A 57,175-nucleotide genomic window follows, 5' to 3' on the forward strand; every position below is an offset into this window, starting at 1 on the left:
GGTAAAGGAGCGCGCAGCGCGCGATCCCACTTTCGCCAAGGCCATGCTCGACGAAGCTGCGACGGCCTTCCTCAACGGCGAACCGCATGTCGCCCGGTTGATCCTACGTGACCTAGTGAACGCATCGGTCGGTTTTGAAGCGCTGGCCGCCGAGACCAACCGGCCAAGCAAGAGCCTGCACCGGATGCTGTCGGAAAAGGGCAACCCGAGTATGGACAATCTCGCGGCCATTTTTGGAGCAGTGCGCAAGTGCCTTGGCGTTGCGATCGAGGCACATGCGGTGGAGGCTGCCTGACCCAGGCGCCAGCGGCCCCAGAAAATCGGCTATCAGAAAGCCACCGCCCTGATAAGTATCATCGCCCTCGTTGCCAAGCGACTGACTTTGCTTCGAGCCGGCGCGACGGGTGTCGGCCGATAACCTGTTCCCGACGGGGCAACCGCTCGGCATCAAGAGCTATTCCCAGCTCGTCCTTGCGGGGGTCGACGAGGTCGGCCAGGCGGTCGATGAGGCCGAACACCACCAGAATATCGCTCAGCGTACCGACGCCGACGCCGGGATCCCCTTCTCCAGGCGCGCTATGGCGCTTGGCGGCGTGCCCGCGCGCACGGCCAGATCGGCAACGGAAATGCCTCTGCGCAAACGTGCGCTGCGCAGATCCCTGCCAAGCCGCCTAAGGGCCCTGCCTGATTTGGGCGAGCCCATCACAATCATCCATATATGACACGAAATAGCTCTCTATTGTTCATATATGATGAGTTATCCTTTCAATCAAGCGAAGCAGTCTTCAGCTTGTCCTATCCAATCAATGGACATGAATTTCAAACGCTTTCTGGGCTAACCTAACCTAGAGCGCAGTTGATCGCAGCAAGCGCATCGACAAGTTACGCGCGTCATCGCTTCCCGCGCAATGTTCTTGAAATCTTTGCATCGAATACCATCAAGTCAAAGAAGTTACTTTATCCGGCACTTTTGCTTGCCCGCTTTTTGAGCGGGCTACCCGTTTTGTCAGCCCCTCAAGCGAAGCGTCGTGGCGAACAGCCCATCGCCTTTTTGAAGGCGGTGCTGAACGACGCTTCCGACGAATAGCCGACCGAATAGGCGATCTCTGCCACGCGCTGCTGCGAATGGCGCAACGCGTCGGCTGCAAGCTCCATGCGCCAGCGCGTCACGAATGACATTGGCGGCATCCCGACGATCGCCTGGAAGCGAACCGCGAAGGCCGTGCGTGACATGCCTGCGGCTGCCGCCATGGTTCGCACGCTCCAGCGCTCGGCGGGAGCCGACTGGACAGCCGCGATTGCCGCGCCGACTCGTGGATCGGCCAGGCCGGTCAGCCAGCCTTTCGGTCCTCCACCGCTGTCTGCGAGATGCCGTCGCAGCGCTTCGACCAGGATCAGGTGCGCCAGATGCTCCACCGTCAGGTCACCACCTGGGCGCGGGTTGCGCAGTTCGGCCATGATGCGGTCGAGCGACCAGCGCAGCGTCGCGCGCGCATCGTCCTCGCGGATGTGGACGATCGGCGGCAGACAGGTCAGCACCATGCCGGCGTCGCGCCGGTCAAAGCCGAAATGGCCGGCATAAAGGAAGCAGTCGCCGCCCCCATTGTAAGTAGCGACGCCGCCGTTCGGGCGTCCTGCGAACAGCTGGTCCGCATCGATCGCTGGAAGTGCAGGATCGCTGGCGAGGCGAAAGGCGCGACCGCTCGGCAGGATTACGCAATCGCCGGCGACGAGGCGTACCGGTGCTGCTTCGTCGAGCACCAGCCAGCAACCGCCGTCGAGCACCGCATAGCAGAACAGGCCGTCATGCGCAGCGACGCGTACCGCAATCTGGCCGCCGACGTCGGCAGCGCCCGTTTTCAGGTAACGCGGTCGCAGCAGCGCAAGCGCGTGGGAGAGTGGGTCCATGATTCTGAACGATCGCGAAAGTTTCTAGCGCCCGTGAGTATAGATGGTTCTGATAGGCAGCGCTAGGTCAGCGGCAATAGCAACCGAGCGGGATGTGACGATGCCAACCAACCAAGCCATGTGGCTGCCGGCCAAGGGCGCGCGCCTGCAACTGGCCGCAGCACCTATGCCGATTGCAGGGCCAGGCCAGATCGTCGTGCGCGCGGCCGCCATAGCGATCAATCCGGTGGACTGGATCGTGCAGCGCATGGGAGGCCTTGGCTTTCCCTGGCTGCGCTACCCGATGGTGCTCGGCTGGGACGTTGTCGGCGAGGTGACGGCCATCGGCGAGGACGTCACACAGATCGCGGTCGGCGACCGCGTGGTGGGCCTGGCGGTGGGCCAGGACAAGGCAGTCAACGATTCGGCCGAAGGCGGCTTCCAGCATTACGTCCGGCTGCGCGAGAGCATGACTGCACCGATCCCGCCGACGCTATCGTGGGAGCAGGCCGCCGTTCTGCCGCTCGGCATCGCGACCGCCGCTTGTGCGCTGTTCCAGAAGCAGCATCTCGCGTTAGCGCACCCCTCCGCCCCACCATCGCCGATCGGCAAGACAGTGCTGATTTGGGGCGCATCGACCAGCGTGGGCAGCAACGCGGTTCAGCTTGCCGTGGCTGCGGGCTATGAGGTGATCGCAACCGCATCGCCGCGCAATCACGCCTTTGTGCAGCAGCTCGGCGCGGAAGCGGTGTATGATTACCGCAGCCCAACCGTTGTCCGCGATCTCGTCGAGGCGATGAACGGGCGAGAACTTGCCGGCGCGGTGGCGATCGGGGCCGGCTCGGCACTGCCATGCGTCGCCGTCGCTGGTGGTTGCGCAGGCGACAAGGCGGTGGCGATGGTGAGCCCGCCGGTGTCGTTCGACCAGGCACCCCTTAGCAAGGGTCGGACCACCTACCTCCTCAGGACGATGCCGCGCGTCGTCGTTGGCATGCTGGCGACCATCCTGCGTGCCCGCGGGCGGGGCGTTCGCACCGGGTTCGTCAACGGCGTAACGCTGCTGCATGATGAAGTCGGCCCCATGATCTTCAACGAGTTCCTGCCGGCCGCGCTGACCTCGGGGCGACTCAGGCCAGCGCCAAACCCTCAGATCGCGGGCCATGGCCTTTCCGCCATCCCCGACGCGCTAGATCGGCAGCGGCGAGGTGTATCCAACGGCAAGATCGTTGTGACGCTTTGATCAACCGGCCGTTTGCGTAGCGCCTCATCCTGCCGAACAGACCTGCTTGGTTGGATTGTGTTGAAAAACTCGAGCTTGCGGTTGCGTGGTTATCGTTTTCCCATGCCGGATTCGTGAGATTGCAGTCCAGAAAGCATCGATGATTCCACTTTCACGCTACGAGCTTCCGGCGGACCTTCGCGGGGGTGTCCGCCTATCGCGACTGGAAGCGTGCCTTCGCCGCTTCCGTGAAAGGGGTGAAGACGCTGACCGGCGAACCTTCGGGATCGCGAACCTGAAAGGTGCGGTTGCCCCATGGGAGCAGCTTGGGTTCATGCACCAGCTCGCCCGTGCCTTTCACACGATCAAAGACGACATCGACATCCTCAACCATAAACTCCAGAATGGCAGTTCGGTTTGCGCCGGGCTGCGCGCTTCCTTCAGCGAACACCGTCACCGTTTCCGCGCTGCCGATTGCAAGCGTCGCGCCCGCAGTGACAATTTCGGCAAATTGCGGCGCGAGCCAGTCGGCGGTCTGTCCGGTGACCAGTTCATAGAAGCCGACCATAGCGTTGATGTCCGCAGCGATCAGGCGGACGGAAGCGAATTTCATGAATATGTCCTGCGCAGGAGGGGTTGAACGTGGAGGCCGTATAGCGCAGCACTGCTGACACCGTGGTGTCAGCAGGAGTCACCAGCCCGTGCGCAGAGCCGACCGCCTCTTTCAGATTATCCAGATCATGCGCCGATCGACGCGTCCGGTGACCGGTGCTGCTCTGGCTGCCGAGTTGGAGGTTTCGACGCGAACCGTGTACCGCGATGTCGCGGACCTCGTCGCGCAGCGCGTGCCAATCACGGGGGAAGCCGGTTTGGGCTATGTGCTGGCGGCCGAATACGACATGCCTCCACTCATGCTCACGCAGGTGGAACTGGAAGCCATTGTTCTGGGTGCGCAATGGGTTGCCCAGCGCGGTGACGTCATCCTGTCGCCCGCTGCGACGGATGTTCTGGCAAAGATCGCAACGGCCATTCCTGCGCGGCTCCAGCCATTCGTCACGGCACCGAGTACCGCCGCGCTGCCGCGCCTCGAACCGGTAATTGAGGCGGTGGACCCGGCAACATTCAGAGATGCGATCCGCTCGCGACGGAAACTGTGCCTCATCTACTGCGCCGAAAACGGTGACAAGACCGAGCGGACGATCTGGCCGGTCGTTCTCGGTTATTCTGAGGCCACGCGCGTGCTGATTGGATGGTGCGAAGCGCGGCAGGGATTTCGGCATTTCCGCACCGATCGAATGATGGCTGCCGAAGTCCTGGATCAGCCCATCCCGCAATCAAGGGCCGAACTGCATCGCAATTGGCAGGCATGGCGAACCGCCGAGCTTGCCGGGAGGAAGTAGAAAGCTGTCCCGCGCTATCATCATTGTCGAGACGGCAGCTATCGGTAGCTTGGACCCGGTACCCGCCTGACCGCTTTCCACCCAGTCGATGACGAACTGGCCGACCAATCTAGCGGCCTAAACTGGTCGTTCGATGATCGGTAGATTGAAAGACGCTATGCCGGAGCGGGTGTTTCGAGCTTGATGCGCAGTGCCGCCAGGACGCGCTGTGCTGCCCGGATATCCTCGGCAGGCAGTCCCTCCGCCAATGCCTCGACAAGCGGATTATAGAGGCTGATCGCGGCCTCGTAGGTCTGCTGCCCCTTGGGGGTAAGGACAACAAGCTGTGCCCGCTTGTGATGCGGGTTGAGCTCGAACGACACTAGTCCTTCTTTCTCAAGGTCGTTCACGATCCGCTGCACGTTCTGCCGGTTCGCCCCGAGATCGCGCGCCAGCCAGGCCACCGGCTGAGGCCGGTCGGCCTGAACGATCGCACCCAGGATCTGCCAGCGGGCGCTCGTGAGGCCGAGCGGCGACACGATGCGGTCGCCCCATGCGAGGGTGGCATTGTTGGTCCCGAACATGGTCAGGATCAGTTCGGTCAACGCTTCTGCTTTCGACTGTCCGCTCGAACGCGGCATATGGCACCTTCTATTTATATTGACATCATCATGTCAAATATGCTTCATGGTTTCAATATCACGACCAAGGACGCGTGACCATGAAAAAGCTGATTCATCCCATAGCGGGCGCGATCGCGCTGCTGACGATAGCGACCTTCTGGCTTTCGACGGCGCTCAGCGAAGCGGCCGGTTCGAAGGAGGCGATCGTGGCCGTCAAGACGGCGATCCCGTGGGGCTTCCTCCTGCTCGTGCCCGCTCTTGCCGCTACGGGCGGAACGGGTTTTTCCCTGGCAAGGGGGCGGAAGGTGGGACTGGTCGCCGCCAAGCTGAAGCGCATGCCGTTCATCGCCGCCAACGGATTGCTGGTGCTCATCCCATGCGCGCTGTTCCTCGCCTCGAAGGCCAAAGCGGGGGAGTTCGATATGGCGTTCTACGGGGTGCAGGCGCTCGAACTGATCGCGGGTGCGGTAAACCTGATCCTCCTCTGCCTTAACATGCGCGACGGGTTGAGAATGACCGGGCGGTTGAAAGTCCGGACAACAAGCGCGCAGCGGTGAATTCTGCTTATTTGCTTAAAGACGTCCTCGATCCTCCTCGGCCCATTTCCCATCAGGATCGTCGCGAAACCACCCGCTCTCGGCCTTCGGGCGGCGTGGTAATCCATTTTTGAACCTGCTGATCTCTTTGGCTCATTAACGGAGGGCAGCTTTCAACGACCTGATTGGGGTGTACGAACGTCTGCTAAGTTCGCGTTCTTTGCCACAGATAAGAGGGCGCTCAAATCGGGTGCTGTCACTCGGTCGCACAATCACTAACGCGCGCGCTGTCTTCTCTTCACCGTCGATTGTCTCCAGCCGGCCGAGCCATTGTCTACAACCGATGGGTTACCCGCACGTGGCGAAAAAGCGGTCGAGCGCCGCTAGGGATCGGGCGCAACCTTCGCCAACCAACGCTGTAAGGAACCCATTCTTGGCTATTTTCTGGAGACATTATGGAGACAACAGGCATTGCCGAGAGCATTGTCTCCAACGACGAAGCGGCCCGGAGGCCGCTAATTCGCTGATTTTCTTAGGAAAACTGGAGCGGGCGAAGGGATTCGAACCCTCGACCCCAACCTTGGCAAGGCCATTTCGGCGCGTTTCCGATCATACTCGGCACTGCGAAGAGATGCGAATAATACCTTATTTATAACGGCTTGTGTGATATTTGAGCATCGCATATATATCCGATTGCCGCCGATCAAACGATTTCAGGTGGATACTAATTGGATACGAGGCTTTAAGCTTGGGTACGAAACGTCGTTGCCCTAGACAGTCGGCCAAAGGAGTTTGCGATGTCCGACCCCCAGCGGCTGACGAAGAAGATGATCGTGGATGCGCGGCCGGTGCCCGGCAAGGTATCGTTCCTGTGGGACGGGGAGCTTCGCGGCTTTGGTTGCAAGATTGAGGGCGCCGGCACAAAATCCTTCATCCTTCAGTACCGGAACTCCGAGAAGCGAAAGCGCCGCATCGTCCTGGGCCGCTTTGGGGTCATGACCATCGAGCAGGCCCGTGACGAAGCGCGTATAAAGCTGGGCGATGTTGCTCGCGGCCTGGATCCTGCCGAGGAGAAGCGGGCTGCGCGGGATGGCCTTACGGTCGGCCAGCTATGCGATTGGTATCTGACTGAAGCGGCATCGGGACGCCTGCTAGGACGCAAACGAATGCCGATAAAGGCATCGACGCTCGGCATGGATCGAAGCCGTATCGAAACGCATATTCGTCCGCTGATAGGCCGGCGCAAGGTCGCGGCGGTGCGTCTTCCCGACATTGAGACGATGCAGCACGATATCGCCACCGGGAAAACGGCCAAGCCAAGGGGCGATGGCCGGGGCGGTGTGACACGAGGCGGCAGAGGCGTCGCAGCGCGATCGGTAACGACGCTGCACAGCATATTTGCGCATGCCAAGCGAGCGGGCCTGATCGACGCCAACCCCGCGTTGGGCGTCCGCAAGTTTCCGGACAACAAGAAAACACGCAGGCTGAGCACGGACGAGTTGCGGGCACTGGGTCAGGCACTGCGTGATGTAGCTGAGATCGAGCATCCGATTGGAATCGCCATCGTTCGGTTGCTTGCGCTCAGCGGTCTGCGATTGAACGAGGCTCAAGGCGTCGAGCGCAAGTGGGTCGCGAGCGAAGGCTATATTGCATTCGGGGACACGAAGACGGGGGCACAGATCCGCGTTATCGGCAGTCCGGCGCTAAAGCTCCTGCGCGAGCAACCCATTCACGAAGGAAGCCCCTATGTGTTCCCATCCGATGGAGGAACGTCGCACTTCGTCGCTGCGGACGGCGTGTTCGGTCGCATCTGCCAAAGGCTCGGTTGGGGCGATGTAACAGCCCATACGCTGCGGCACACCTTCGGTAGCATCGCTGGCGAGATGGGCTATTCCGAGCTGACGATCGCGGCGATGCTTGGCCATGCCGCTGGCACTGTCACCGGCCGCTATGTGCATATCGACGAAGCGGTCAAATCAGCGATCGAGCGTGTTTCGACAGCGATCGCACTTTTGCTGGATAACCATGCCGAGGAAAAGAGTCAGACGGCTAATATCTTCTCGATAGCTGCCCCCACACTGCTGACCACGGGCGGTACACGATGGGGCGCGACCGTCTGCGTGCAACAGAGCCGAGCAGGCTAAGCCATGACCGCAAACTATCCGATCGCACTCGCGGGCGACTGCGCAGCAATCAATTGTGGCGCGATTAACGCGATTCCGTTAGAGAGGACGAAGGGGGAACAGGCCCGCTTCGCGCTCGGGCTGCGCTCTGGAATCTGGGAATGAAAGGAGCGCTGATGTCGACAAAGCAGATCGTCGCGCTCCTTAGTTCGCATGTCGAAGGGGATCAGGAGCAGTTCCTGTCGATCGCGCTGCAAATCGCAGCGCAGCAGGCGCGACAAGGTAATGAGGAAGATGCCAACCGACTGAAGCGGCTGGTGCAGAGGGCTCGCGAGCGGACCGCCGGCGCGCCTTCGGGCCAGACGCCAATACCGCTCGCCCGGCCGCGTGGTGAGTTGCAGGGACTGGTCGAAAGCGTCTATCCGAAGATCAAGCTCGACAGCATGGTCCTCGCCGACGAGGTGCTGTCACGCCTGCAGCGGGTCGTGCGCGAGCAGGCCGAGCGGACGACGCTGCGCGACCATGGCCAGATCCCGGCCACGCATCTGCTGTTGGTCGGACCGCCGGGAACCGGCAAGACCATGACGGCGTCAGCGATCGCAGGTGAACTGCGACTGCCGTTGTTTACCGTGCGTCTCGATGCCCTGTTCAGCCGCTTTTTTGGCGAGACCGCCGGCAAGCTTCGCCTGCTTTTCGATCAAATCGCTCAAATGCGCGGCGTCTATCTACTTGACGAATTCGATGCGATTGGCGCGCGGCGCGGTGATCCCAATGATGTCGGCGAGATCCGCCGCGTGCTGAATTCGGTGCTATCCTTCATGGAGGAACCCAACGCCACCGACAGCATCGTGATCGCCGCCACCAACCATGTCGAGATCCTCGACAAGGCGCTTGCGCGCCGGTTCGATGAGGTCATTGAATATGCGCCGCCGGATAGCGATGCGGCGCGCAAGATCCTGACCCGCCGGATGGGCAAGCTGCGGCTGACCGCCAAGGCCTGGTCGTCGATCGTGCCGCTGACCGAGGGTCTGAGCCAGGGCGAACTGGTGCGGGCGGCAGACTCGGTCGTCAAAGATGCCATTCTCGAGGGTGCGACCAGCATCGCTCCGGATAACCTGAGGCGTGCGCTTCAGGATCGCCAGTCGTTCCAGCGGCGCTTCCATCGCTAGAAAGACATCAGAACCACAGCGAGGAATGTCGACTTTTACCGCGAATGACTGAAGTGAGGGGGCAATGCCCAACGGGGATGGAAACGGGGGCCGCAGGCTCCCGCATATCGAGATCACGCGCTGGCGAGAAAGCGCTCAGTATGTGTACCCGCGCATGCGCCGCGATCAGCGCGATCGGCGGGAGGACCATCACGAGCATGCCGAGGTGCTGCTTGAGCAACTGACCCGCGCCCTTGGCGACCTGCCCGCACGTGATCAGGATCAACGCATCGCGGTCGACGGGCTCAAGCGTGGAACGCTGGTCGAGGTCGAGACTATGGTGCCGACCGCTCGGGCCAAGGCCACCAAGACGCCGCCGCTGGACTTCCCCGGGCAGGAAATCGTCGTGCTGCGCTCCGAGCGCAACGAGGATCGCACCGAGACGGCAGTGGTGTTCGTGCCGGACGACGCGCGCGCCTTCCTGCAGAATCGGATCAGCGCTTATGGGTCCGAGAATCTCGGCAACCAGCCCCGTCCGGACGTTGACAAGTTTGAGGTCATCGAGACGATCCGCGATGCTTCGGGTCGGTCGCTTCTGACCGCAGCACCGGACGAGCAGGATGAGCGTGGTTGGTGGGAGCTTTGGCTTCGCAGGCCGGATACACAGCGCCCCGATCTCATCGCGAACGCCGTCGTCGAAGGTGTCCGTCGCGCCGGCCTCGACGTCCATCCCGAGCGGCTCACCTTCCCGGACACCGCGATCATCTTCGCTCATGGCACCCAGAATGAGATTGTCGGGATCGCGGATCGGCTGAACGGCGCTATCAGCGAAATCCGTCCTGCCGCGGGCAGTATCGAGCCCTTCCTCGATCTCGGCGAGAATGGCCTCGGGCAACAGGCGTTGGTCGAGGACTATTCGGCGCGTGTCGATCCGCCTGCAGATGGCGCGCCCGTGGTCTGCGTCATCGATACGGGTGTCGCGGCCGCGCATCCCCTCGTTGCCCCGGGACTGACGGGGGCATGGACCGTCAACGATGCCTGGGGTACGGACGATCATGCCGGTGGCGGCGGTCACGGCACCGGTATGGCGGGGCTCGTGCTGCATGGCGACCTTGCGACGCCGATGGCCGATGGCCGACGCGTCCAGCTTCGCCATGCTGCCGAGTCGGTGAAGTTCCTGCCGCCGGCTGGCTTTCCGCCGAACGAGCCCGCTCGATACGGTATCATCACCCAATCGGCGGTGGCGGTGGCCGAGGTGGAGCGGCCCAATGTGCCGCGCAGCTTCTGCATCGCGACGTCTTCGGACCATTTCAACCCGGACGGGCCGTCAAGCTGGAGTGGTGCGCTCGATCAGATTTGTGCCGGCGCGATGCCCGGCGAGCGTCTGGATGGAGTGGCCGCCAAGGATCATCCCAAGCGACTGGTTTTCGTAGCGACCGGCAACATCGCGGGCGGTATGAAAGCAGATGTCGAGCAGCATCATTCGCTCGAAGATCCGTCGCAGAGCTGGAACGCGCTTTCGGTCGGCGGATACACCGCCAAGATCGGGCCCTCCGTCGACAATCCTGAACTCAATCCCCTGGTAGGCGCGAATGAGAAAAGCCCGTTCAGCCGCGGATCGAAGCTGCTTCCCGCGGACCTGACGCCGATCAAGCCGGAGGTGCTGTTCGAGGCGGGCAATATGATGGTGGATGCCGGCGGCTTCTGCGCCTGGCACCCTGCAGTGTCGTTGCTCACGTCCGGCAAGGACGTTGCCGCACAGCCGCTGGTGCCGTTCTGGGCAACGAGCGCCGCCACCGGAGTCGCCGGAAACTTCATAGGGCGATTGAAGGCCGGGTTACCGGAGCGGTGGCCCGAAACCTACAGGGCGCTGACCGTCCATTCGGCGGAATGGCCGCAGCCGATCCGTTCGAAGCTGGTTGGCCGCGGCCGCAGCTGGCGCACGATATCGAAGGGCGAAAAGCAGCAGATCATGCGCGAGGTCGGATATGGCGTTCCCGACCTCGGGCGAGCGCTGGCATCGGCATCGAATGATGTGACGTTGCTCGTGGAAAGCGAGATTCAGCCCTATGCGCTCGGCGCGGACGGTCGCGGCGCGGTGTTCAACGAGGTCCATTTCTTCGCGTTGCCTTGGCCACGCGCCGCGCTCGAGGCGCTGGAGAATGCGGCCGTCACGATGAAGGTGACACTGTCCTATTTCATCGAGCCCAATCTCACGGGACGCGCGGCGACGCGGCCAGATACCTATCGCTCGTTCGGGCTGCGGTTCGCCATCAAGAAGCGCACCGAAACGGCGGCCGACTTCCGGCGGCGTTTGAGCAATGCGCCGGGCGAGCGCGCCGAGAATGACGGTGAAGCGGATTATTGGCTGCTCGGCCCCCAGGCAATGCAGGCTGGCTCGCTCCATTGCGACCTTTGGCGAGGTCCTGCCATCGATCTCGCGGCGCATGACCAGATCGCGATTTTCCCCGTCGGTGGCTGGTGGAAATCGCATGTCGGGCAGCGGCGGATCAGCGACCGGGCGCGCTACACTTTGGCGATCTCGATTTCCGCGCCGGATCAGGACGTGGATCTTTATGCTGAGATTGCGGCAGCGATCGAAGCACGTGTCGCAGCCGAAATCGCGGTAGGTGCCGCGCCCGGAGAGGGATGATCACGGCCGCCGTTATGGCGCCGATAGGGTTCGAGCAATGCCGCCCTCGCGTCTGCGGCACCGGCGCCGCAGACGCCCGTGACAATTTTTTTCGCGGCGACCTTCCCGTTTTCCCGTCGAGCTCCGCAACGACATCGAAAGGATGGTGCGAGCAGCCCGATGGCCGATACGGTTGAAACTCTCTCCCTAGAGGAGGTCGGACGGGTTCTGGGCCGGCTGCGCCAGCCCGACCTGCTGCGACTGGCTGCGCTTGCGCAGACCTGGGTGAGCGGATTACCGCGCCGTGACGCAGGGGACCTATTAAACGAAGCGCTCGCGCGCATCCTTTCCGGGCAGAGGCCTTGGCCGGCAGATGTCCCGCTTCCGGCGTTCCTGTCACAGGTGATGCGTAGCATCGCCAGCCAATGGCGGCATGAGGATATTCGCGAGCCGCTCGCCGCGGAAACAGACGAGATCGGCAACGATCCGCAGGAATATCGGGATGATTCTTTCGCCGACATGACAGAACGAATGCGCGCGGCGCTTGCCGATGACCCGCCGGCGCTTGGAATCTTCAATCACATTCTCACCCAAACCAGCCGCAAACAGGCTTGCGACCAGCTACAGTTGAGCGCGACGGGCTATGATACGGCGCGCCGACGCATGATCCGCACCTTGCAGCGGCAGTTCAATCCCGGATGGATCCCATGACGACACCCCCCGATTCCGACCAGGTGCTGGCCCTCATCGCCGAGAGCATTCTCGAGGCGAGCGACGAAGAAATCCTTGAAGCCGCGCGCGCGCATGGCGTCGATGTCGAGGCCCTGGAACGCAAGGTGCGCGAGATCATCGCCGCCCGTCTCACGATCGCGCGCGCAGAACCGGTCCGTCCCCTCGCGATCGGCGAGACGGTGGCCCTGCGATCGGATCCCGCGCGGATCGGGGTCATCACCGGCATCACGCCCAGCAATCGCGAGACGCGGCTGAGCATCTTCATCGATGGACGTCTGGAGACGCTCTATGCGAGCCAGGTGGTGCGCGCCGATCTGGCGCCCGGCGCGGTTCGGGCCACGCTCGACGAGTTCAACGCCCATTTGACGGCACTGCAGCTTGCCGATCCGAGCATGACCAATCTCTATTCGCTGCAGGCGGGGCGGATTGACTTCATTCCCTATCAGTTTCGCCCGGTCCTGAAGTTCATCCGTGCCGATCGGCCGCGATTGCTCGTGGCGGACGAAGTCGGCGTGGGCAAGACGATCGAAGCGGGATTGCTGCTGCGCGAGCTTCAGGCGCGGCGGCCCCTCCGGTCAGTGATGGTCGTCTGCTCGAAGGCGCTCGTCGTCGAAGAGAAATGGCATCGCGAGATGCGGCGCTTCGACGAAGAGTTCGTCTCGCTCGGCAGCGACGACCTTCGCTACTGCCTCGACCAGTGCGATATCGAAGGAGAATGGCCGGATCGCTATGCGCGCGCTATTCTGCCCTTCTCGCTCGTGAACGAGAATCTTCTGCAGGGCTTCGTCAAGCGCGGTGGCGCGCGAGGCCCTGGTCTCAGCACGCTCGATGCACCCCCCCGCTTCGATCTTCTGATCGTTGATGAGGCGCACAATGCGCGCAACAGCGACACGAGCCTGCATCAGGGTCTTCGCATCCTCGCCGACAATGCCGAGGCCGTTGTGCTGATCACGGCAACGCCGGTTCAGTTGGGCACGGGCGACCTGTTCTCCCTGCTCAACCTGCTGCGGCCGGATCTCGTCATCGATCGGCCGACATTTGAACGGATGGCTGAACCGAATGAGGCGATCAACGCGGCTATCTCGGCAATCAGGGCAGCGGCGCCCGGCTGGCAGGATGCCGCCATTGGCGATCTGGAGAGCGCTGCGGCAACCCCTTGGGGCCAGGTGATGTTGGCGCCGTCGCCTGACTTCCGGAATCTGGTCACGGCGACACGCACCGCGACGACCGACGACGATCGAGTCCGGTTGATCCGTCCCGCCGAGGCGCTGCATAGCTTCTCATCGATGATCAGCCGCACCCGTAGGCGTGACATCGGCAATTTCACGAGCCGCAAGGCGCAAACGGTCGAAGTGCCGTTCACGCCCGCGCAGCAGGCCGTCCACGACGATCTTCTGGCGCTGCAGCGTGCCATCTACATGCGCACGCATGGCGCGGGCCCGCTGGGTTTTTTGATGACGACGATCCGGCGGCAAGCGGCGAGTTCGCTCCACGGGCTGGTGCCGTTTCTCGAAGACATCCTGTCGCGCCGGTTGAGTGATCTCGAACTGGTCGAGATGGGCGACGAGGACGAGCAGCCTGCCGACGACGAGATTGCGGCGATCCGCTCGGAGATTGCGGCGATCGTCGAACGTGCGCGGCAGTTGCCGGACGATGATCCGAAGTGCGCCAGGCTGGTCGATATCGTCGTGCAGAAGGGTGGCATGGCGAACCGGCGCCTGCTCGTCTTCAGCTCGTTCCGTCATACGCTCTTCTATCTTGAGCAGACGATGCGCGCGCGGGGCATCCGGGTGGGCCTGATCCATGGCGGGGTAGGCGATGACGAGCGTCGGTCGCTGCGCAAGAGGTTCGCGCTGCCGCCGGAACAGGCGGATGCGATCGACGTGCTGCTGTCTTCGGAGGTCGGATCGGAAGGGCTCGACTTCCAGTTCTGCGATGCGCTGGTCAATTACGACATCCCCTGGAACCCTATGCGGATCGAGCAACGGATTGGCCGTATCGACCGCTATGGGCAGGCGAGCCAGACCGTGGCAATCTACAATTTTGTGACGCCCGGGACGGTGGATTTCGATATTTTCCAGCGTTGCTTGCTGCGGATCGGGGTGTTCGAGCGTGCCATTGGCGGCAGCGAGGCGATCCTCGGCGAGATTGCCGGGCGCCTGCAGGCGGTCGCGGACGATTTCCTTCTGACCGATGAGGAGCGCGAAGCGCGCCTCCAGCAGCTGGCCGACAATGAAATCCGCCAGATCATCGAAGCCGATGCGCTGGAGGAGCGCGAGGCCGAGCTGTTCGGAGTTCGGATCGAGCGCAGCACGATCGACGATGAAATCGCGCAGGCCTCCAGCCGCTGGCTGGAGCCGATGGCGATCGAGCGCCTCGTGGGCCTCCATCTCGAGCGCGAGCTTGAGGTCGGCCGCAACCCGATTTCCGGTCAAGGGCCCGTCAAGAGCTTGCGCCTGTCGGCTGAGGCACGGCGGCGGCTCGTGCCGCCGCGGGCGCGCGGCAGCCGGCTTGGGCTTGCCGAACGCGAGTGGGAGGGATGGTTGCGCGGCGATCAGCAGACACTGGCGCTGACCTTCGACCGCGAAACCGCCAACGAGGATCGCGCGCTGGCTTTCATCACGCCGGTCCATCCCTTGACCCAGGCGGCAGCAAAGTCGTTCGCGGGCGATGAGGAGGTCGTCGTCACTCTGCGTGTGACGGACCCGGCGCTGCCGGCGGGCGATCACGCCTTTGCAATCTACCAATGGCAGATGCGAGGCCTGCGCGAGGATGCGATGCTGGTACCGGTCGTCGAGGATCCCGCTGTCGGGGCAGCGTTCATGGACATATTCACGACCGCGCACGATGCCGCGGACGTCGCGCCCCCTGATGGTGCGACCGTCGAAGGGCTGGAAGGCTGGCACCACGAGCTTTGGACGCGTCGGCGGCTCGCTCATATCGCTGAGGCCGCCGAGATCGCCCGGTTCCGCCGAGACAGTCTCGAGGCCAGCCACCGCGCCCGCGTGGCGATCCTCGAAGAGCAGCTGGGGCGGACATCGGAGGAGCGTATTCGGAGGATGCGGGTGGGACAGCTGGCGCGCGCGAACGCCGATCATCAGGAAGCGTTGCGCGATCTCGCGGCTGCGGAGCTGCGGGCCGACATCCTGCCGCGCCGTGTGGCTTCGGGCATGCTGAAGGTGGAGCATTGATATGAGCACCACATTTCTCGACTGGCTGGGAGCGCTTCGCGCGCGGCGCGAGCGCTGGGTGAACGCCAACCACGAAAACAATTTCGACCGGGGCATCTGGAACGCGACGGTCGAGAAATATGCCGATCCGAGCCACTTCATCTTCGAGTTGCTGCAGAACGCGGAAGACGCCGGCGCATCCTGGGTGCGGTTCACGCTGGAGAGCGATCGCATCGTCTTCGAGCATGACGGGCGGCCATTCGATCGCGATGACATCGAAGGCATCACCGGCATCGGCAATACGACCAAACTGGACGATGGCCACAAGATCGGCTGCTTCGGCATCGGTTTCAAATCGGTCTATGTCGTCACCGAACGCCCTGAGGTGCATTCGAGGATCGAGGGCGCGGCGCTCGCCTTCGCGATCGAGGACTTGGTGGTCCCCAAGCTGATCGATACGGCGCATGGTGACGACACCACGCAGATCGTGCTGCCGCTGCGGGCGGATCGCGCCGATTTGGCGGTGACGCGCGCGCGTGATGGGCTTGCCTCTTCAGGTGCGGCCGCACTTCTTTTCCTCGAGCGGGTCAAACGGCTCGAATGGGTGGATGGCGACGCGCGTGGACGTGCCGAGGTTTCCGATGGCGATGGCGCCATCCGATCGATCCGATCGCGCTTGCCGGACGGAACTGACCGGCGCGATCGTTATCTCATCGTGTCGCGCCCGGTCGAGAGCCGGGAGGATCGCAAGCAATATGAGGTGAAGGCCGCGCTGCGTCTCAACGATGGTGGCGATCTGGTGCCCGAAGACGCGCCGACCCGATTGAGGGTGTTCTTCGAGACGCAGGAAAACACCGGCCTGCACTTCATCGTCCACGGCCCGTTTCAGCTCACGGACAACCGCGCCAACATCAAGCTCGACGATGACTGGAATGCCGAATTGATCGAAGCAATCGGCGATATGGTTGCCGATACGCTTCCGGGGCTGCGCGATCGCGGCATGCTCAAGCGGGGCGTGCTCGACCTACTTCCGAACAGCATGGACGAGTTGCCGCCGGTGTTCGTTCCGATCCTCACGGCGATCGCGGAAAGATTTCAGACCGAGGCTCTAATCCCCGCGAGCGAGGGCGGCTTCGTCACGGCGCCTGCGGCGATCCGCGGCCCGGCCGAACTGCGCGACCTGCTGGGCGACGATGGACTGAACCGCTTCGCCGGCCTGGCGGATCGGCGTTGGATCACACCCGGCCTGCGCAATAGCCGATCCGAGAACCTGGTTTCGACGCTCAAGATCGAGGACTGGGACCACGGCAAGTTCTTCGCCGCGTTCCAGCGGGCTTTCGGCCAGCAGACGATGCTGTATCAGTCCGAGGCCGACGCACGTAAGCTCGCGGTCGGCTGGTTCGATGGTCTTGAGGACGAAGCGGCGCAGCGTTTCTATCTCGCGCTCGACGCAGCGCTGAAGGCCCAGAAGCGATCGGTTTCGATTTCGGGGCTCAAGTTCATCCGACTGGAAAGCGGTGGTCGGCACTCGCCAACCTTTGCGGTACTGTCACCAACGGATAGCGAACTCGATCCCGAGGCCGAACAGTGCGACCTCTTCCTGGTGAAGAAGAGCCTCGTGCGACTTGGCCGGGGGCGCGGGAAGGATGTCGAGCAATTCCTGCGCCGTATCGGTGTGAAAGACGTTGACGAGAAGGCGTATCTCGCGGCGATCATCCGCACACAATATAAGGGTGACGGTGCGCGCCCCAACCGCGAGCGCCATCTCCAGCATATGCGGCGGTTCATCCGGTGGTGGAAAGAGCATGGCGACATCGCGATGTTCGCTGGCGTGGAGTTCATTCGTGCCGGATCGGACGCCGCCTATCATGATGCGGATGCCGTCTATTTCGGCGAACCATTCCTGAAATCGGCGCTCAACAAGGTTTATGACGGCTCGATCGAGGGTCGGGAACGGGCAGCGCTCTGGGAGGGATATGCCAAGCTTCCCCGCAAGGATCTGCTGGCGTTCCTGACCGCCTGCGGGGTCGAAGACAGCTTATCGGTGATGTATTCGGGCATCCCCTATGAGCATCCCCACTGGAGCGAATTGCATTCGGGCTTCGGAGCGACGCGCAACACCGGGTCCGGGATCAACATTGACTATCAAATCGACGAACTCACCGAGCTTCTGGCGCGAGACGATGCGGAAGTTTCCCGGCTTGTGTGGGACGCGGTCAGCGCTGTTGGCGCCAAGGCGATGACCGCGAGCTACTCACCGAACCAGTCGCGTGCGGCCAATCAGCGCCCCTCCAGCCTCGCGCTGGTGTTGCGCGATACCGCTTGGATTCCGACCAAGGACGGCGGGCTTCGGATACCCAGGACGATCACGGCCGGGGATCTCGCCAAGGGGTTCAATGTCGGCGGTAACGAGGCGTGGCTGCAGGCGATCGGCCTTGGCGAGGAACATCGGCAGCGCAGCGAGCAGCATAAGGCGCGGCGCAAGGCTGGCGAGTTGATCGGGCTCGACCCCGCTCTCGTCGATCAGTTGAGCGGCCTGCCGCCTGAAGCGCTTGCTGAACTCAATGCTGATGTTCTGCGCAAGATCGCTAGCCGATCTTACGAGCGGGTGGCGTTTCCCGAGCGCGAATCTGGCAGCCCGGGACGCCGAGCTGAACGATTGGCGGCGCGAGCTAGGTCAGCACCCAGCAAAACCTATGAAGTCCGCGAGCGTAGCGTTCGGGTGAGCAGTGGCGAGAGCAAGGCTCTGGCCCGCACTTATCTGGAAGATCATTATACCAATCCACTTGGCGACATGATTTGCCAGGGGTGCCATGAGAAGATGCCGTTCAACCTTCCGGATGGTTCGCCCTATTTTGAAGCGTGCGAGTTGGTAGAGTCCTTGCCCACCGAACAAGCCGAAAATCACCTGGCGATGTGTCCGACCTGCGCGGCGAAGTGGCGCTATGCCAATCCCGTTTCAGATGGCGACCTGCGCGCCGCGCTGTCGCTGGCGATTTCGCCGGAAATCGACATAACCCTCGCCGGCGAAAGCGTCAGAGTGCGCTTCACGCAAGTTCATCTGGACGACATCCGCACGGTGAGCGGTATATCCAAAGTCTCATCTTCACACACACCTGGGTAACCACATGAGCGCAAAATGGGGTCTTCTGTGACTGACAACGGGGACGGCACTCCCAAGCCATTCACGGTGCCAGCGCCGGCTGACCGGCTCGTGGCGCTGGGGTCGCTTGCCCCCGATGACTTCTTTCGCATCACGATTGAGGGTGCTGCCAGCGTGCTTCGCGATGCCGCCAATCCGCTGTGCCTCAACCTTTTCTCGACGGCGATCCGTATGTTGTTCGAGCATGTCATGGGAACGCTCGCGCCCGATGCCGACGTTGAGGCGTGTCCCTGGTATGTCCCGATCGTTGGGCAGGATAAGCCAGTCCGCGCACAGCGCATCCAATATTGGCTGCAGGGCGGACTAACCGATGGCTATCTGGAAGACGAGCTCGGCCTCGCGCCAGATGCGCTGCGCAAACGATTGCTCAAGGCATTCAATGGTCTAAGCAAGCATGTCCATGGCCGCGCCGACACGCTGGTGCGCGATCCTTCAGAGCAGGAGGCCGAGGCCGAAGCGACTGTGTCGGCCGTGGAAGAACTGCTCTACGCCTATCATGATTGCCGCACGGCACTGATCGAGCCACTGGTTGAGGGGCTCGACGAAGGTGCGGTCGACTCCCTTCTCAGCGAAACCATCCAGTCGATCGACGAGCTCGCAAGCCATCATACGATCGAGGAGATCTATACCGACAAGACCGAAGTCGCAGCGATCGGTCCTCAGATGGTCCGCTATCGTGCGTCGGGCAGCGTCTCGGTGACGTTGCAATTCGGATCGAACGGCGATCTCAGACGAGGCGATGGTGCCGAACTCGACGACAGTTTTCCGTTCGAATGCCTGTTCGACGTACCGCTCGACGATCCGCGCGATCTGTCGCAGGCAGAAGTCGTATCCGGCGTCGATACCAGCAGCTGGTATGGCGACGATTGGAACGACGACGGCCGAGAAATCGATGTCGATCTCAGCGTCGTTCCCGATGTGGATCTCGGCGCCTGGCTTCGCGGCGACGACGATGACGATAATCGACCCGCTTTTTGAACCGATAGGGGGAGTAGCGGCCTGGCTGGACGCAGGCGGTGGCATGATCCTGTGAGCGCGCCCAAGCCTCATCACTATGTTCCGCAATTCCATCTGCGTCTCTTCGCGGACAATGACGGAAAGCTTTCGGTCTGGGATAAGCACGTCGATCGCGTCTTCGCCACTCTTCCCGGCCGGATGCAGCTGACCGACCACCTTTACGACCGCTTCATGGAAAGCTTTCTGAAGTGGACGAATTCCTGTCCTTCAGTATGTCTAGTTCTTGAATTGTTCGCTTGACCCCTAATGTGTGCTCGCGGACAAGCAAGGAACATGGCTCATGATTTCTCCCCTCTCTCACCCTCGGAATTCGAAGATCTGACCCGGGATTTGCTCGGCCAGGAATTGGGGATTCGTTTCGAAGCTTTCACCGACGGACCCGACGATGGGATGGACGGGCGTCACGCTGCAGCGGACGGCGCTGTAATTCTGCAGGCGAAGCACTATCGACGGTCCGGCTTTTCGAAATTGAAGGCAAAGATGAAGCAGGAGCGGAGCTCCATCGATGCCCTGAATTGCAAGCGGTATCTCTTGGCAACATCGGTTGCGCTAACGCCCGCCAACAAGACCAAGCTAGCCGCCGAGATCGGGCCAGCCCTCAAATCTTCCGGGGACATATTTGGGCTCGAAGACATGAATGCCCTACTGCGCAAGTTTCCCCAGGTTGAAGCATCCCACCCGAAGCTCTGGCAGCAAAGCGGCGCGGTTCTCAAGACAATGATTACCGACGCGATCGCAGACGCGATTCCGAAACCAGCGCCGGTCCCGCCCATGTTGGCCACTTTGCTGCCCTCAGCGACCGCGGCGACTGCTGTTGAGCAGGCCGAGCGCGACACAGTGTTCATCATCAAATCGTCTCCAATTGACGATGAGTTCGCGCTCTGGCTCGCGCCAAAGCTCGAAGCCGAAGGCTATCATGTCTTTGCTGACGTGCTTACGCTTGAACCGGGTGATCGTTGGCGGCGCGAGATCAACCAGGCGCTAGAGCATCGGGCGGCCAAAGTTTTGCTCGTCAGCCGCGATGCCACCCTCGCCGATCCATTGGTTCAGGATGACATCGACATCGCGATCGATGTCGCTAATCGGCGTAGCGACCAGCGCTTTATCCTACCCCTGCGCCTGGAAGCGGGCCGCAAGGTGAAAGGTATCGGCGACACGGTCGCTATCGATTTTGTTCGCGGCTGGGGCGAAGGGCTGATGTCGCTCCTCGATGCTCTCCGCCGGCAAAAAGTTCCGCGGAACCCTCACGCCGCATCGATCAATCCCAATTGGGAGCTATTCCGTAGGCGGGGTGCGGTGCCGCTCATCGACCAGCCCGAGCGGTTGACGTCCAACTGGCTGCGAATCACCGAAGCACCTGATGAGATCAATTACTATGAACCGCGAGGTGCTTCGGACCCGGATCAACTCAAACGCGCGTTTGCCCGTTACCCCTATCCCACAGCGATCCAGGGCCGCGGCTTCCTGAGCTTCGCAAGCCAAGGGGAAATCGACGAAGCGTTCGAAGAGATTGGACGATTTCGTCTCGAGCGAAGTATGCCGGTCCTTACCTTTCTCGAAGAGGGCGTTCCAGAGCTTGGCATCGAGCGGCAGGTCGCGTCGAACCTCCTGATTGTCATGATTAAAGAGGCGTGGTTCGACTTCTGCAGAATCAGGGGCTTGATCGAATATTCCTACTCGAACAGTCTCGGTTTCCACGCATCGCCTGCGCTCGCACCAACAGGCACACGCATTCCTTGGGGGAAGCAAGGAGACCGGCGCTCGTCCATGCTGCGCAACATCGCCAAGGGCCATATCTGGCAATATGGTGTGACCGCGCTCCCTGCGACATGGCCGTTCTGGCACCTGAAATTGAAAGCGCGCGTCCTGTTTGCTGCGGATAATGGCACGGCTGAAGGGCTCGCAATCGACGACCCGAAGAAGATGCACAAGCTGAGGCGATCGATTTGCAAGGGCTGGCGCAACAAGCAGTGGCATGGCCGCATGCTTGCATTCCTGGAGATGCTGTCGGGCGACAGCGCCTATATCCGACTGCGTCTTTCGGCCGAGCGAGACCTCGTGGTCGACGCTTCGCCAATTCTGTTTACCTCGCCCGTCAGCACAATGCTGCCCGACGTTACTGACGCGGATGACGAGGAAACTGACGTAAGCACGCTTGGTCGGCCGGAAAGTGACGATGAGGAGACGGAGGCGTGAAATTCCCAGAACAATCGCTTGTTGTTGATCATCTGCACGAACCCGCGCTCGAGTTTGCCTTTGGTGAGCGCAGCCCCCATCCCAAGGACGGGCTGTTTCTCTATGGCCCGCATTCCAAAGGAAAGAAGTCCCGTGAAATCCGCGTCGGCGTGATCGGCACGACTGACGGTATTGCCCACTTCCGAAACTGGGCACGCAGCATCATGCAGGTCGTGGCGGTCCCGCCGCCGGGAAAGGCCGAAAAGAAGGACCGATTGCATCTCGCGAACTTCCCTGGCCTGGAAGAGACATTTGGGATCAGCTTTGACCCTGACGAGATCAGCACCTTGTCGCTGCAGCTCGCCGACATCGACCGCGCGACGCGAATCGAGAATCTCAACGAGGCGGTCGATAAGGTCGCACGCCTCTACATCGATCGCGTCCGCAAGCACCTCAAGAACGAGGAGGGAGCAGTCGATATTTGGGTGCTGGTACTCCCAGAGATTGTTTACGAGCGATGCCGTCCCGGTTCGAAGCGGACCGGCCTAGCCATGGAGGCAGGTGAGTTCGGACGGCGCCAGAAGGCGAAGGCCAGCCTGCCGTTGCTCGCCGGCGTTATTGACCAAAGCAATGAGGACATATTCAATGATGTCCCGGACTTCCACCGGCGTATCAAGGCTGAGTTCCTCGCGATCGCGCCGACCCAGCTCGTGCGCGAAACAACGCTGGCGCCGAATGCCTTCCTGAATAAGGCAGGCTATCCGGTTCGCAAAACGCAGGATGCGGCGACACTCGTGTGGAACCTCGCGACCGGGCTCTACTACAAGACACAACCCAAGCCGCCCTGGCGGCTAGGGTCGGTGCGGCCGGGTGTCTGCTATATCGGGATGGTCTACAAGAGCCTGCCCGACGACCCCAATGGCCATGCCTGTTGCGCCGCGCAGATGTTTCTCAACGAGGGCGACGGCGTCGTTTTTCGCGGTGCGAACGGTCCGTGGAAGACGGGTGATCACGAATTCCACCTGAAAAAGGCCGCCGCCAAAAATCTGCTGAAGCTCGTGCTGGCGACTTACAAGGAGATGCACGGCGAACCGCCGAAGGAGCTCTTCATTCACGGCCAGACCTATTTCAACGACGAGGAGTGGCGCGCCTTTTGCGAAGCTGCGCCCAAGAGTACTAATGTCGTCGGCGTGCGGATCCGCACAACTGGCGGCGAGACCAAGCTATTTCGGGATGGCGACTACCCGGTGCTTCGCGGCACTGCGATGCTCCTCGACGATCATGTCGCCTATTTGTGGACGACCGGATACGTGCCGCAGCTGGACACGTATATTGGCCCAGAAACGCCGAACCCGCTGCACATCACGGTGATGCGGAGCAAATATGAGCGACCCGCCATCCGCGTCGTGCTGGAAGACATCATGGGCCTCACGAAGATCAACTATAACAGCTGCAACTTCAATGACGGGCTGCCCGTCACGGTGCGCTTCGCGCGCATGGTGGGCGACGTGCTGACGATGGGTTCGGCAAAAGGCCAGGAGAAACAGCCGTTCAAATTCTACGTCTGATGCAAATCGATGATTGGCTCGTCCAATGAAGACCGGTCATTCCAGCCGGTCATAAAGTGCGAAGTTCAGTTCGAACAACAGCTCTTCCGGGCTGCGGCCGGTCGCTTCACAAAACTCCAATATTTCGATGAATGGATTGCCGCCCGGGTCTCGTTCATAGAGCCGAGCAACCCACTGGCCGAAATGATCGTCCGCGTCCCCCAGATTGTGATGCTCTAGTATGTCGAGCTGTCGCTTTAAGTCCGCCAGGCTGATTTCGAACGCTTCCTCGACATCATCCACCGGAAGCCGATTATTGCCGCCATGATCGCGCATGCGGGCCGCCAGCTCGATTGCGAAGGTGCGCGTGGCCCGCGGCAGCCGGGCCAGTTTGTCGACGAATTCGGTGATACCTGCGATGTCGTCGGGACAGTTGCGTATTTCTTCGATCTCCAGCGCGTCTGCCAGAGCGTCGAGGGTCACCGGATAGATCGGTGTCGCGTCACGTGTCTTGTCTGTGTAGCGCTCGAGAAATTCATGCTCGGCCCGTTGGAAGCGGGTTTCATGCCGCCGCTTGTAATCCCGCAGCAACTCGGCAGGAAACTCGGCCTCCCGGTTCAGATCGTCGATAATGTCATGGTGCGGACCGCAGACGAGAAATAAGTTCTCGAACGCACGGCGAGCTTCTTCATCGAGACTCGCATCGAAGCGCGCACCTCCGCCGTTGGCTGCGTGAATATGGGCAATCTTGCCCAGCATTGTCCCGCCATCGTCAACAAGCTCGTTCTTGCAGTCGGGCATGGCGCATTGGTTGCCGCTCCAGGCGAACAACTTTTTGATCGTGGAAGTGGTTGGCTGGAGTCACTCGTCGGTTTTGGCCATACCAAATAGTGCCTTGGCAATCGCATTGCGACAAGGCAGTCACGCCTCGCCGTCAGCCGTGGGTCGGATTTTCTTCCTTCGGTCGTGGCGGATCGCCGTTATCGCGATCGGCGAATATGTGGTCGAACGAACGATGGCGCCGCGGCAGACTTACCTTCAGTTCGTCCAAGTCGACCGCGCGCTTTACGAGAAGGAACTGGCCCCATTGCTCGCGGATCTCGAAGAAGCTCACTGGCCGATCGCGGTTTTCCATTGCCTTTACCACCGCAAACCTGACCGCCGTTGGGCAGCGCATGCCGAACACCACTTCCTCAAGTTCTAGTGGCGAATTGCGTTGGCCGCGCGGGCCAATCAGGCGCCATTCGCGCTCATAGGCCCAAGGTTTGGCCTTCTTGAGCAGAACCGCTTCATCGACGCGACGGCGAGCAGGCTCCTGCCCAGCCATCATAGCCGAAACATCACTCGCCTTGACGAGCCGGCTGCCGCCATATCGGATTTTCTCGACATTGCCTGTTGACGCTTCAGGAACGGAATAGCCGAGGCAGAGCCCACGATGTTGGTCGCCATAATGGCTCCACATCAATGGGCAGTTGACGCGTTCGGCGAGGGAATAAACGCCCTTGTCGTAACGCCGCAGCAGCTCCTCTTGGACATATTGCCCGAGCAGGAACCGCTCCGGATCCTCCATCTCGTAATCGGGATCTGTCGCGTTGTAGCGAATATCGAGCAGGAGACGTTCGGCTGCCTTGCGGCTTTGCCGCGCGATATGGTCGAGCGTCTTTGGCCCACGGTAGCGGATCGTCTTCGCCGCGGCCGACATCTCGGCCTGCGTGCGCGCCTCAATCATTTGTGAGAGGATCGCCTCAAGAGCATCTGCGGCAATGTCGGTATCGAGCACAGCTTTTGTGTCGAGCGGATCATTGAACGTCGATGGATCGGCGAAGTAGACGGTGTCTTCGACCAGCATTCCAAGCGTCAGATTGCTGAAGCCGCGATATTTGTAGAGGCGCTTAGGCAAGGTCCGGTCGGCCATCATCCATTTCCCCCAACGACGTTCGTCGCCTCATCAAAGAGTGACGGGTTGAACATCATTCCGCCGATTGCCGACACGATCATTCATTCCAATAGGGCGGATCGGTGACCGCCATTGGCTGAGAATCTGCGAGCCCCCAGAACCGGGTCGTTGCCCTAATGTAGCGGATAAGGTCGCCCTTTCGAATACGCAGGTGCTCGCTTGGAATATGGGCGCCTGGTAAAAGGTCAAAATAGTCCGTCGCGGTATCGTCCCACAATTGGGGCGCCAATGCTCGCAACCGATTGCAGGATTGGCCCTCGCCATGGCGAACGACATTGGCGACGACGAAATCTGAATCAGGTCATCGCCCAGACCACCGCTCACGAGTTCGATTCCGGCCACCTTCGCGCAGTCTGCCAGCAGTGGTTCATATCCCCGTAGCTTGGTCATGTCGGCGACACCCGCGTCCTGGATCGTCCGCGCCCAGATGCTCAACTGGCGCTCGAACAGGGCAGCGGGCGTCAACACGAACGCTTTGGCCGCTTCGTCACCCGTATAGTTGTCGACCTGGGCTTTGGCTCGATCGAGAAACTGATCGAGGGTCGTGGCTTCGCCGAAGTCCAATGCGCCGTGGTATGGCATGCTGTCCATGACCGGCAGGATCAACCGCTCGTACAAGCGTGCGAGGTTAGCCTGAAAGACGCGCGGCAGCTGATCCTTGAGCGAAACCGTCAAAGGCTGCGATCCCTCCGGTCGAGCGAATCTTGCATAACATGCCCCCCATGCTCATCGCTCGGGTTCGGCCACGAGACCTTCGGCGAGATCGGATAGCCAAAGTGATACGTCTTCAATCCGGACTGCATCGCCATGGTCTGCATAATAGTCCCCGACTGTATGATAGGCGTCACCGAAGCGCTCGGCGAACGTGCGCTGCAGCTTGTCGTTTCGACTCAGGATGCTGCTGAGCGCCCGGCGGCCCCGCAGGAATTTAACAGCGTGATCGGTTCCCAGCAGGTAAAGATGCTTGCTCTTGGCAGTCGGACTCAGCGCCAGCAGCAGATAATCTTTGAAGACGCCGTTCTGCCTGATCGCCTCCGAGCCGCCGCGCCAATTGATGAACTTGAACTCGGCGACCCGGAAATTGGTCTCCAAGTCAAAGGCGCGGCCGGTGTTCCCGGCGCCAAGCGATACATATTCGACACGTTCTCCGGGCTTGAGCAGGTGCGGAAGGCACAGCAAGATGCCGAGCGCATGGATCGTCACGTTGATCTGGCCGGCCTGGCGTTTAAGCTCGGCAGCCGCGCTCAGCGCTTCGCGACCGGCATCCACCCCGTCGAGGAACAGCTGACAATCGTTCGCGGTCACGCCCTGCACCGCCGCTTCGAGACGGGAGAGTGTTGCAGTGAGGTTTGGTCCGGTAAACCGGGCGAGTGCACTGACGATCTTAGACGATGTGATTCCCCCGGCCATACGCCGAGGTAACACGGGCCGCGTCGGAACAATATAGGTCGTGATCCGCAGTCACTATTCCTGAATATGCTCGCGAAATCCTTTGTCGGACGCGAGGGGCAATTTGAAATGGGTCGACGTCATCGCTGCCAGATGCGGTGTGACAGTCGGGGAGGTCAGGAATTTGTAGGCATAGTCCGCTGCTTCGCGGCGCGTGCAGAACGCCTCGCGCACAAACGTTTGAATGCATGCGCCGAGAAACCCCTGCATGAACTGGCACTGCGCTTCACCTTCGAGACCGAGTCCAGCGAACGTCGCGCCCTCGTGGACGATGCGATTGCGCACGCCGTAATGGCGATCGAAATCGTCAAGTAGCTTAGCAAAGCGGCCCGAGTTCCCGGCGGACCCAAAGGCGCTGACCCACAGGCGATGCCGATCCCCGCGCAGCCTGTCGGGCTCGCACAAAGCGTCGATCGCATAAACCAGATGAAGGAACGAGGCTTCGAGTTCGACCAGATAGAAGGCACGGTTGAAAGCGCGAAGCGCTGCCTTGAGCGCGAGCGTGATTTCATCGCCGCTTTTGTTGTCGACGACCATATTGGCGAGCGGTTCCGCCCAGGAGAGACTGCCTTGGTCGACTTCCAGGCCCAGCCAATTGTTCGAAACCCGCAAGACATAAGGCTTGCCTTGCAGCAACCGGGCCTTCAATGCGCGGCTGACCGGCATAACATAAGCAAGTGCCGTCTCGCTGATCCAGCCAGGCTTCGCCGGCAGATATTCAAGGCGTCGATAGTGGCAGAGATCGTAGCGGATCGGGTCGAGCGCATGATCAGCGTCTTCCATCACTAGTCGCAGAAGCTGGGACTGACTATCGAATGAAGCTTCGGCCCCGTAGAACACCGATAGTGGGACCTCGATCGTCCGCTCTATCAGCGGATGACTGAGCAGCTCGGTGGTACCGCAGGCTTCCTGGCCCGGTTTCCAATCTGAATCCACATCTGCACCGGGCACATCGCAAAGCGATTGCCACGCGTGGTCGGCAAGTCGATTGTCCTCTCCATCGACCGGCGCATGGAAGCGTGTGTCGCCAAGAGCAAAGTGATTTTCCAGGCGCAGGCCCTCAACCGGTACGAGATAGGTGCAGGTGACCATACGGTCGACAGCTAGCCGGGCGAGAGCGCTGGCTTGCCCTTCCGCCGGATCGAGTTCCTCGATTTCCAAGAAGTCGAACGCGGCTCGGAAATCTGCGAGGCACGCGTCGGCGTCATACCCGCCATCGCCATATTTCTTGAACGTGACGCCATCGCCCTCGGGAAAAGGACTCGCCCAATAGCCTTGCGTCGTCACGGCAGTGATCCCCGCCGACAAGGCGGTTGAGAGGTCGGCGGGCAGCATGCCCGGCCAGAACAGATTGCCCATGTGGTCGCCGCGTGGGTGGATTAGCAATGCCCCGAGGCGCCGTTTGGTGACTGTCGATGGCATTGCTATCGTCCGACCGCTGACAGAGTAAGGCCGCTAAACCTCTGACGTGCAGCGCCTTCCTGTTGTCTACTGCCGTTGGACGTGATCCGCTCTGATGATACAGGTTTGCTGATTGCCGACAATTTTCTGTTCCAATCAATATTTTACGGTGGTGGCGATGGGTAGCCGACCGGTAAGGCAGCGATCGTCGGAAGGGGGTCGTTGGCCACAAAGGGAATATCAACCCGATGCATTAGACCCGAACCAGAAGTCGAGCTCGCGCAAACGCCGCTTGTCATAGGCGTTGCCAGGAGCCTTGATCTGCCAGCCGTCATCGTCGGCAAGGCCAGCCCATTTCGGCTTCCCACCTTGCTTCTGGACCGACTCTCGCCAGCGATACTGCGCGTAAATCTCCATGATCTTGCCCGCATACTGGCTCGCCAGATCGCGATTGCCGGCGATGATCACTAGATTCTCGTCATTCACCCCGCTGGCCTTCGGTCCCATGTTGTGTGAGCCGGTCATTACGACGGGGTTCGCGCCATAGGGGTCGACGATGACGATCTTGTCGTGGACCATCGCATGGGCGGTTGGGAGTTTCAGCACTTCCTTCTGCCAATAGGCGAATTTGCCCGGAATGGCGGCGGGTAGCACGACGTCGGAATTGGCTTCGATCCGCTCACCGCGATTGAACAGCACGACCGGGTTCTTCACCGTTCCCGGGTTCTGGTTCAGAACGCCCTGGATATAGAGGTCGGGCTTGTATGTGGGGCTCGACGGAGATGCGAGTTCGATGATGTCGTTGAGCAGCGTTCCCCGTGGCCCTGGATTGAACATGGCGAAGAGAATGCCCTCCTGAGCGCCAGCGATGAGCGCGCCCGCCTGGTCGAGGTCCATGCCCCCATGCATAGGCGTGAACCACACCATCGTATTCTTGGCCTTGGTCGTCTTCTTAGCTTCGGCATTGCTGTCGTACAGCGCCGGCGGAGAATCGTCGCCGTCGGATGCCAGTAGCTTCCACTGATCCAGATAGAACTGTGCGAGCGCGGAATTCTCGATCAGCAGCGCATTGTTCGCTTGGGTACAAAGTCCGGTCGTCGTCCAATTGGTGCTGCCGGTCCAGACCGCCTTCGGCCCTTTGTTGGCATCGCAGATGACCAGAAACTTGTTATGGGCAAGCGCGCGCGGTGCGGTCATGCGGTCTTTGACATCGCAGCCGGACAGGTCGGTTCGAGCGTCAGCATTCTCGTCCTGCCCCTTCTTCTTCACGCTCCCGTTTCCGAGCACGAGATGCGCCTTTTTCTTGAGCGCTTTCAGCAAGGGCACGAGCTCGGGATCGTCCAGTTCAAAGAGGGCTGCATAAACGTGGCCGCCGTTCGTCTTCGCATCGGTGAGCAGGGAGACGAGTTTGTCGCGTATCGGGCCGGCGAGGAAGCGGCGGATGGGATCGCCCACGTCGCCGATCGCTTTCTTCAGCTTTGTCGTCGGTGCCTCGGCCGGCAGCGATCGAGCCAGCCATTGGCTCGCGACGATCCCGCGGTTGAAGTAGCAACTGGTGTGACCGTCGGTCTCGGCACCGATTTCGACCGGATCGCTCCACGCCGACAGGTCGTTGGCAGATTCCTGCATCGCAGCCTCTGCGCCAACCATCGCCGAGACCTGATAGGCGACGACATCGCCGGGGTTCACGGCAAAATCGGACCACAGGTATTTCTGGATCGGCCATTGGGTGGTGGGTTTGCGCGTGCCCTCGGGAACCTCGGGTCCGCCGGCAAAGCCTACCCAACTGGCAACGATCTCCTGCACGAAACCCTGGGCATCGGGAGGAGATTCAGTGTTGGGACTGATGGCGCTGCCCGCTGCGCGCTTGATCTTGCGACGCAGCGCGAAGCCGCGACATTCGTCGATGAAGGGGCTGCGCCACGCAAGTAAGGCACTGTCGACGCCGGGATGCACGATCAAATCGATAGCCATCTGCCCCTCCGTAGTTGGATAGTATTATCTGCGGATCATTCACCTAGTTCGTGACATTACCGTGCAAGTGAGCACGTCCCTGACAAGTATGCGAATCGCACATCGATGTATCGGTTGTAATCGACTACGTCGGCATCGCTCAATTGTCTGCACATGGGCGCGATGCTGCCTATTCATATCCGAACGGCGCCGGCGATGCGACGGGCGGATAAAGCTGTTGTAACCACCCGAATTTGGCATTCTTTACCTGTCTCCGACGCCGCGACGCGCGGCATTCGACCAACGGAGACGGTATCAGTGACCCAGCCCTCGGCCATCGTTCAGGCGCGCAGCACCTCAATGCTGAAGAGTGCGCTCGGAGCCTCGATCGCGGCCTGGCTCGACGATGCCGACATCGCCGAGATCATGCTCAACGCCGACGGTCGGCTATGGATCGACCGGCTAGGGAGCGGTCTGGCCGAGACGGGCGAACGTCTCTCACCGCTCCAGGCCGAGCGGATCATTCGCCTCGTCGCCCACCATGTCGGCGCGGAAGTCCATCGCGGATCCCCGAGGGTTTCGGCGGAATTGCCGGAAGGCGGTGAGCGGTTCGAGGGCCTGTTGCCGCCGGTGGTGACCGAGCCGGTCTTCTCGATCCGCCGTCCGGCCAGCCTGCCGCTGGCGCTCGCCGACTATGTCGCCGCCGGCACGATGACCGCTACGGCCGCAGCCTATCTCGCCCAGGCGGTACAGAACCGCGCCAATATCCTCGTGGCCGGAGGCACCTCGACCGGCAAGACCACGCTTACCAATGCACTGCTCGCGGTGGCGTCGGACAGCCGGGATCGCATCATCCTGATCGAAGACACGCGCGAACTCCGGTGCGACGCCGCCAACGTCGTGGCGCTGCGGACCGCGCCCGGTGTCACCATGACCGATCTGGTCAAGTCGAGCCTGCGCTTGCGGCCAGACCGCATTCCGGTCGGCGAAGTGCGCGGGCCCGAGGCGCTCGATCTTCTGAAGGCCTGGGGCACCGGCCACCCCGGCGGGATCGGCACGATCCATGCCGGAAGTGCAAGTGCCGCCCTCCATCGGCTCGAACAGCTGATCCTCGAAGCGATCGCGCATGTCCCGCGCGCGCTGATCGCCGAGACGATCGACGTCATCGCCGTGCTCAGCGGCCGCGGCACCGAGCGGCGCCTTTCCGAACTGGTCCGCGTCGAGGGGCTCGAGCCCGACGGCGGCTACCGCCTTCTTCCCATTCACATCGCCCAAGGAGCCCATTCATGAAAATAGTTCGCCGCCTCCATCGCACCGCTCTCGCTGCCGCCCTGATGCTCGTGTCCGCACCCGCATGGGCGGGCGGCACCGGAATGCCCTGGGAAACGCCGCTGCAATCGATCCTCGATTCCGTGCAGGGCCCGGTCGCCAAGGTCGTCGGCGTCATCATCATCGTCATCACCGGCCTGACGCTCGCCTTCGGCGACACCTCGGGCGGGTTTCGGCGGCTGGTACAGATCGTCTTCGGCCTGTCGATCGCGTTCGCGGCTTCGTCCTTCTTCTTGAGCTTCTTCAGCTTCGGTGGCGGAGCGCTGGTCTGATGCAGGAGGACCTGCCCGGCTTCGCCGCGCCGGTGCACCGGGCGCTGGCCGAACCGATCCTGCTTGCGGGCGCTCCGCGCGCGCTTGCGATCGTCAACGGCACGCTCGCCGCGGCGATCGGCATTGGGCTGAGGCTCTGGGTCGCCGGTGTGGTGATGGCGATCGCCGGCCACGCGCTCGCCGTCTTCGCCGCGCGGCGCGACCCGCAGATCCTTCCCGTGGCGCGCCGCCACATCGCGCTGCCCACCCTCTTCGAAAGCTGATCCGATGATGTTCTTACGCGAACATGCCCGCCGCGCCTCCCGGCTTGCCGACTTCCTGCCCTGGGCCGCCCTGGTCGCGCCCGGCATCGTGCTCAATAAGGACGGAAGCTTCCTGCGCGTTGCCCGCTTCCGCGGTCCCGATCTCGACAGCGCGACCCAGGCCGAACTGATCGCGACCTCGGCCCGATTGAACAGCGCGCTGAAGCGGCTCGGCACCGGCTGGGCGATCTATGTCGATGCGCAGCGCAAGGCCTCGCCCAGCTATCCGGACTCCGACGGCTTCGCCGATCCGGTCTCGGCGCTAATCGACGAGGAACGGCGCGACCAGTTCGAAGGCGGCGATGGCAACTTCACCAGCGTCTATCATCTGACGCTGCAATGGCTGCCGCCCGCCGACGACAGCAGCCGGGCATCCGCCATGCTCTACGAGGGCGGCGCGGAAGGGATCGCCACCGCCGCAGACCATCTGGACGATTTCGAGCGCGATAGCGGCCGCCTGCTCGATCAGGTGGAAGGCGTCATGCCCGAAGCCCAATGGCTGGGCGACGTCGAGACGCTGAGCTATCTGCACGCCTGCATTTCGACGCACGCGCAGCGGATCGCCGTACCCGAGACGCCGATGCACCTCGACGCGCTGCTCGCCGACGAAGTGCTGGTGGGCGGGCTCACGCCGCAACTGGGCGACAAGCATCTGCGCTGTCTCACCGTCACCGGCTTTCCGGCGGCGACGGTGCCGGGGATGCTCGACGACCTCAATCGCCTCGGCTTCGCCTATCGCTGGACAACGCGGGCGATATGCCTCGACAAGGTCGAGGCCCAGCGCATGCTGACGCGCATTCGCCGGCTCTGGTTCGCGAAGCGCAAGAGCCTCGCCGCGATCGTCAAGGAAGTGCTGACCAACGAAGCGAGCGTGCTGGTCGACACCGACGCCGCCAACAAATCCGCCGAAGCCGACGCGGCGCTGCAGGACCTGGGCGCCGATGTCGCCGGCTATTGCTATGTCACGACGACGATCACGGTCCTGGGCGATAGCCCCAAGGAAGCCGATCTGCGCCTTGCCGCGATCGAGAAGATCGTACGCGGCCGCGACTTCGCCTGCATCGCCGAGAGTTTGAACGCGATCGAAGCCTGGCTGGGATCGCTCCCCGGCAACCCCTATGCGAATGTGCGCCAACCCCCGGTATCGACGATCAACCTGGCGCACATCATGCCGGTGTCTGCGGTCTGGGCCGGACAGGAGAGTGACGCGCATTTCCGGGCACCCCCGCTGTTCCATGCGCGCACGCAGGGCTCGACCCCGTTTCGTTTCTCGCTGCATGTTGGCGATGTCGGGCATACGCTGGTGATCGGGCCGACCGGGTCGGGCAAGAGCGTGCTGCTCGCCTTCATGGCCCTACAGTTCCGGCGCTACCGGAACGCCCAGATCTTCGCCTTCGACCATGGCGGTTCGATCCGCGCGGCGACCTTGGGCATGGGCGGTGAATGGCATGATCTCGGTGGTGCCCTTGGCGGCAATGCCGCGCCGGTGGCGCTCCAGCCGCTGGCAAAGATCGACGCGCCCGACGAGCGCGCCTGGGCCGCCGACTGGCTCGGCGCGATCCTGGGGCGCGAGGATTTCGCGATCACGCCGGAAGTGAAGGAGCATCTCTGGACGGCGCTCGGCAGCCTTGCCGATGCGCCGGTCCAGCAACGCTCGCTGACGGGGCTCGCCGTCCTCATCCAGGCCTCAGGGCTCAAGCGTGCGCTCGCGCCCTATACGCTCGACGGTCCCTATGGCCGGCTCCTCGATGCTGATGCGGAAAGTTTCGGGACCGGGGAGGTCCAGGCTTTCGAGACCGAGGGGCTCGTGGGCACACAGGCGGCGCCCGCGGTGCTTGCCTACCTCTTCCACCGGATCGGCCGGCGCCTCGATGGGCGGCCGACCCTGATCCTGATCGACGAGGGCTGGCTCGCGCTCGACGATCCGCTGTTCGGACGCCAGCTAAAGGAGTGGCTGAAGACGCTGCGCAAGAAGAATGCGAGCGTCGTGTTCGCAACGCAAAGCTTGGCCGACATAGAAGGCAGCGCAATCGCGCCCGCGATCATCGAGAGCTGCCCAAACCGGCTGTTCCTCGCCAACGAACGCGCGCTCGAACCACAGATCCGGCAAATCTACCGCCGCTTCGGGCTCAACGACCGGCAGATCGAGATCATCGCCTCGGCCACCCCCAAGCGCGACTATTATTGCCAGTCGGCGCTCGGCAACCGCCTGTTCGATCTCGGCCTCGGCCCGCTGGCGCTCGCTTTCGCCGCCGCCTCGTCCCGGTCCGACCTCAATGCGATCGGCGCGCTCCTCGCGCGCGATGGCCCTGCGCGCTTCGCCGAGAGCTGGCTCCGCCATCGCGGCCTTGGCTGGGCGGCCGACCTCGTCGCTTCCGATCCTCTTTCCTCCCTCGAACCCCAGGAGACTTTGGCATGACCCGATTTCGCCTATCTCGTTCGTTGCTGCTCGGTGCCTGCATGCTGGGCATGGTGGTTGCAACGCCGGCCAGTGCGCAGTTCGGCGGGATCGTCTTCGATCCCAGCAACTATGCGCAGAACGTGCTGACCGCCGCCCGCAGCCTGCAGCAGATCAACAACCAGATCACGTCATTGCAGAACCAGGCGCAGAGCCTGATCAATCAGGCGCGCAATCTCGCCTCGCTTCCGACCAACGCGCTCTCGGGGATCCAGCAGTCGCTGGCCCGGACCCAGGCGCTGATCGCGCAGGCCCGCCAGATCGCCTACAACGTCCAGAATATCGATAAGGTGTTCCAGGCGCGCTATCCGACCGGGTCGCTCGCCGGAACGTCGTCGCAGCAGCTTGTCGCCGATGCCGACACGCGCTGGCAGGATGCCGTCGGCGCTTTCCAGGACTCGCTCGAGACGCAGGCGACGATCATCACCAATCTGGGCGATACGCGCGCGCAGACCCAGACCCTGGTGACCGCGAGCCAGAACGCCACCGGCGCGCTGCAGGCAGCCCAGGCGGGCAATCAGCTGGTGGCGCTGCAGACGCGCCAGATCGCGGACCTCACCGCCCTGATGGCGGCGCAGAACCGCGCCGCGAGCATCGCCGCCGCGCGCGCGGCCGCTGACGAAGCGCAGGGACGCGAGCAGACCAGGCGGTTTCTGGCAGCCGGCTCCGGTTACGTCAGCCAGAACGTGACGCTGTTCCAATGACTGGCGAGCCGGAAAGGGAGGACGCGGCCCCGCCGCGGCGTTTCGGGTGGCGAACCCTCGCCATTGCTGGAGCGGTGGGCGTCGTCGGGTTCGCGGCGGTGCTGGCACGGCACACGCTGGTGGAGTCGGCGGCGCACTATGCCGTCGTCGAGGACGACACGGCGCCTTCTGCAAATCCCCGGGACGCCTTGTCGGTCGAACTCAGCCGCTGCCGTTCGCTCGAAGCGGGCACCGACGAGGCCGGCTGCCGTGCGGCGTGGGAGGCCAATCGCCGTCGCTTCTTCGGCGACGCCAGGGCGGCCGACGCCGCACCTCCCGCGAACGCGGCAGAATAGGAGCCTCGGGTCATGGGCGGCACCGGCGTCATCGACCAGTTTCTCGATATCTTCGCGCGTTATATCGACAGCGGCTTCGGGCTGATCCGGGGCGATGTCGGGTTCCTCGCGAGCACGCTGATCGTCATCGACGTGACGCTGGCCTTCCTGTTCTGGAGCTTCGATGCCGGCGAGGAAATCCTCGCGCGGCTGGTGAGGAAGACGCTGCAGGTCGGTTTCTTCGCCTTCCTGATCTCGAACTGGAACGGCCTTGCGAAAATCATTTACTTGAGCTTCTCCGGGATTGGCCTCAAGGCGGCCGGCGCGGGAAGCCCAAGCGATCTGCTCCATCCCGGCAAGATCGCCCAGATCGGCATCGATGCCGGGCGGCCGCTGCTCGATCAGGCCGCCTTGCTGGTGGGGCCGGTCGGCATCTTCACCAACTTCGTCCAGATCGCAGTGTTGTTGCTGGCCTGGGCGATCGTGCTGCTCGCCTTCTTCATCATCGCGATCCAGCTGTTCGTCACGCTCATCGAGTTCAAGCTGACGACGCTCGCGGGCTTCGTGCTCGTGCCTTTCGGCCTCTTTGGCCGCACCGCGTTCCTCGCCGAGCGGGTGCTCGGCAATGTGATGGCGACGGGCGTTAAGGTGCTGGTGCTCGCGGTCATCATCGGCATCGGTTCGACTATCTTCCAGCAATTCATGGTGAGCTTCGGCGCGACGCCGCCGACGCTCGAAGAGGTCGCCTCGATCGCGCTCGCGAGCCTCACCCTTCTCGGCCTCGCGATCTTCGGACCCGGAATTGCCTCGGGCCTCATCGGCGGCGGCCCGCAACTGGGCGCGGGCGCGGCGATCGCCACCGGGGCGACCGTCGCGGGGATCGGCGCGGCGACGACCATGGGCGTCGCCGGGGCCGCAGGGCTTGCCGGCCGCGCCGGGTCGGCCGCCGCATCCACCCTTTCCCGATCCGCCGGTTCGCCCAGTTCCGGGCCTTCCGGAGCAGGCGGATCCCCGTCGCCGCCCGCCCCCCAGGCGCCGACGGGCGGCGCTCCGACGGCTCCCCCACCGTCCGGAGCGCCGGGCGGCGGGGCGGCGGCAGGTGCCTCGGCCGGTGATGCTGCCATGGCCGACGCCAGCGAGAGCACGGCCGCCAATGAAGGCTCGAGCGCTCCTGAAGCGCTGACGTCCGAGAACGGCACAGCCCCGACAGCAACACAGGCACCGACGCCGGACTGGGCCAAGCGCCTGCGCCGCCGTCAGGCGATGGTGCAAGGCGCGACGCTGGCCGCGCACACGCTTCGCTCGGCCGATCATCACGGCGGCTCGGCGCATATTTCCCTGGAGGATCGCTCATGAACCCTTTTCGACGCAGTGGGTCGCGCTTCGGCCGCGAGCCGGTTCCTGAAACCCCTTATCAGCGGGCCGGACAGGTCTGGGATGACCGGATGGGATCGGCACGGAGCCAAGCGCATAGCTGGCGCCTGATGGCGTTCGGCGCGATGGCGCTGCTCTCGCTTTCGGTCGCCGACAATCTGCGGCTCCGGTTCGGGAGCCGGATCGTGCCCTATGTGGTTGAGGTGGATCGCTTGGGTGCGGCGCGCAGCGTGTCGCCGGCGGAAGCCGACTATCGTCCGACCGACCCGCAGATCGCCTGGCATCTGGCGCGGTTTATCGAAAATGTCCGTTCGCGTCCCGCCGATCCGATCGTGCTGCGGGAGAATCTGAAGTCCGCCTATGACTTCACGACCCAGCAGGGCGCGGCCGTCCTCAACGACTATGCGCGCGCCGCGGATCCGTTCGCCGATCTCGCGAACACCCAGGTGTCGGTCGACGTCAAGAATGTCGTGCGCGCTTCGGCCGACAGTTTCCGGGTCGCCTGGGACGAGCGGCGCTACGATCACGGGCAACTCAGCGCCACCACCCACTGGACCGCAATCCTCACCGTCGTCGTGCGCACTCCGACCGATGCTGCGACGCTCAGCCGCAATCCACTCGGCATCTACGTTGAGGCGATCAGCTGGTCGCAGGATCTTGGAGAATGACCATGACCAAATTCCCGTTCGTCATCGCCGCACTGATGTTGCCGGCACCAGCATTAGCCAACACTCCGCCCAAAGGGCCGCAATTCGTGGCGGCCGCTACGCAGGCCGCTCGCGTGGCTCCACGTGCCTCGGGTTGGCAGGGCGCCACTCAATTGTTCGTCTATGCGCCGGGCGGGCTTTATGAGGTCTATGCGGCAGTCGGCCAGGTGACCGACATTGTGCTGCAAGAAGGCGAGACGCTGTCGGACACCGGCGCGGTCGCGGCCGGGGATACCGTACGCTGGGTGATCGGCGAAGCCGCGAGCGGCAGCGGCGCGAGCCGGCGCACGCACATATTGGTGAAGCCGACCGATCCGGGCCTTGTCACCAATCTCGTGATCAATACCGACCGGCGCACCTACCATGTCGAACTGCGCTCGACGGGCGCGACCTATATGGCGAGCGTCGCCTTCGCCTATCCGCAGGATGAGCTGATCGCGATCCGGGCGCAAAGGCAAGCGCGGGAGACCTATGCGGCGACCCAGGTCCAGACCGGCATCGATCCTGCGATGCTCGACTTCTCCTATCGGCTCAAGGGCGCGCACCCAGCGTGGCGGCCGACCGAGGTCTTCGACGATGGCGCGAAAACCTACATCCTCTTCCCGGCCGACATCGCCCAGAGCGAACTGCCGCCGTTGTTCCTGGTCGGGGAGAGCGGCAAAGCCGCCAAGGCCGAACTCGTCAATTACAGGGTTTCCGGGCGCTACATGGTAGTCGACCGGCTGTTCTCGGTCGCGGAACTCAGGCTCGGCACCAAGAAGCAGCAGATCGTGCGGATCGAGCGCACCAGCGGATGGGGGCGCCGGCCATGATCGAGCGCGATGAGCGGGAGGGCGCGCGCCCGGATGAGGGCAAGCCGATCTCGACGCGCGCTGCGCCGCCAAAACCGCGCCGCCTGTCGCGCAAGGCGCTTGCCTTGCTGACGGGCGTCGGCGCAATCGCCATTGCGGGCGCGCTGGGCTACAGTCTGACGGCCAGCCATCATGCCGAGGCGCCCCAGGAGAGCGTGACGGTCGATCGCAATCCGGGCGGCGATGCGCTCGCCGATGCGCCCAGGGATTATGGGGATCTCGCCAAGTCGGCATCGGGGGGCATCGGGCCTCCGGGGAATCCAGGCGAGCCCCAGACCCCAGAGCCCAATCCTGACCTTGGCTCTCAGACGTCCGCGCCAGGTGCGGACGCCGCATCCGCCGAGGCGCAGCGCCGCCGTCAACAGCGCGATAGCGCACGGTCGAGCAAGCTGTTCACCGGCAGCAGCGAGCGCGCGAGCGCGAGCTCGTCCGGGTCCGAGGCTGCGCCCCCTCTTTCCGGCCAGGTCGAAGGACCAGCCCAAGCGGCAGGCAGCAATCCGGACGATCAGGATCGCAAGGCGGCCTTTGTGGCCGGAAAGGGCGCTTCGCCGACGGTCAATGCAGGACGCCTCATGGTTCCGGCGGGCGACTATGTTATCGACGCGGGATCGACGATCGCTGCCGCATTGATCACCGGCCTGTCGTCCGACCTTCCCGGCCAAGTCGTCGCCCAGGTCACCGAGAATGTCTATGACAGCGTCACCGGCCAGACGCTGCTCATTCCGCAGGGCACGCGGCTCCTCGGCGATTATGACGCGCGGGTGAGTTTCGGGCAGTCCCGCGCGCTGGTGGTGTGGACACGGATGATCCTGCCCGATGGACGCTCGATCGCTCTCGATCGCATGGTCGGCACCGATCCATCGGGCCAATCGGGGTTCGCCGACCGCGTGCATACCCACACCGGCAAGCTGGTGGTCGCCGGCATCCTCTCGACCCTGTTCGGGGTCGGGGCCAACGTCGCAACGGGCGGCGGCGGCAGCAACGGCGACATCGCCTATGCTATTCGCGAGAGTGCGGGCCGCTCGGTCGAGAGCGCGGGCGACAAGATCGTCGAGCGGCAGCTCGATGTACAGCCGACGATCACTATCCGGCCGGGTGCACGGGTCCGCGTGCTGGTGGGGCGCGATTTGGTGCTCGCCCCTTGGCGGACGAGCGGTGCCTAGGAAGATAAATTCAAGGGGAAGGCGGCTGCCCCTCGGTCAGCATATGCAGCGCCTCGACGGCGTGATCGAGATAATTGACGACCATCTCCTCTTCGGACCGATCGAGCATGTGCCGCGCGAGATCAATCAAGCGCTCGGCCTCCGCGTGGCGGACTGCGGCATTGGCATCTGAGGTAGACATTGGGGACTTCCGAACTGCGAGTTGCGACCCTCGATATGGTAACGAATAGGAACGATCGTTCCTAGAACGATAGTTCCGACGGCGTGATTAAGTGCCAGATGGACCTCCGGGAAATTCTTGCAACGAATCTTCGACGTATTCGTAACGAGACTGGACGCACCCAGGAGGAAATGGCGCATATTCTTGGCGTGAGCTCGCGTTATCTGGGATCGATCGAGCGATGCCGGGTCTCGCCGAGCGTGACAATGCTCGGCAAGTTCGCGGATGCACTGGGTGTGACGGCGTGCCATCTCATTAGCCCGGCGAAGACAACTCACTAGCCGCTCCGCAGTCTGCGGCATAGCGGCGAACGCAAGCCAAAAGCGCGTGGCGAAGCGGGTTGCAGTCATGCTTGGGCCAGAGAGCTTCGATGCAGATTGACGCATTATCTTCGTAGATCGGCCGATAGGCGACGTCCGCCAGCGGCTGTATGGTCGAAGCTAAGAGAAGCGTCGCGCCCAAGCCACGTCTGACCATTTCGATGAGAGTGCCGCGCGAAACGTCGTGAAGGTAGCAGTCGAGCGGAAGGTCGCCCATGCGCGCCGCCAGTGCACGATAGTCCGACAGGTCGCCATCGTTCGATCGCAAGATCACAGACACGGATGATAGGTCAGACCATTGCAATTTGGGGTTTGCGACAAGCGGGTGGTGCGCAGGCAACGCCACGACCAGACGGTCGGCCCAAAGTCGTTCCTGAACATTCACACCGCCATCGACTTCAGGGTGGAGAGCCATGAACATGATGTCGAGCGACTCCTCGTTGAGCCGGCGATAGAGATCACCGGGCGGCCCTTCGACTAGTTGGAACTGGACTCCCGGACGCTCCGCGCGAAGCTCGACAAGGCTGTCGATCACAGGACCGAACGCAAGTGCCGGATGAATGCCGACGGTGAGCGAACCGGCCCGGCTTTGGGCAGTGGCGAAAGCGCGGTCGATCTGCCGGTCGACCGTGAACAGCAGCAGCTTTGCCGAAGGCAATATCGCTTGCCCGATCGGCGTGAGTGTCACCGGAGAACCGCGGCGGCGTACGAACAGATCGCCCCCGTAAAGTTCCTCAAGCCGGGCGATGGCTTGGCTGACCGCGGGCTGGCTGATCCCGAGTTGACGGGCTGCCTCGGCAAAGCTGCGGGTTTCCGTGACCTTGAGAAACGCCTCGAGCTGGCGAAACTCAGGACGGCGGTTGGATCGCGGGGCGTTATGGAATTCGCCAAGGCCAGTCATGACCTTCTTAGGCATCGTGTCGCTCGCGACGCCAGGTACTGGAAGATGGAATCGCAAACTTTGGATATCCGACGCGTATCAAACAAATGCTTGTTAATCGTGTGAGGCGCCAGACGGAGTTCGCGTGTAATTTTGTTGACCGAAAGTTCAGGTGAAAAAGTTGTAAAACCTGCTTTTGACGCTCATTAAATCGCTCGATTGGGGAAAATCTATTCATGTTGACGACAGTCCACAAGCTCGAGAGCTCCGATTATTTCGAGTTCAAAGGATGATCGCGCGCAGTTGGCGCATTGTACGAAGATGAAGTTTCTTCGCGTTGGGGAAGATTTTAGTCATCACGAGATTGTGCCCCCAGTATCTGAGCCAGCACGACAGCATGGTTTACTTCGCGGTCGCGCGCCGCATAAAGCATGGTGACATCGCCTCGAGAGGTAATTTCACGCAATTTGCTTACTCCATCGGGATGCGCCCGCAACTCCTTGCGATAGCGCTCCGCAAACGTCTTGAAACGCGATGGATCGTGGCCGAACCACGTACGCAGTTCGGTGCTGGGCGCGACGTCCTTCATCCATAGATCAAGTTTGGCCGCATCTTTCGAAACCCCCCTAGGCCAAATTCGATCGACGAGGACACGAGTTCCGTCAGTTTCAGCAAAGGGATCATAGATCCGCTTGATCCGGATGACGCCCATCAACGGCGCTCGCGTTTTGCATGGCCCATCCAGGCCGGAGGATCGCTAGCGGGAAAGGATTCGATGGAGGCCTCGTCGATCTCATCGAACCACCCCTGGTCAATCAGGTTCCGAACCTGCCGGCAGATTTCCGCGGTGAGGCCTTCCCTGACGGACTGATCGCATGTCGCCTGGGAGGCGACACACCCGCAAAAGCGTTCATCGAGGATTTCGCCGACCAGATCGTTCAAGTCGCGCTCTTCAGCGCGGTAGCGCTCGGCTGCATAGCGCACTGTCTGCGCGAGAAGGTCGGCATCGATTGGATCACCATATTCATGCGTCATCATGCTGGTCCTGTCTATTCCGCGGAGTGTGTCGTCGGAAAAATTCCCCAATCTGTGTCATGCGAGGTTGATCATCGTCACCATGCCGCCGATCACCATTCCAAAGATCATGATCATCACACCGGATATACGCAGCACATAAGTCAGCGGATCATCGTGTCCGGCTTTGGCGGTTTGGTTTTTCGCCGGTTGTGACGGCTGCCGAATGAGACGCCTCACGAATTCCTGCCTGAACGCCATGCAAAAGCCGGTCATCGCAAGGAGCAGCCCGAAAGTATCGACCATCACCACATAGCGGGGCATGTCATTCCTCCCAGATTCAAAGCTGTCCGCACCTTGGCTCGTCAATTTCCGGATTTGGCCAATCCATAGTCCAGGCCGGCAATCAAATCCCGCTCGGCTTCGAGGCCGACTGACATGCGCAAGAGACCGTCACTAATTCCGGCGACCGCTCTCGCCTCGTCTCCCATGTCCGCATGCGTCATCGTCGCTGGGTGTGCCACGAGACTTTCGACGCCTCCCAGGGATTCGGCGAGCGTGATGAACTTGACGTGTTCGATAAATCGCCGGACAGCTTCGATGCCTCCGGCCAATTCGAAGCTCAGCATCGCGCCGAACCCATTCTGCTGGCGCGAGGCGATAGCATGTCCGCGATGTGCTGGCAGGCCCGGGTAATGCACCTTGCTGACGGCCGCATGGCTCTCGAGATATCTTGCGACGGCCATGGCATTGGCTTGTTGGGTTTGCATCCTTGGAAACAGCGTGCGTAGCCCCCGCAGGGTAAGCCAGGCATCAAAGGGGGCACCGGCGCTTCCCACGATGTTGGCCCATTGGCGCAGCTCCTGCGCGTTGCCGGGGTCGGCAGCCACCACCGCGCCGCCGATCACGTCGGAATGGCCGTTAAGGTATTTGGTTGTTGAGTGGACAACATAATCGGCGCCCAGCGCGATTGGCCGCTGCACCGCGGGCGAAAGAAAGGTATTGTCGACGACCACGGCGGCGCCGACTTCTCTGGCCTTTGCGGCAAGGCCACGGATATCGACCACGCGCATCAAAGGGTTGCTCGGCGTTTCGATCAAAAAGAGCGCCGGTACTTCCTCCAGAGCCGCCGAGACTGCTTCGTCATCCGACTGGTCGACGAAGCGAACAGAACAATGACCCCGGCTTGCGCGTGCCTTGAGCAGGCGCATGGTGCCACCATAGCAATCGTGTGGCGCCAGCACGAGATCATCGGGCCCCAGGCGGCCGACGAGCAGATCGAGGGCGGCCATTCCGCTCGATGTGATGACGCAGCCCGCGCCCCCCTCAAGCGCCGCCAGTGCATCACCGAGCAGATCACGGGTCGGATTGCCCGCGCGGCCATAGTCATAGAGGCGCGGCTGATCGTAGCCCGCGAACTCGTAGGTGCTTGTCAGATAAAGCGGCGGAGCAACAGAGCCGTAGGCCATATCCGCCGCCACGCCGAAACTCGCTGCAAGCGTCTCGGGGCATAGCAAGGGTTTGTTGGGGTCAGTCATTGAAGAAGCGCCCTTCCGTCACCGCACGGACAATCCCGGCGCGGATCGCAAAATCACCGAAATGCTCGCCAGGTTCTCGCTCGCGCGCGTAGCGTCCCAAGGTATCGTCGAGGACTTCGAGAATGACGGCCTCGCCTACGTTTTCGCGCACCATGCTGTTAAGGCGCTCGCCATGAAAGCCGCCCCCCAGGTAGAGGTTATACTTGCCCGGTGCACGGCCAGTCAGGCCGATCTCGGCAATATATGGCCTCGAACAGCCGTTCGGGCAGCCGCTCATTCGGATCGTGATCGGCTCATCGTCCAGACCGTGTCGCTTGAGAATTTCTTCTATTCTGTCGAGCAATGTGGGCAGGTAGCGCTCGCTTTCCGCCATGGCGAGGCCACAGGTCGGCAAGGCGACGCATGCGATGGCGTTGCGCCGGATGACGGAAAAATCGTCAACGTCGGGCATATGCTCGACAAGAATGGCATCGATGGCTGGCCGATCTTCGCTTCGGACGCCTGCGATGATGACATTCTGGTTGGCGGTGAGCCGGAATGTACCGCGATGGGTGCGAGCAACATCGCGCAACATATCGAGCAATTTGAGGTCGAGCCGTCCGTTCTCGATAACCAGCGTGCGGTGGTGTCGTCCATCCGGCGTCATGTTCCACCCGAAGCTGTCGCCGTTCGAGGTGAAACTGAAGGGTTTCGCATCTTCGAATGGCGCTCGCATCCGGTCTTCGATCTGGGCTTTGATCCAGTCGAGTCCCTTATCGTCAATCGTATACTTGAAGCGGGCGTGGAGGCGTTCCTTGCGGTCCCCATAGTCGCGCTGCACCGCCATGACGGCATCGGCGCAGACGATGACGCGATCTATCGGCACGAACCCAACAAGGCTGGCAAGGCGGGGATAGGTCTCCGGTGCCTGATCGGTTCGCCCCATCCCTCCACCGATGACGACGTTGAAGCCTTCAAGGCCGTCCGCCCCGCCGATCGCAATGAACCCCAGATCCTGCGCATAGACGTCGATGTCGTTGGACGGCGGCAGGGCAAACCCGATCTTGAACTTTCGGGGCATATAGGTGCGCCCGTAAAAAGGCTCCTCGCTATCAGAGCCTGCCACCCGTTCGTTGCCATACCAGATCTCATGGTATGCGCGGGTCTTGGGAATGACATGGTCGCTGACCCTCTTGGCCATTGCCGCCACCTGGGCATGGAACTGCGAGCTTTGTGGATCGACCGTGCACATCACCCCGCGGCTGTCGTCGCCGCAGGCAGCAACGGTATCGAGCAGCGTGTCATGCAGACCCTGTATGATCGGCCTGAGACTGTTCTTAAGAACCCAATGAAACTGGAAGGTTTGGCGGGTCGTGATGCGCAGGGTGTCGCCACCATGGGCGCGGGCAAGCTCGTCGAGCTTCAGCCATTGCGCGGGGCTGCAAACTCCGCCCGGGAGGCGTACACGGATCATGAACTGATAAGCGGGTTCCAGCTTTTGACGCCGGCGCTCATCACGAAGATCGCGATCGTCCTGCTGATATATGCCATGAAACTTCATCAGCTTCACATCGTCAGCCGAGGGCACCGAGCCGGTAATTTGATCCAGCAAACCTTCGGCAATAGTCCCGCGCAGATAGTCGCTGGCGTCCTTCATACGCTCGTCGGCGCTAAGCCGTTCCAGCGGCTGCGAAAGGTCTCGGCTTCGATCGATGATGGTTTGTTCCGTCATTGCATGGCCTTCAATAGACATCGCGCTGATAGCGGTGGTCGGACTGGAGAGAGCGGACATAGTCCTGCGCGGCATCGGGGCCGATGCGACCTTCGGTCACGACAATGTCGATCAGCGTTGAATGAACATCTGGCGCCAGATTGGCCGCATCGCCGCAGACATAGATATGCGCCCCTTCTTCCAGCCAGGCGAAGATGTCGCGTGCTTTCTCCTTCATGCGATGCTGAACGTAGTTTTTTTCCCGTCCGTCGCGTGAGAATGCGACATCCATTCGCTCGAGCGTTCCGTCTTTCAGCCAGGTCTGCCATTCGGACTGGTAGAGGAAATCAGTCCGGAAGTTGCGCTCCCCAAAGAAGAGCCAACTTTTGCCTTCGGCCCCTCTGACTTCACGCTCCTGCATGAAGGCCCGGTATGGGGCAACGCCGGTTCCGGCACCGATCATGATGATGGGTACGTCGTCAACTGGGAGGCGAAAATGCGGATTGCTCTGGATGTAGACGGGGAAAACCGACTCAGGCTCGGCGTGATCCGCCAGCAGGCCCGAAGCTACGCCACTACGTTGTTCGCCATGCAATTTATATCGAACCGGAGCTACCGTGAGGTGTGCTTCGTCCGGAACGGCTGCGAGGCTCGACGCCAGGGAGTAGAGCCGCGGTTGCAGTGGCCGGAGCGCAGACACAAACCCCTGCGGCATGACATCGGCTACGGGAAAACGCCGCAGAATGTCGATGATATGGTGGGTATGCAGGAAGGCCGATCGCTCGCCCGCGCGATCTTCCTGCAGCAATTGCTTCAGCGCCTCCGCTTCGCTCAGAAGCGCCCAATATTGAAGAAATCGCGGGGTTGCCGTCGTGATTTCGAAGCGGTTGGTCAGTGCATCGCCCAAGTTCAGGGTTTGCTCTTTGAATTTGAACTCGGTGCTTGGCTGAAGAGCCAAGGTATCGATGAGCCTGGAGACAACAACCGGGTCGTTGGAGGCTGTGATCCCCAGTGCATCGCCAGGCTCGTAGGTCAGCCCTGACCCCTCCAGCGAAAATTCGACATGGCGCGTTTCCTTTGTCGATCCTCGCCCGACTATCGCGATATTGTCGAGCATGGTGGCGGAAAATGGATTGCGCTTGTCGTAGCGGGTGGCGACGACTTCCACGGACGATGCAGGCGCCGCAAAGGTGGGAACCGACCTTGCTTCGGCACGCAGCAATTGGGTTATCGCGTCAGTCCAGGCCTGTGCGGCTTCGTCATAATCGACGTCGCAATCGACGCGAAGTGACAATCTTTGCGCACCGAGGTCTTCGAGCCTTTGATCGAGGCGCTTACCGGCTTCGCAGAAGAACTCATAGGTGGAGTCGCCCAGGGCCAGGATCGCAAAGCGCGCTCCGGTAAGCTTGGGAGCTTTGCGGCCTTCGAGATATTCGAAGAAACCGATGGCTGGTTGGGGCGGATCCCCCTCGCCGTATGTGCTGACAACGATGAGCAAATCTTCTTCTTGAGAGAGTTGACGCACCTTGTAGTCGGCCATGTCGGAGAGGTCGCTGGTAAGCCCCCTTTCCGACAAGGCGGCCTGTACAGCGCGAGCGACCTCGGCCGCGTTACCGGTCTCAGTCCCGTACAGAATACGCAATTTGCGTGCGGAAGTGGCTTGAGGGTCTTCCCTCACATCGACTTGCTGCCGATTCTCGGCCAAGCCTGCGAGGTAGCCACTGAGCCATAGCATCTGGTGTGGGCCAAGCGCGCCGGCTAGGTCCTCTACCAGTCGCCACTGTGCCGGGGTCAGTGCGGGCCCCGGCGTTTCACTCGTCGCCATGCTATCGTTCCTCGAAGCCTTCGCTGTCACGCCAACGCGACGGCCTGATCGCTGCGATCGTTCCTTTCCGCTGTTGTCATGAGATCCTGTCTGAATGCTTGTCATCTATGCGGATGCATCATGCAAACGAATATAATTGCACTTTCAATGCAAATTATTTGCGCTTTAATCGTGCATTAATCGCCGCACAGGCTTGCTACTTACTGCGGAGCCCAAGGCGTTTGATTGGCACCGTTCAGCCGAGCATTTCAAATATATCGGTCAGCATCGGCCGAAGACGCCTAATTTCGCTGCGATGCGTAGCGGACAAAGAATGGAGGAGGTCGTGCGCCTTTTGGGTGAGTTGCAGGACGGCGCGGCGGCGATCATCCTTGTCAGTTCGGCGTGTGATGAGCCCGATAGATTCGAGACGATCGAGTAACCCGGTAGCGCTGTGCGGTTTGAGGATCAGCCGGTCGGCCACATATCCGACCGTGGCCTGGCCCGCTTGCGCCCCGCGGATAGCGAGGAGGGCCTGATGCTGCTGCGGAGTGAGCCCGACCTTTGCGGCCATCGTCTCGCTGAACGCCAAGAACTTGCGGATTTCATGGCGGAATGTTGAAAGCGCCGCGTAATCGGCGTCGGAGAGCAGGTCGTCCTTCGAACTCATTAGCTTAACTCCGATTGCATAATATCGCAGTGCGATATAATGGCCGCTCGAAATCCACAAGAGGCCAGATCCATCCTATGTCACTCACGCCGCCCCGCGCTGTCGAAAGTCATCAGCTAGCGGATCATACCGTCGATATGCGTATGCCCCTACTGGCACTGATGACCATCGTCGTTGGAACAGGTGGTGCGCTAGGGGCTTGGATTCTTATCAAGCTCATCGCTGTCGCGACGAACTTCTTCTGGTTCGGTCGCCTGTCGGCGGACCATTCTGTGATCACGGACGCTTCGGTTGGCCTCATGGTAGTGCTGATACCGGTCATCGGCAGTCTTATCGTCGGGCTCATGGCCCGGTTCGGGTCTGACAAGATTCGCGGACACGGTATTCCTGAGGCGATCGAGACCATCCTGTTCGGTGAAAGCCGCCTGTCGCTCAAGGTCGCTCTCCTCAAGCCATTGTCATCGGCAATCTCGATCGGAAGCGGCGGTCCCTTCGGCGCGGAAGGTCCGATCATCATGACGGGCGGCGCCATCGGGTCGCTCTTCGCGCAGTGTTTTCACCTTAGCGCGGCCGAGCGCAAGACGTTGCTCGTCGCGGGTGCCGCAGCGGGTATGACGGCGATCTTCGGTACGCCACTCGCCGCTATTCTCCTCGCGGTCGAGGTCCTTTTGTTCGAATGGAAGCCGCGCAGTTTCGTCCCGGTGGTGGTGGCCGCGATGGTTTCTTATGCCTGGCGTCCATGGCTCATCGGTTCTGGCCCCATGTTCCCGATGGCATCAATCATGCCCAATACGAACTGGATGCTCCTGGCCGCCGCGCTTATTGGCTTGTTGGCTGGATTTGAGGCGATGCTCCTGTCCACAGCGCTCTACCGGATCGAGGATCTGTTCCACAAACTGCCCGTCCACTGGATGTGGTGGCCGGCAATCGGCGCGATTGTGGTCGGGTTTGGTGGTCTGATCGACGCTCACGTGCTCGGCGCGGGCTATGCGAGCATCGATGCACTTCTCAATGGATCGCTTGCGCTCAAGGTGGTGCTGGCCCTGTTGCTCGTGAAGGCTGCCGTATGGTTGGTTGCACTGGGTTCGGGTACCTCGGGCGGCGTTCTTGCGCCTCTTTTGATCCTCGGCGGCGCTGCAGGATTTCTTGTCGGGCAGTTTCTTCCGGGCGATGCGGGCTTCTGGGCGATGATCGGCATGGCCGGCATTATGAGCGGCGCGATGCGCGCGCCTATGACGGGTGCGATCTTCGCCGCGGAACTCACCGGCCATTTCGATGCGATACCTTGTACGATTATCGCTGCCGGGGCGGCCTATGCCGTGAGCGTGTTGTTGATGCGCCGTTCAATCCTCACAGAAAAGATCGCACGTCGAGGGCGGCACATCCTGCAGGAATATACCGTCGATCCCCTCGATCTCCTTCAGGCCGAGCAGATCATGACACGTCAACCCCAAACCCTTCAGGGCTCTCTGGCGATCAAAGCTGCGCTCACCTTCTTTACAACCGAGGCTCAGCACCGCAGCTATCCCGTTGTCGACCAACAAGGTCGTTTGCTTGGCATGGCCTCGAGGACGGACGCGCTCCGCTGGCAAGGCGATCAACTCCTGACGAACTCGACGCTTGCCGACACTCTCTCGGATGCTGCACAGCCCGTAGCCTATCCCGATACGCCTAGCGGCGTCGTAGCCGACCTGATCATCGAAACGGGTGTCGGGCGTATTCCCATCGTTGATCGAGCTACGCATCAGGTGGTCGGCATTCTATCACGGCAGGATCTGCTCAAGGCGCGAAGCGCGAACCGGCTTGCGGAAACCGGACGCGACCGATTTGTCGGCGGACGACGGTCGTTGCAGTCCCGGAAAGAGAGCGATTCCGAGACGCCCGGTTAATCGTCCGAGAACTGCTACTTGCACAATCCCGTCAGGAGCGATTCCGCCAGGCCGATATTGGCCCGGTGTCGTTCCGCCATTTCCTTCAGGTCGGAATGAAGGGCATCGTCGCGGACGCGCGGAAGCAGTTGTTCGAGTTTACGAACTACCCAGGCCTGCCCCCGATTGAGGAACACCAGGCGCTCCAACGGATCGGAGATCGCGAGCGCCTTCTGGGCGAATGCTCCCGTCTTGCGAGACGGGCGCACCCCGAAGCGCGCAATTTGCTTTGATAGCATTGCGCACCAATGGGCCTCATCCTCAAGCACGCTGTGCATCAACTCGCTGTAACCGGGAATTTTCCGCGACTGCCGGCTTGCAAGCGCGACACGGGTTCCAGCACGCTCGGCTTCCAAGAGCTCATTGAGTCCTGCGAGGAGTTCATCCCGCCCTGCATAGCCCATATAGATATCGTCGGCTTCCGCAGCATAGCAGACGGGCGAAGAGGGCTTTCTGGTCATACCGCGATCCTTGCGGCATCGTGCAAACCAGCCCTGACCCGATCCATTACTCCTGGATCAGCTTTTGCCGAATGTATCACATAGGCGGAATAGGAAAACTCCGGACTACCGGGGACCAGGGCCAGGCGGCCTTCCTCCAGATATGAGCGGATGAATCCTTTGCGGAAATAGCCGCTTCCCCCGGTTGCCAGGATGTAGTCGAGCGCCAGAGGACCGTAGCTGATCGATAACACCGCATTGGGCTGGTCAGGAAAGGCCGCCTGATAACTGGCGGCAAACTCTTCACCCCAATCGATTTGCACATGATCTTCAGGTGCCAGCGACGTCGTTGTCGGCGTGGTTCTGGCGAGGACCAACTTCTCTTCGAAAAGCAGTTCCGCGATCACGCCGGGGCGGCTCGGGGCGGCATAAATGATCGCGAGGTCTAGCGATCCATCCTGCACCTGGCCCATCAGGCGCTCCGACGTGTCGATTTGCGTGCGGATCGCAATCTCGGGGCACTCGCGCCGCATCCATAGGAGCCAGTGTCTGAGCAGCGGGCTCCATAGGCTGAGTTCGGCGCCGATGGTCACGACCGTCTCACGTCCGGGCGGCAAGGCAACAGCGCGCTGGGCGCGCGCCCAGACCTGCACCAGCGTTGAGGCAAAGCGGTGAAACTGTTCGCCGGCAGGCGTGAGCTTTGCCCCCGCTTTATTGCGGATGAAAACCGGACAATCGAGTTGCTCCTCGAGAACACGGATGCGGGCGCTGACGGCCGTTTGCGTCAGGTTCAGGTTCGAGGCGGCTCCGACGAAGCTGCCCGTTTTCACAACCTCGAGAAATGTTCGCGCGATGCTGATATCCACGCTTCAAAATCCTTGATGAGAATATGCAATAATATTCACTTGTCGAATGGGTATAACCGAGAGGATGATCCTTGCTCAAGGAGATTGCGTTTTGAGCCTGCCTGTCGCCCCTATGCAGAGGCTTAACCCGTGAAATACGTCAGGCCAATCCAACCGGATACTGGGCCGACGGCGCTGGAATCGTGGTCCTTGGTTTTGTCCCTCATCGCGGTCGCGCTTGGCTGCTCCGCCGGCCTTGAAAGTTTCCACGAGAGCGGCGATATCGCGGACGGGATTTACGAGGCAGTCATGCTCTTCGTCTGGGGCGTACCGGCAGGTGCGATAATCGCGGTGCTCCGCGAGCGCCGTGCCTACCGCAAAGTGCAGAATTCTGCGGCGTATAAGTTTGTGAACCTCGAAAATTTGGGAACCTGGCACGCGTCAAATTCGCGACGCGCAAGACGAGGTGGGCGGATCAGGCTGCCCCGGCGACGAAATGGTGAACGGCTATGAAACAGCGAGTTCGTCCGAATCTCCCGCCACCTGCCACGCGTCCTCACGCCCTATCAAGGTCCGGTTACTGGTTCGTGTCAGTTCCCTTCGCGTTCCTTTTCGTGAAGCTCATTGTTCAGACCTTCAGTGAGTGGGGGCTTGTGCGCGAGTGTGACTGCGTAATGGTCACCCGCGTGGCTCTTCCCTTTGCGCTTTTGATCGTTGCACTTCTCAGGCCCCGAGCAAACATTTAAAACACAATTTATTGCTGTAAATCATGCATAACATTCGTTTGTTTGGATGCATGAGGTGGTGCAAGTTGGCCCGGAAGGAATACCGAAGGAGTCTCCATGGCCATTCAGCTTGGGCAGATCGCCCCCGATTTTGAACAGAACAGCACGCAGGGCAGTATCCGATTCCATGATTGGCTCGGATCGAGTTGGGGCATTTTGTTCAGCCATCCCAAGAACTTCACGCCGGTCTGCACCACCGAGCTTGGCGAAGTTGCGAAGCTTCGCCCCGAATGGGACAAACGCAACGTCAAACCGATAGGCCTCTCCGTAGATCCAGTGGAGGCGCACCACAAATGGGAACTGGACATTGAGGAAACCCAAGGAGTGGCGCTCGATTTTCCGATGATCGCAGATGCCGATGGTCGCGTATCGGGTCTGTACGAGATGATTCATCCCGAGAGCGACCCGACAGTGACGGTCCGGTCAGTGTTTGTGATCGATCCGACCAAAAAGGTAAGGCTGATCCTGACCTACCCGCCCAGCACAGGTCGCAATTTTGCTGAGATCCTTCGCGCCATCGACAGCCTTCAACTCACCGATGCGCGCAGCATCGCCACGCCGGTAAACTGGATCCCCGGCGAGGAAGTCGTCATTTCGCCCAAGCTGTCTGAAGAAGAGGCCAAGCGCCAGTTCCCGCAAGGATATCGCACGCTCAAACCCTACCTCAGATTGGTCGATCTGCAGGCTTCTGGACATTAGGATCATGACCGTTTGCGGATGCCCACCAACGGAAGAGCTTATCGAGGGCGGGCCTGCCAGTCTGTTTGCCCGCAATCGGGCGTGGGCACAGGCCAAGATCCAAATCGACCCCAAATTTTTCGATCGTCTGGTCGGACAGCAAAAGCCCCACTTTTTCTGGATAGGATGTTCCGACAGCCGCGTGCCGGCAACCGAGATCGTTGATCTCGTTCCCGGTGAAATGTTCGTGCATCGCAATGTCGCCAATCTGGCCATTGCCGAGGATCCGAATTTTGCGGCTGCCCTGCAGTTTGCTGTCGAAGCCCTCGGGGTGCGGCACATCATGGTGGTGGGTCACTATGGATGCGGCGGAATTGAGGCAGCCATGGCCGAAGAAACCGCCGATGCCGTGGGCCAATGGTTGACGCCAGTTCGTGAGCTCTTTCACCAAAACCGAGACGTAATCGCAAAGGATGATCGTCCAGCCCATCGGCTTTGCGAAGCCAATGTATCGGCGCAGGTCGACGCGCTCGCGAATAACAGCGTGGTCCTGGCTGCTTGGAACCGAGGGATCGAACTGACTCTTCACGGATGGGTCTATGCCATCGGCGACGGACTTTTGCGGCAGGTCCGCGAGCCTGTTTGCAGGCATGACAACGCCGCTCATTGCGAAGCGACGCCCTAGGCGCGCAATATCGGTTCGAACGCGCGCTTTTCGATGGATCACCGCCCTTTGATATTGGCGATCCATGCCTGTCGGCACGCCAGCGCTCCGGATCGGCATTTAGATGCCCGAATAGCGCTGGCCGTGTTCCCGGCGCTTGGCGAACTTCCCATGCTGTCGACAGGTGTATGGAGGCATTCAGATGGTTCGCGTGTCAGGGCCTTGCGTTACTCTGCATCATGCGCTGCAGCGGGCACATTAGTTCCTGCCGGTTGCTGGTTGGAAATTCGTGCCGGAGAGGCCCAGATTATGGAAGACCAAGGTTCGTGGAGCGGGTTTCATGCACTTGAGGCCATTGCGATCTGCATCGCAGCGTTGCGGGCGCAATTGAACCGGAAAAGCTCCGATACGCATCGCCGGATGCCTTGACCGCAGATCACCGGGACAGGGAAGCTCGGTTGTGTCAAAGTGTTGCCATGCAAGGAAAACGTTTGACTGAGACCGAGGCCCGCAAGATCGATGCCCTAAATGACCGGGATCGAGGCCGGTCAGGGTTGAGGAGAGGGGCCGCGCTTGCTCACGCTACGACATTCGAAGTTCGCCGCGTACATGGCAGCGCTGGTCGTCGGGCTGGGGCTTATCCAACTCGCCGCCAGTGTTCTGTTCTACCAATCCATCGACAGGCAAACCCTACGAAATGATCATGCCCGGCGCATCGCAGAGCTTTTGGTCGTCAGCGAGCGTCTCTATCTCCTGGTGCCCGGCCAGACGCCGGAGACGATGAGTACCAGATTTTTGAATGCCGATGTCTCTGAAGACCCGCGCGTAGATCACGGCCAATTCAATGACGACCTTTCCGAGATTACCCGAGAAATTGAACGATGGGAACCTGGACTGGCAGGCAAGGCGCTGCGTCTTGCCAGGGTACCAAACGACACCGGACGGGATGATTTGGTCGGCTCGATCCGGCTCCCAGATAATCGGTGGCTGAATTTTCGTTCGCGGAACATCAGTTCGATGTGGCCTGTAGCGGCGCGGGCTATTGTTCTCACGATCGTCAGCACGGCTCTGTTGATCTTCGCGGGCCTGACTTTGCTCCACCGGTTGGCGCGTCCGTTACGGAGCCTCGCCAACGCCGCAGATACTATTGGTGAGGGGAGACAGATAGCAATCGAGGAGAGAGGGCCGAAAGACTTGCGCGGCTTGGCCAGCGCGATGAACCTGATGCAGTCGCGCATCGCTGGCCTGCTGAGGGAGCAAGCGCAATCTTTCGAAGCGATCAGCCACGACCTGCGTACACCTCTCTCTCGACAGAAGCTTGTCGCGGACCTCCTGGAAGATCCTGAATTATCGGCGATGCTGGTCGAGAATGTAGATGAGATGGAAGACTTGTTGGCTTCCCTCCAGCAATTCCTGCGGGCCCAGCATCTGACCGCGCAAGCGGAACCGATCGATTTGACGAGTTTCGTTCGAGCGGCAATTATACCATTGGGGGAAGCGGTCTCCTTGCGCCATCAGGACGAAGTGACGGTTACAACATTCGTTGAGCCTCTTCGCATCAGTCTTGCCTTGCTGCTTGAAAATGCCCAGCAATATGGGCGGCAGGTGGAGATTGGTTTCGGTCAGACAGAGGAAGGGCGTTGGATCATCTTGATCGACGACGATGGCCCCGGCTTATCTGAGGAGCATTTTCAAGACATTCTCGATCCGTTTTTCAGGCTAGACCAGGCACGGAGCCGCAACACCAAGGGCTTCGGCTTGGGTATCCCCACGGCGCACCGTCTGATGACCCGCTTCAATGGAGGTTTGTCTTTTGGCAAGTCAGCGTTGGGTGGGTTGAGGGTCATCGTCACGGTGCCCACTCCTAGTAACCATGATGCTGCAATTCTGAGCGACCGGCAACTGGATCACTAACTGGAGGGAAGACCGACAGATTATACGGATTATTACGTGGCGTAGCCTCCCCGAGCCGGGACTGTCTCAACCGCGCTGCTATCGCGCGCCTGAATGATGCGCTCCATTTTCATTCCACCCGCCACCCAGCGCAAGAAACAAAGTAATCTGGTCATCGTTGATCGCGCGTCGATTCTCTGCGGCGGTCCATTCTGCCTTCAGCAGATCTTCTTCAGCTTGCAGAGCTTCGAACTCTGACACTTTGCCGCCACGGCGTAATTGCGCCATTCTGCTGGCTACGCGCTCTGCTGCTTCGCGGGCGTTCTCGAGGGACTCTTGCTGGACAAGCCCTGCCGCATAGGAATTGAGCGATATCTCCACTTCCTTGAGCGCATTGAGGACCGCGCCATCGAATTGTGCGAGGTCGGCGCTCTCCTGGGCATTCGCAGCGGTGATGCGGGCGTGAGCCGCATGGCGGTTGAGCGTCCAACTGATCAGAGGGCCAAGACCGAACCGGTTTGTAAGCGGAGAAAGAAGATCTGAAACCGCGCCCGTCGAGCCTGCCGATGCCCCAAGCCTGATGTCCGGATAGAGTGCTGCCGTCTCAACGCCGATGCGCGCGCTCGACGCCGCCAGCTTTCGCTCTGCCATGCGAATGTCGGGCCGGCGCTTGAGAAGGGCTTTGCCATCTCCGACAGGCATTGGCTGCGAAAGCGAAAGCGGGTGATGGCACGCCAATAATGTAGCATCGGCTTCATCGGGTGTACGCCCTTCCAGCGCCGTAATCCGGAACAGAGCATTCCTTTGACGGGCCGCGAGCCGCGGCAAGCGCGCTTTGCTCGCCTCGAGCGGCCCTCTCCTGCGATCCAGTTCAAATGGCGCTGCACGACCATGATTGATCATGATCTGCGTGAGATGGAGTCCCTTCTCCTGTAACGAGATTGCCTGCTGCAACACGTCGAGCTCGTACCCGCTATTGCAGAGGTCAGCATAGGCCCTGGCCGTCTCGGCCGCAACATTGACCCGTACGAGATCGCGTGCCGCCATGGTGGCTTCGCTATCTGCGCTGGCCGCTTCGATACCGCGCTTGAGGCCACCGAATAAATCGAGATCGTAGCTCACGGAAATGCCCGCGTTATAGATCGGGCGCGCTGGCGGCTGCACATGCTGGAGTTCGGCCTCCGCTGACCTTTGCGCATAGCTGGTCGTGGCATCAAGACTCCCCTGCCCTTCCCTGCTCGCACCGCGTGCGTCGAGCAACGCAAGGCTTCGCTTCAGATTGGCGTCTGCGATCCGCAGATCCGTGTTGGCGGCAAGGGTTTGGTCGATCAAACGATCGAGCACCGGATCGTCGTAGAGCTGCCACCATCGATCGGGCAGCGGCGCGGCCTTGGTGACGTCTTTGCCAGACATGAACGCTTCCTGCGCGCCTGGCGAATTGACCATGGCGTGTTCGGGGACATGGTAATTCGGACCAACTGCGGTGCAGCCGGATAGCATCAGTATCGAGGTAACAATGATCCTGCGCTTTACCATGGCAGGCTCCTGTGGACGCTGCGGCCATCGTTGCGTGGATGAACGATGACGGTGGCGGTTTGCCCCGGGATCATGCGGACGTTAGGCGGGATCTTGTCGATCGAGATTCGCACTGGAATACGCTGTGCAAGCCGCACCCAGGTGAACGACGGATTCACGTTCGCCAACTGGCCATCGGCTCCGACGCGCTCACGATCTTCCACGCCTCCGGCGATGCTCTGGACATGGCCTTCAATCTCGTCTGCTACTCCCATCAGATAGATGCTGGCGGGATCCCCCACACGGATTGCCGGCAACTTGGTTTCCTCGAAATAGCCCTCAACGCGCATGGATCGGTCGTAGACAAGCGCGAGTGCCGGCTTGCCGGCATTCAGATAGACACCGGGCTGAAGGGACATGTTGGATACGGTCCCTGCGACAGGTGCCCGCACGAGAGTGCGCTCGAGATTGAATTTGGCTAGTTTCCTCGCCGCCTGGGCCTGCCCAATTCCCGCACGCAATTCTTCAACGCGAGCCCTGCCCTGTTCGATCGCCTCAGGTGCGAGCACGTCTCGCATGGCCTGATTGCGTCTGTTTTCGCGCACCGCTTGTGCGAGCGCGGCCTGCTGGCTGGCGAGCGTTGCCGAGGCCTGCTCAAGGGCGAGTTGATAGCGCGGCCGATCGATGATGAAGAGAACATCTCCCT

General features: G+C 61.5%; 52 protein-coding genes (2 of these 52 only partly in view). 29 read left to right on the top strand and 23 right to left on the bottom strand.

The window, feature by feature from the left end; translation table 11 throughout:
* Positions 1–295 carry the 3' portion of a helix-turn-helix domain-containing transcriptional regulator gene (locus FHR23_RS13830; RefSeq protein ID WP_184005162.1) on the top strand. The gene continues 29 nt to the left of window position 1, outside the view, so only the last 295 of its 324 coding nucleotides appear in the window; its start codon lies beyond the left edge, outside the window; it ends in the stop codon at positions 293–295.
* Positions 296–532: 237 nt separating this feature from the next.
* On the opposite strand, the gene FHR23_RS16820 is transcribed toward FHR23_RS13830, so the two are convergent.
* Both FHR23_RS16820 and FHR23_RS13840 read right to left on the bottom strand, forming a co-directional pair.
* Positions 533–712 carry a helix-turn-helix domain-containing protein gene (locus FHR23_RS16820; RefSeq protein ID WP_221227541.1) on the bottom strand — a complete coding sequence of 60 codons (180 nt, stop codon included), beginning with the start codon at positions 710–712 and terminating at the stop codon, positions 533–535.
* A 302-nt stretch (positions 713–1,014) separates the two neighbouring features.
* The gene (locus tag FHR23_RS13840; protein ID WP_184005164.1) at positions 1,015–1,908 is read right to left on the bottom strand and encodes an AraC family transcriptional regulator; all 894 of its coding nucleotides are present in this window, start codon (positions 1,906–1,908) and stop codon (positions 1,015–1,017) included.
* Positions 1,909–2,008: 100 nt separating this feature from the next.
* Between FHR23_RS13840 and FHR23_RS13845 the strand changes: the two genes are divergently transcribed.
* A complete protein-coding gene (locus FHR23_RS13845; RefSeq protein WP_184005166.1) occupies positions 2,009–3,127 on the top strand; it encodes a zinc-binding alcohol dehydrogenase family protein in 1,119 nt (372 codons plus the stop codon).
* A gap of 193 nt (positions 3,128–3,320) precedes the next feature.
* Here the strand turns inward: FHR23_RS13845 and FHR23_RS13850 are convergent, their stop codons facing one another.
* Positions 3,321–3,719 carry a VOC family protein gene (locus FHR23_RS13850; RefSeq protein WP_184005168.1) on the bottom strand — a complete coding sequence of 133 codons (399 nt, stop codon included), beginning with the start codon at positions 3,717–3,719 and terminating at the stop codon, positions 3,321–3,323.
* An 88-nt stretch (positions 3,720–3,807) separates the two neighbouring features.
* Between FHR23_RS13850 and FHR23_RS13855 the strand changes: the two genes are divergently transcribed.
* The gene (locus FHR23_RS13855; RefSeq protein ID WP_184005170.1) at positions 3,808–4,506 is read left to right on the top strand and encodes an HTH domain-containing protein; all 699 of its coding nucleotides are present in this window, start codon (positions 3,808–3,810) and stop codon (positions 4,504–4,506) included.
* Positions 4,507–4,661: 155 nt separating this feature from the next.
* Here the strand turns inward: FHR23_RS13855 and FHR23_RS13860 are convergent, their stop codons facing one another.
* A complete protein-coding gene (locus FHR23_RS13860) occupies positions 4,662–5,126 on the bottom strand; it encodes a MarR family winged helix-turn-helix transcriptional regulator (RefSeq protein ID WP_184005172.1) in 465 nt (154 codons plus the stop codon).
* An 80-nt stretch (positions 5,127–5,206) separates the two neighbouring features.
* On the opposite strand from FHR23_RS13860, the gene FHR23_RS13865 reads away from it, so the two are divergent.
* The 11 genes from FHR23_RS13865 (at position 5,207) to FHR23_RS13915 (ending at position 23,372) form a co-directional block, all read left to right on the top strand.
* Entirely contained in the window at positions 5,207–5,665 is a 459-nt protein-coding gene (locus tag FHR23_RS13865; protein WP_184005174.1) for a hypothetical protein, read from the top strand.
* 776 nt (positions 5,666–6,441) lie between these two features.
* The gene (locus tag FHR23_RS13870) at positions 6,442–7,788 is read left to right on the top strand and encodes a tyrosine-type recombinase/integrase (protein WP_184005176.1); all 1,347 of its coding nucleotides are present in this window, start codon (positions 6,442–6,444) and stop codon (positions 7,786–7,788) included.
* Positions 7,789–7,943: 155 nt separating this feature from the next.
* The gene (locus FHR23_RS13875) at positions 7,944–8,936 is read left to right on the top strand and encodes an AAA family ATPase (RefSeq protein ID WP_184005178.1); all 993 of its coding nucleotides are present in this window, start codon (positions 7,944–7,946) and stop codon (positions 8,934–8,936) included.
* Between the two features lie 154 nt (positions 8,937–9,090).
* Complete coding sequence (locus tag FHR23_RS13880; RefSeq protein ID WP_246359900.1) at positions 9,091–11,568, top strand: S8 family peptidase; 2,478 nt, start codon at positions 9,091–9,093, stop codon at positions 11,566–11,568.
* A gap of 159 nt (positions 11,569–11,727) precedes the next feature.
* Positions 11,728–12,258, top strand: coding sequence for a sigma-70 family RNA polymerase sigma factor (locus FHR23_RS13885; RefSeq protein ID WP_184005182.1), 531 nt, complete (start codon positions 11,728–11,730; stop codon positions 12,256–12,258).
* Positions 12,255–15,470 (top strand): DEAD/DEAH box helicase, encoded by a 3,216-nt coding sequence (locus FHR23_RS13890; RefSeq protein WP_184005184.1) that lies wholly within the window; start codon positions 12,255–12,257, stop codon positions 15,468–15,470. The genes FHR23_RS13885 and FHR23_RS13890 overlap by 4 nt, the downstream gene beginning before the upstream one ends.
* 1 nt (position 15,471) lies before the next feature.
* The gene (locus FHR23_RS13895) at positions 15,472–18,573 is read left to right on the top strand and encodes a sacsin N-terminal ATP-binding-like domain-containing protein (protein WP_184005186.1); all 3,102 of its coding nucleotides are present in this window, start codon (positions 15,472–15,474) and stop codon (positions 18,571–18,573) included.
* A gap of 27 nt (positions 18,574–18,600) precedes the next feature.
* Positions 18,601–19,590: a pPIWI-associating nuclease domain-containing protein gene (locus tag FHR23_RS13900; RefSeq protein ID WP_184005188.1), complete on the top strand. Its 990-nt coding sequence runs from the start codon at positions 18,601–18,603 to the stop codon at positions 19,588–19,590.
* Positions 19,591–19,641: 51 nt separating this feature from the next.
* Complete coding sequence (locus FHR23_RS16825; RefSeq protein WP_184005190.1) at positions 19,642–19,869, top strand: DUF4238 domain-containing protein; 228 nt, start codon at positions 19,642–19,644, stop codon at positions 19,867–19,869.
* A gap of 33 nt (positions 19,870–19,902) precedes the next feature.
* A complete protein-coding gene (locus FHR23_RS13910) occupies positions 19,903–21,825 on the top strand; it encodes a TIR domain-containing protein (RefSeq protein WP_184005192.1) in 1,923 nt (640 codons plus the stop codon).
* Complete coding sequence (locus tag FHR23_RS13915) at positions 21,822–23,372, top strand: argonaute/piwi family protein (RefSeq protein ID WP_184005194.1); 1,551 nt, start codon at positions 21,822–21,824, stop codon at positions 23,370–23,372. Before FHR23_RS13910 ends, FHR23_RS13915 begins: the two co-directional genes overlap by 4 nt.
* 36 nt (positions 23,373–23,408) lie before the next feature.
* On the opposite strand, the gene FHR23_RS13920 is transcribed toward FHR23_RS13915, so the two are convergent.
* The 6 genes from FHR23_RS13920 to FHR23_RS13945 all read right to left on the bottom strand — a co-directional run bounded on the left by FHR23_RS13920 (position 23,409) and on the right by FHR23_RS13945 (position 30,132).
* A complete protein-coding gene (locus tag FHR23_RS13920) occupies positions 23,409–24,182 on the bottom strand; it encodes a hypothetical protein (RefSeq protein ID WP_221227542.1) in 774 nt (257 codons plus the stop codon).
* A 103-nt stretch (positions 24,183–24,285) separates the two neighbouring features.
* Positions 24,286–25,269 carry a DUF2971 domain-containing protein gene (locus tag FHR23_RS13925; RefSeq protein WP_246359902.1) on the bottom strand — a complete coding sequence of 328 codons (984 nt, stop codon included), beginning with the start codon at positions 25,267–25,269 and terminating at the stop codon, positions 24,286–24,288.
* Positions 25,270–25,299: 30 nt separating this feature from the next.
* Positions 25,300–25,983 carry a hypothetical protein gene (locus FHR23_RS13930; RefSeq protein WP_246359903.1) on the bottom strand — a complete coding sequence of 228 codons (684 nt, stop codon included), beginning with the start codon at positions 25,981–25,983 and terminating at the stop codon, positions 25,300–25,302.
* Positions 25,984–26,034: 51 nt separating this feature from the next.
* The gene (locus tag FHR23_RS13935; protein ID WP_221227543.1) at positions 26,035–26,718 is read right to left on the bottom strand and encodes a hypothetical protein; all 684 of its coding nucleotides are present in this window, start codon (positions 26,716–26,718) and stop codon (positions 26,035–26,037) included.
* A gap of 54 nt (positions 26,719–26,772) precedes the next feature.
* On the bottom strand, positions 26,773–28,116 hold the full coding sequence (locus tag FHR23_RS13940) for a hypothetical protein (protein ID WP_184005199.1): 1,344 nt from the start codon (positions 28,114–28,116) through the stop codon (positions 26,773–26,775).
* Between the two features lie 282 nt (positions 28,117–28,398).
* A complete protein-coding gene (locus FHR23_RS13945) occupies positions 28,399–30,132 on the bottom strand; it encodes a phospholipase D-like domain-containing protein (RefSeq protein ID WP_184005202.1) in 1,734 nt (577 codons plus the stop codon).
* Positions 30,133–30,471: 339 nt separating this feature from the next.
* Here FHR23_RS13945 and trbB point away from each other — a divergent pair, with 339 nt between their 5' ends.
* The 10 genes from trbB to FHR23_RS13995 are packed head-to-tail and all read left to right on the top strand — an operon-like array spanning position 30,472 to position 39,585.
* Positions 30,472–31,401, top strand: coding sequence for a P-type conjugative transfer ATPase TrbB (trbB, locus tag FHR23_RS13950; RefSeq protein ID WP_184005287.1), 930 nt, complete (start codon positions 30,472–30,474; stop codon positions 31,399–31,401).
* Positions 31,398–31,712 (top strand): TrbC/VirB2 family type IV secretion system protein, encoded by a 315-nt coding sequence (locus FHR23_RS13955; RefSeq protein WP_184005204.1) that lies wholly within the window; start codon positions 31,398–31,400, stop codon positions 31,710–31,712. Before trbB ends, FHR23_RS13955 begins: the two co-directional genes overlap by 4 nt.
* On the top strand, positions 31,712–31,975 hold the full coding sequence (locus FHR23_RS13960; protein WP_184005206.1) for a VirB3 family type IV secretion system protein: 264 nt from the start codon (positions 31,712–31,714) through the stop codon (positions 31,973–31,975). Before FHR23_RS13955 ends, FHR23_RS13960 begins: the two co-directional genes overlap by 1 nt.
* Before the next feature lie 4 nt (positions 31,976–31,979).
* The gene (gene trbE / locus FHR23_RS13965) at positions 31,980–34,433 is read left to right on the top strand and encodes a conjugal transfer protein TrbE (RefSeq protein ID WP_184005208.1); all 2,454 of its coding nucleotides are present in this window, start codon (positions 31,980–31,982) and stop codon (positions 34,431–34,433) included.
* Complete coding sequence (trbJ, locus tag FHR23_RS13970; protein ID WP_184005210.1) at positions 34,430–35,176, top strand: P-type conjugative transfer protein TrbJ; 747 nt, start codon at positions 34,430–34,432, stop codon at positions 35,174–35,176. The genes trbE and trbJ overlap by 4 nt, the downstream gene beginning before the upstream one ends.
* Entirely contained in the window at positions 35,173–35,511 is a 339-nt protein-coding gene (trbK-alt, locus tag FHR23_RS13975) for a putative entry exclusion protein TrbK-alt (RefSeq protein ID WP_184005212.1), read from the top strand. Before trbJ ends, trbK-alt begins: the two co-directional genes overlap by 4 nt.
* A gap of 12 nt (positions 35,512–35,523) precedes the next feature.
* A complete protein-coding gene (gene trbL / locus FHR23_RS13980) occupies positions 35,524–36,846 on the top strand; it encodes a P-type conjugative transfer protein TrbL (RefSeq protein WP_184005214.1) in 1,323 nt (440 codons plus the stop codon).
* The gene (trbF, locus tag FHR23_RS13985; protein WP_184005216.1) at positions 36,843–37,532 is read left to right on the top strand and encodes a conjugal transfer protein TrbF; all 690 of its coding nucleotides are present in this window, start codon (positions 36,843–36,845) and stop codon (positions 37,530–37,532) included. Before trbL ends, trbF begins: the two co-directional genes overlap by 4 nt.
* Entirely contained in the window at positions 37,529–38,383 is an 855-nt protein-coding gene (trbG, locus tag FHR23_RS13990; protein WP_246359904.1) for a P-type conjugative transfer protein TrbG, read from the top strand. Before trbF ends, trbG begins: the two co-directional genes overlap by 4 nt.
* Positions 38,380–39,585 carry a TraB/TrbI/VirB10 family type IV secretion system protein gene (locus FHR23_RS13995; RefSeq protein WP_184005218.1) on the top strand — a complete coding sequence of 402 codons (1,206 nt, stop codon included), beginning with the start codon at positions 38,380–38,382 and terminating at the stop codon, positions 39,583–39,585. The genes trbG and FHR23_RS13995 overlap by 4 nt, the downstream gene beginning before the upstream one ends.
* A gap of 10 nt (positions 39,586–39,595) precedes the next feature.
* On the opposite strand, the gene FHR23_RS14000 is transcribed toward FHR23_RS13995, so the two are convergent.
* Positions 39,596–39,766, bottom strand: coding sequence for a hypothetical protein (locus tag FHR23_RS14000; RefSeq protein WP_184005221.1), 171 nt, complete (start codon positions 39,764–39,766; stop codon positions 39,596–39,598).
* 98 nt (positions 39,767–39,864) lie between these two features.
* On the opposite strand from FHR23_RS14000, the gene FHR23_RS14005 reads away from it, so the two are divergent.
* Complete coding sequence (locus tag FHR23_RS14005) at positions 39,865–40,086, top strand: helix-turn-helix domain-containing protein (protein WP_184005223.1); 222 nt, start codon at positions 39,865–39,867, stop codon at positions 40,084–40,086.
* Here FHR23_RS14005 and FHR23_RS14010 read toward each other — a convergent pair.
* The 8 genes from FHR23_RS14010 to FHR23_RS14045 all read right to left on the bottom strand — a co-directional run bounded on the left by FHR23_RS14010 (position 40,061) and on the right by FHR23_RS14045 (position 47,721).
* Positions 40,061–41,041, bottom strand: coding sequence for a LysR family transcriptional regulator (locus FHR23_RS14010; protein WP_184005225.1), 981 nt, complete (start codon positions 41,039–41,041; stop codon positions 40,061–40,063). The genes FHR23_RS14005 and FHR23_RS14010 overlap by 26 nt on opposite strands.
* 313 nt (positions 41,042–41,354) lie before the next feature.
* Entirely contained in the window at positions 41,355–41,717 is a 363-nt protein-coding gene (locus FHR23_RS14015) for a DUF488 domain-containing protein (RefSeq protein WP_184005291.1), read from the bottom strand.
* Positions 41,717–42,043, bottom strand: a complete 327-nt coding sequence (locus FHR23_RS14020) for an LNG1/LNG2 family protein (RefSeq protein WP_246359906.1) — start codon at positions 42,041–42,043, stop codon at positions 41,717–41,719. Before FHR23_RS14020 ends, FHR23_RS14015 begins: the two co-directional genes overlap by 1 nt.
* A 54-nt stretch (positions 42,044–42,097) precedes the next feature.
* Positions 42,098–42,343, bottom strand: a complete 246-nt coding sequence (locus tag FHR23_RS14025) for a hypothetical protein (RefSeq protein WP_184005227.1) — start codon at positions 42,341–42,343, stop codon at positions 42,098–42,100.
* A 41-nt stretch (positions 42,344–42,384) separates the two neighbouring features.
* Complete coding sequence (gene metB, locus FHR23_RS14030; RefSeq protein WP_184005229.1) at positions 42,385–43,557, bottom strand: cystathionine gamma-synthase; 1,173 nt, start codon at positions 43,555–43,557, stop codon at positions 42,385–42,387.
* The gene (locus tag FHR23_RS14035) at positions 43,550–45,268 is read right to left on the bottom strand and encodes an NADPH-dependent assimilatory sulfite reductase hemoprotein subunit (protein WP_184005231.1); all 1,719 of its coding nucleotides are present in this window, start codon (positions 45,266–45,268) and stop codon (positions 43,550–43,552) included. Before FHR23_RS14035 ends, metB begins: the two co-directional genes overlap by 8 nt.
* A 10-nt stretch (positions 45,269–45,278) precedes the next feature.
* Positions 45,279–47,072, bottom strand: coding sequence for an assimilatory sulfite reductase (NADPH) flavoprotein subunit (locus FHR23_RS14040; RefSeq protein WP_184005233.1), 1,794 nt, complete (start codon positions 47,070–47,072; stop codon positions 45,279–45,281).
* A gap of 235 nt (positions 47,073–47,307) precedes the next feature.
* Complete coding sequence (locus tag FHR23_RS14045; RefSeq protein WP_184005235.1) at positions 47,308–47,721, bottom strand: MarR family winged helix-turn-helix transcriptional regulator; 414 nt, start codon at positions 47,719–47,721, stop codon at positions 47,308–47,310.
* 77 nt (positions 47,722–47,798) lie between these two features.
* Here FHR23_RS14045 and FHR23_RS14050 point away from each other — a divergent pair, with 77 nt between their 5' ends.
* The gene (locus tag FHR23_RS14050) at positions 47,799–49,610 is read left to right on the top strand and encodes a chloride channel protein (RefSeq protein ID WP_184005237.1); all 1,812 of its coding nucleotides are present in this window, start codon (positions 47,799–47,801) and stop codon (positions 49,608–49,610) included.
* Between the two features lie 14 nt (positions 49,611–49,624).
* On the opposite strand, the gene FHR23_RS14055 is transcribed toward FHR23_RS14050, so the two are convergent.
* A complete protein-coding gene (locus FHR23_RS14055; protein WP_184005239.1) occupies positions 49,625–50,110 on the bottom strand; it encodes a DUF6306 domain-containing protein in 486 nt (161 codons plus the stop codon).
* Positions 50,107–50,955 carry a LysR family transcriptional regulator gene (locus FHR23_RS14060; RefSeq protein ID WP_184005242.1) on the bottom strand — a complete coding sequence of 283 codons (849 nt, stop codon included), beginning with the start codon at positions 50,953–50,955 and terminating at the stop codon, positions 50,107–50,109. The genes FHR23_RS14055 and FHR23_RS14060 overlap by 4 nt, the downstream gene beginning before the upstream one ends.
* An 821-nt stretch (positions 50,956–51,776) precedes the next feature.
* Between FHR23_RS14060 and FHR23_RS14065 the strand changes: the two genes are divergently transcribed.
* The 3 genes from FHR23_RS14065 to FHR23_RS14075 all read left to right on the top strand — a co-directional run bounded on the left by FHR23_RS14065 (position 51,777) and on the right by FHR23_RS14075 (position 54,975).
* Positions 51,777–52,418 (top strand): peroxiredoxin, encoded by a 642-nt coding sequence (locus FHR23_RS14065; protein WP_184005244.1) that lies wholly within the window; start codon positions 51,777–51,779, stop codon positions 52,416–52,418.
* Positions 52,419–52,422: 4 nt separating this feature from the next.
* Positions 52,423–53,082: a carbonic anhydrase gene (locus FHR23_RS14070; protein ID WP_184005246.1), complete on the top strand. Its 660-nt coding sequence runs from the start codon at positions 52,423–52,425 to the stop codon at positions 53,080–53,082.
* 588 nt (positions 53,083–53,670) lie between these two features.
* Entirely contained in the window at positions 53,671–54,975 is a 1,305-nt protein-coding gene (locus tag FHR23_RS14075) for an ATP-binding protein (RefSeq protein ID WP_184005248.1), read from the top strand.
* A 78-nt stretch (positions 54,976–55,053) separates the two neighbouring features.
* Here the strand turns inward: FHR23_RS14075 and FHR23_RS14080 are convergent, their stop codons facing one another.
* Together FHR23_RS14080 and FHR23_RS14085 are read right to left on the bottom strand one after the other, a co-directional pair.
* Positions 55,054–56,490, bottom strand: coding sequence for an efflux transporter outer membrane subunit (locus FHR23_RS14080; protein ID WP_184005250.1), 1,437 nt, complete (start codon positions 56,488–56,490; stop codon positions 55,054–55,056).
* On the bottom strand, positions 56,484–57,175 hold the 3' portion of the coding sequence (locus FHR23_RS14085; protein ID WP_184005252.1) for an efflux RND transporter periplasmic adaptor subunit. Its footprint extends 208 nt past the window's final position; 692 of the gene's 900 nt are visible here — the last part of the coding sequence; its start codon lies off the right edge, out of view; the stop codon is at positions 56,484–56,486. Before FHR23_RS14085 ends, FHR23_RS14080 begins: the two co-directional genes overlap by 7 nt.

Source organism: Stakelama sediminis (assembly GCF_014199335.1).
In the GTDB taxonomy this organism is placed as follows: domain Bacteria; phylum Pseudomonadota; class Alphaproteobacteria; order Sphingomonadales; family Sphingomonadaceae; genus Sphingomonas; species Sphingomonas sediminis.

Excerpts from the sequence above, each read along its gene's own strand:
- trbG (WP_246359904.1), top strand. The coding sequence starts at position 37,529 with ATGACCATGACCAAATTCCCGTTCGTCATCGCCGCACTGATGTTGCCG.
- trbF (WP_184005216.1), top strand. The coding sequence starts at position 36,843 with ATGAACCCTTTTCGACGCAGTGGGTCGCGCTTCGGCCGCGAGCCGGTT.
- FHR23_RS13940 (WP_184005199.1), bottom strand. The coding sequence starts at position 28,116 with ATGGGCAATCTGTTCTGGCCGGGCATGCTGCCCGCCGACCTCTCAACC.
- FHR23_RS14070 (WP_184005246.1), top strand. The coding sequence starts at position 52,423 with ATGACCGTTTGCGGATGCCCACCAACGGAAGAGCTTATCGAGGGCGGG.
- FHR23_RS13895 (WP_184005186.1), top strand. The coding sequence starts at position 15,472 with ATGAGCACCACATTTCTCGACTGGCTGGGAGCGCTTCGCGCGCGGCGC.
- FHR23_RS13885 (WP_184005182.1), top strand. The coding sequence starts at position 11,728 with ATGGCCGATACGGTTGAAACTCTCTCCCTAGAGGAGGTCGGACGGGTT.
- FHR23_RS13875 (WP_184005178.1), top strand. The coding sequence starts at position 7,944 with ATGTCGACAAAGCAGATCGTCGCGCTCCTTAGTTCGCATGTCGAAGGG.
- FHR23_RS14045 (WP_184005235.1), bottom strand. The coding sequence starts at position 47,721 with ATGAGTTCGAAGGACGACCTGCTCTCCGACGCCGATTACGCGGCGCTT.
- FHR23_RS14040 (WP_184005233.1), bottom strand. The coding sequence starts at position 47,072 with ATGGCGACGAGTGAAACGCCGGGGCCCGCACTGACCCCGGCACAGTGG.
- FHR23_RS14010 (WP_184005225.1), bottom strand. The coding sequence starts at position 41,041 with ATGCCTAAGAAGGTCATGACTGGCCTTGGCGAATTCCATAACGCCCCG.
- trbK-alt (WP_184005212.1), top strand. The coding sequence starts at position 35,173 with ATGACTGGCGAGCCGGAAAGGGAGGACGCGGCCCCGCCGCGGCGTTTC.
- FHR23_RS16820 (WP_221227541.1), bottom strand. The coding sequence starts at position 712 with ATGATTGTGATGGGCTCGCCCAAATCAGGCAGGGCCCTTAGGCGGCTT.
- FHR23_RS13860 (WP_184005172.1), bottom strand. The coding sequence starts at position 5,126 with ATGCCGCGTTCGAGCGGACAGTCGAAAGCAGAAGCGTTGACCGAACTG.
- FHR23_RS13850 (WP_184005168.1), bottom strand. The coding sequence starts at position 3,719 with ATGAAATTCGCTTCCGTCCGCCTGATCGCTGCGGACATCAACGCTATG.
- FHR23_RS13865 (WP_184005174.1), top strand. The coding sequence starts at position 5,207 with ATGAAAAAGCTGATTCATCCCATAGCGGGCGCGATCGCGCTGCTGACG.
- FHR23_RS14015 (WP_184005291.1), bottom strand. The coding sequence starts at position 41,717 with ATGGGCGTCATCCGGATCAAGCGGATCTATGATCCCTTTGCTGAAACT.
- FHR23_RS14080 (WP_184005250.1), bottom strand. The coding sequence starts at position 56,490 with ATGGTAAAGCGCAGGATCATTGTTACCTCGATACTGATGCTATCCGGC.
- FHR23_RS14000 (WP_184005221.1), bottom strand. The coding sequence starts at position 39,766 with ATGTCTACCTCAGATGCCAATGCCGCAGTCCGCCACGCGGAGGCCGAG.
- trbB (WP_184005287.1), top strand. The coding sequence starts at position 30,472 with ATGCTGAAGAGTGCGCTCGGAGCCTCGATCGCGGCCTGGCTCGACGAT.
- FHR23_RS14005 (WP_184005223.1), top strand. The coding sequence starts at position 39,865 with ATGGACCTCCGGGAAATTCTTGCAACGAATCTTCGACGTATTCGTAAC.
- FHR23_RS14075 (WP_184005248.1), top strand. The coding sequence starts at position 53,671 with ATGGCAGCGCTGGTCGTCGGGCTGGGGCTTATCCAACTCGCCGCCAGT.
- FHR23_RS13870 (WP_184005176.1), top strand. The coding sequence starts at position 6,442 with ATGTCCGACCCCCAGCGGCTGACGAAGAAGATGATCGTGGATGCGCGG.
- metB (WP_184005229.1), bottom strand. The coding sequence starts at position 43,557 with ATGACTGACCCCAACAAACCCTTGCTATGCCCCGAGACGCTTGCAGCG.
- FHR23_RS14020 (WP_246359906.1), bottom strand. The coding sequence starts at position 42,043 with ATGATGACGCATGAATATGGTGATCCAATCGATGCCGACCTTCTCGCG.
- FHR23_RS14025 (WP_184005227.1), bottom strand. The coding sequence starts at position 42,343 with ATGCCCCGCTATGTGGTGATGGTCGATACTTTCGGGCTGCTCCTTGCG.
- FHR23_RS13910 (WP_184005192.1), top strand. The coding sequence starts at position 19,903 with ATGGCTCATGATTTCTCCCCTCTCTCACCCTCGGAATTCGAAGATCTG.
- trbL (WP_184005214.1), top strand. The coding sequence starts at position 35,524 with ATGGGCGGCACCGGCGTCATCGACCAGTTTCTCGATATCTTCGCGCGT.
- FHR23_RS13945 (WP_184005202.1), bottom strand. The coding sequence starts at position 30,132 with ATGGCTATCGATTTGATCGTGCATCCCGGCGTCGACAGTGCCTTACTT.
- FHR23_RS14050 (WP_184005237.1), top strand. The coding sequence starts at position 47,799 with ATGTCACTCACGCCGCCCCGCGCTGTCGAAAGTCATCAGCTAGCGGAT.
- FHR23_RS14035 (WP_184005231.1), bottom strand. The coding sequence starts at position 45,268 with ATGACGGAACAAACCATCATCGATCGAAGCCGAGACCTTTCGCAGCCG.
- FHR23_RS13925 (WP_246359902.1), bottom strand. The coding sequence starts at position 25,269 with ATGATGGCCGACCGGACCTTGCCTAAGCGCCTCTACAAATATCGCGGC.
- FHR23_RS13880 (WP_246359900.1), top strand. The coding sequence starts at position 9,091 with ATGCGCCGCGATCAGCGCGATCGGCGGGAGGACCATCACGAGCATGCC.
- FHR23_RS13955 (WP_184005204.1), top strand. The coding sequence starts at position 31,398 with ATGAAAATAGTTCGCCGCCTCCATCGCACCGCTCTCGCTGCCGCCCTG.
- FHR23_RS14055 (WP_184005239.1), bottom strand. The coding sequence starts at position 50,110 with ATGACCAGAAAGCCCTCTTCGCCCGTCTGCTATGCTGCGGAAGCCGAC.
- FHR23_RS14065 (WP_184005244.1), top strand. The coding sequence starts at position 51,777 with ATGGCCATTCAGCTTGGGCAGATCGCCCCCGATTTTGAACAGAACAGC.
- trbJ (WP_184005210.1), top strand. The coding sequence starts at position 34,430 with ATGACCCGATTTCGCCTATCTCGTTCGTTGCTGCTCGGTGCCTGCATG.
- trbE (WP_184005208.1), top strand. The coding sequence starts at position 31,980 with ATGATGTTCTTACGCGAACATGCCCGCCGCGCCTCCCGGCTTGCCGAC.
- FHR23_RS13845 (WP_184005166.1), top strand. The coding sequence starts at position 2,009 with ATGCCAACCAACCAAGCCATGTGGCTGCCGGCCAAGGGCGCGCGCCTG.
- FHR23_RS13995 (WP_184005218.1), top strand. The coding sequence starts at position 38,380 with ATGATCGAGCGCGATGAGCGGGAGGGCGCGCGCCCGGATGAGGGCAAG.
- FHR23_RS13840 (WP_184005164.1), bottom strand. The coding sequence starts at position 1,908 with ATGGACCCACTCTCCCACGCGCTTGCGCTGCTGCGACCGCGTTACCTG.
- FHR23_RS13960 (WP_184005206.1), top strand. The coding sequence starts at position 31,712 with ATGCAGGAGGACCTGCCCGGCTTCGCCGCGCCGGTGCACCGGGCGCTG.
- FHR23_RS13935 (WP_221227543.1), bottom strand. The coding sequence starts at position 26,718 with ATGGCCGGGGGAATCACATCGTCTAAGATCGTCAGTGCACTCGCCCGG.
- FHR23_RS13890 (WP_184005184.1), top strand. The coding sequence starts at position 12,255 with ATGACGACACCCCCCGATTCCGACCAGGTGCTGGCCCTCATCGCCGAG.